Genomic DNA, 42,232 nt, shown 5'->3' on the forward strand with positions numbered 1-42,232 from the left:
GCGTCCATGCTCGGACGGAAGTGGCAGAAGAGGCTCGATGAGAACCCATTCGGCATCGGTCAGATCCGTTTCGTAACGCAACCCATCGCGGCTATATTGCCGCCGAGTGGTCGGGGTCCACATTGCAGTTCCAGAAAAGGCTTAGACAACCCCTCGGAATCACGTCAACCACGGCCACTCAACCCCTTTCGGGACGGGCTCTAACATTTAGGAGCGATGGCCTGAGCAAAACCACGAGATATTGGGTTTTCGAGCAACTCTCGCGCGGGCTCTTGCACTTTTAAGTTCAGATCGGCTCGGTGCCAGGAAATTCACTCGGAGACCACGGTTCCCGAGATCTGCCACTTCAAAGCGACTGGTGACGCTAGAAACATCGTGTTCAAACTTCCATTCATGGAAGGGCTCGTGGAGGACGACAAGCCATGGCTCTTACCGCTTCACGCTCCTTCCTCGCAGGGGGCATCGCCGCGAGGTTTCCGCGACTACCGTCCAATCTTGGTAGCCGGGAAGGGCAATGCAGTCGGATAATCGGGTAGCATCCCGGTCAGCAGCCGCAGCGACGTTTGGGGGACGGCAGGCAAGTGGGCTTCTCGCGGGTAGTCCGGGATATTCTACGTAATCACGATATTCCGGTATTGATCAATGCCGAATTTCCCAGTTTCCTCGTTTCCAAGGTTCGGGCACTGTTCAACAATGCTGGACCTGTCGTGTATTGAACAATTCCAGAAGGAAAATAGTAGTAATAGATCTCGCCTCTGGCCTTGACCTCCTACCAACCGATAAGCCAATTCCAGTCGGGCACCAGTGCCGGTCGGTCGTCATCACCGAAGTAGAGGTCGATGTCGATCCAACTCTCCAGCGCGCCGGGGTTGTAGCTGCCCCTCCCCCGAACGCGCTTGATGATGTCGCAACCCATTGCCTTGCCGCCTTGGCCTCCGGCAGCGCGGATAAAAACATTACCGTCAAAATCGAGTGCGACATCGACATGAAATGAGGCATGTCGGAGAATATCACCGTATCGCGGTCGGTTATCCTTGGTTGACTTGATCCAGGCGTTTTCCTTGCCTGCGTCCCTGACGATTTTCTTCAGATCAAAATCACCCAGATATTTCTTTGAACCCAGTTTCGTGCCGTACCAGCCGGTGAAGCCGTTGCAGCCCGTCATGATGCCGCCAGAAGCCCAGTTGTCGATCAGTCGCTTATGGGTGAGACCAGTCATCTCGGTATATTTGTCGGCAGTTGAACCATTAGACGTGATGATCTTGTCTCCCGGCAAAGCCGCATTCAGGATTTATCGTGCCTTGTCACGTATCGCGGACATATCTGTCTCACTCGTTGAGCGGCTATCACACCGCCGGAGGTCGGCTCACGACAACCCAAGCGGACGGTGTTAAGAGTGCGGGACAGCCCCCCTTTGAGCCAGATTGTCCGTTTATTCGTTCTGCCGATACGGATCGAAAGGCCCGACCTCCGCCAGAAGTAGATGCGTAATTCGGTCAGCAGTTCCCACGGTCATTAATTCCACCAATGGCTTTTGAGCAGGTACAATAGGTGTCCGAGAGGATCGAGGATTTCACCGAGATCGGATGAGAGTGATGGCGATCGCCTGCGCAGTACAGCTGATTATCGCAATACGTGAGATCGCGAGACCGTAGCTAGGGCTAATGCTGAAGGTCCGGTGCCCGTGGGCGCGTTGAACGTCAATGGATATGTCCAGAAGCTTTCTGGCGCGACTAACTGGGCGGAGAACGAGGGATAATTCTTTAACTGGGATGACACCTACCCGATCATCGACGCACACTTCGTCCAATCATTGTGGGAATGGCGCAGGACCGGACTGTCGAGGCTGCCGGAGAGAGGCTAGGGAGACCAGCCTCATACTGAAAGGCGAGATCGACTGGCTTGCCGATCGACTTCTGGGAGGGGTGTTCAAGCCCGAGTGGATGAAAGTGCTGCGCCGGATCATGAAGAGGAAAGCGGGATGATCGGATAACTCGTTGGTGCAGACATCCAGCTAGATTGGATCGGTTGTCGCTGTTTTAGTTCGGTCTCGGCGAGGTCGTGGAGTTCACCATGACACGTGCTTTCTGAACGGGCGGGCGGCTAGGATAGTAATCGAGCGAGGACATGATGCGGGTCGTCGAACATGCGCGACAGGAGCGGGAGGAGTGGCGACTGGGTGTGCTCACACGCATGCGGGTTTCCGTCCTGACTGGCTCTGCACAGTTATGCGTCTTCGAGCAATGGTGCGATCCCGGCTGTGGGGCACCTACCCATCTGCATGCCGTGGAAGAGGTGCTGACCGTACTTGCAGGTCACGCTGAGGTCTGGGTCGGCAAGGAACGAGCCTCAATAACGGCCGGGCAGTCCGTGATCGTTCCGGCAGGCTACCAGCACGGCTTTCGCAATACCGGGGAGGCAGTGCTGCACATTGAAGCGACGCTTGCCGCACCCATGTTCGAGGCCGCCTTCGAGGACCTGCACGAGGCAGGGCGACGCTGGCTTCCGGGCGAGATCGGACAGCCGTGATACGGCACGTCTTACCCGGATGCATTGGTGCGTGCGCCTGTCAACCCATTTTCACGTACCTCTGCACGCATGGAAGGTGATCCGGCGGGCGTGGACGGTCGCGGGAGAAGTGAAACGATAATAGTTCGGGCCAAGCATGCCCGGGCAGGCCAATTGTCAGGCCGCGCGCTGCTGGGCAGCCATTCTGACCTCGTGCAGCAGGATGTCTGCCGGAAGGGGGCGCGGGAGAAAGCTGCCGTTGCCGGGCACGTCCGCGGGGCGCAGATGCCGAACCCGGCCCGAGGTTATTACCAGCCCGATTGAGGGCCATCTGAGATGGACGCTTCGCGCAAGCTCCAGGGCGTCCGTTCCCTCAGCTACGTCGAGATCGGCCACCATGACCCGCACATCGGGCCGAGCCTCAAGGATGCTCCACACCGCCTCCGGGCTCTCCGCCTCGACGACTTCGAAGCCTGCCTCGCCCAAGAAGACGGCCACGCGCGTGCGGATCACAGGCTCATGCTCTACCAGCAAAACCGTCGCGCGTGCGCAAAAATCATGGGCTTCCATGCTGCAACCCCCGCCCTGGTCCCTTAAGGGAATCGTTGCCAGCGGCACGAGTTCCCACCTTCATCGCCGAAATGAAGACTCAAGAGCAGTGGCGACGCTCTCCCTCTGCCAGCTATAGTGCATGTCCGCCATTTCGGATGGACTCATGCCAGTCTCATATAATCTGTCGGGTCGGACAGCGGTCGTCACGGGCGGCTCGAAAGGAATTGGCCGAGCCATTGCGGAGCAACTGACAGGCTCTGGCGCACAGACTTGGGTCTGGGATATCGCCCCGCCCCAGGACCTCGACGGTGTGGGTTTCGCCCCGGTCGATGTCACGAATGCCGACCAGATCGCGCGTGCCATCGGGAGCATGCTCGCCGAGACCTCCAGGATCGACATCCTGGTGAACAATGCGGGCTTTACGGGCGGCTCAGCTTCGGTCGAGGAGTTCGACCCTGTACAATGGCGGCGCGTGATCGATGTGAACCTTACCGGCGTCTTCGAGGTCTCGCGTCAGGTCGTGCCGGTCATGCGGCGCTCGGGCTGGGGCCGGATCGTCAACATCGCCTCACTCGCGGGCAAGGAAGGCACTTCGAACCTCTCGGCCTACTCCGCCGCCAAAGCAGGCGTGATCGCCTTTACGAAGTCGCTCGCCAAGGAATTGGCCGACACGAGCATCCGCGTGAACAGCGTTGCTCCAGCCGCGATCAAGACCGACATCCTGGAGCAGATGGCCCGTGAAATGGTAGAAGCCATGATCGCGAAAAGCCCGATGAAGCGCCTGGGCACCGTCAACGAGGTGGCCGACCTCGTCCTGTGGCTGTGCTCAGAGGCGTGCTCGTTCAACACGGGCGCAGTTTTCGATCTATCGGGTGGTCGGGCAACTTATTGAGGTTACGACTGCCGACGCTCGCAGGGTAGTCGAGAGCCGTACAGAAGACCGCAACCGAGTGAAAAATGGCCCGGAGGATGATCCTCCGGGCCGCCTTGATCCCCGTGGAAGCGCGAGTTTGAAGTGCAAGTATCAGTGACGCTGGCGAAGACCACGATGACCTCCAGGTCGCCGTCGGCGTTCATATCGCGATCCACCCCGCAGCCGTCGGTTCCGTGCTCGATGGCGGTGTCCTGAAGATCGTCGATGAGGACACGTTCTACGCCACCCAGTTGCGGAAGGAGGAGCGTGCCCACATCCCAGCCACGAAGCAGCGGGGGTCCAAGTGTCTGTTGGCAAGTTTGTTGCGGTGCGGCAACTGCATATCCGTCAAAGGTCCGGATACGACCGGGAAGATGTGAATCCAGTGCTCGCTCCACCAGTAGCGGAGACCCGTAGTAGTCGTTATCCCAACAGGTTGGGGGTTCAAAACGTAGGTTGGGGAACGATGGTAGCGGAGGACGGATTTGAACCGCCGACACAAGGATTATGATTCCTCTGCTCTGACCAACTGAGCTACTCCGCCCCAGGGCCAGGGCGCCTGCGGGCGCCCGGTGTCAGATGCGAGCGATATAGGGAAGAGGGCTCTGCGGTGTCAAGGAAGGGAGCGACGAGAACTTAGCGCGTCGCGCCATTGGTTCCCCCGCCCGGACCGGCCCATCCGCCCGGATCACGTCACCTTGCGGACTCGCATGAGCTTGAAGAAGCCCGCCGGGAACAGGGACCTCAACTCGACCACCTGCATGCCGCCGTGGCGCGCCGCCCAGGCTTCGATGCGAGACGCCTTGAAATCCGAGCTCCAGCCGATCTTGGCGACGAGCGGTGCGGAGATCTCCTCGATCTTCGCGAGCGGACCCCGCTCCTGGCCGAAATGGTTCGCGAGCACGATTTCGCCCCCGGGACGCAGCACCCTTGCGAATTCCGTGAGGGCCGCCTCGGGGTCGGGCACGAGCGTGATGAGGAACTGCGCCGTCACGGCATCGAAGGTCTGGTCCGGGAAACGCAGCTTGGTGACATCCATCACCTGCAGGCTCTTCACGTGCGAGAATCCCCGCAGCTTCACCTTCTCCTGGGCGCGCCGGAGCATGTCCTCCGAGAGGTCGACACCCGTGACCTCCGCATAGGCAGGATAGTAGCCGAGCGACAGGCCCGTTCCGACCCCGGCCTCGAGCACCTTCGGCCCGCAGGCCATCGCGGCGGCCACGGCCGCCCGGGCTGCCGGCTCGGTCAGCTTATCGTAGACAACATCGTAAACCGGCGCCCAGCGTGCATAGGCCTTGCGCATCAGCGCCGTCGTCGATGCTGCGTCCGTCATCCCCGATCCTTGCATGGTGAATGTGTCTCAGGCTGCTGCCGCCGGCGTCGCCATGGCCTCGGCCCGGGCGATCGTTCCGCCGCCGAGAACTCGCGCACGCGGCGCATCGCTGTCATAGATCACGCAGGCCTGCCCCGGCGAGACACCGTCCTCCGGGTCGAGCAGTTCGACCTGCGCGCCGTCAGGCCCCATACGCAGCAGCGCCAGGCGAGGTGCGCGTGTGGAACGCACCCGCACGGCAACCTCGAGGCCATCCGTGCGGATGGCGTCCAGGGGCGTGTCGCCCAGCCAGTTCACATCGGCGAGCCGAATGGTGCGGGTCTGGAGAGCCTCGCGGGGGCCGACGACCACGCGCGCGTTCTCGGCATCGAGCCGCAGCACGTAGAGCGGCCCTCCGATCGACAGCTTGAGCCCCCGCCGCTGGCCGACCGTGTAATGGATGATTCCCTCGTGATGGCCTAGGAGCCGCCCATCCGCATGGACGATCTCGCCGGGCCTGATGGCGCCCGGGCGAAGCTTCGCGATGACGTCGCCGTAGCGGCCCTGCGACACGAAGCAGATATCCTGGCTGTCGGCCTTGTCCGCCACGCCAAGCCCGAGCTCGCGCGCCAGGGCGCGTGTTTCGTCCTTCCCGCGCTCGCCCAGAGGAAAGCGCAGGAGTTCGAGCTGCTCCGCCGTCGTGGCATAGAGGAAATAGCTCTGGTCGCGCTCGGGATCGGCTGCCCGGTAGAGGGCGCGCCGGCCGTCCGGGAGCGCACGGCTCGCCACGTAATGCCCGGTTGCAAGAGCCGCAGCCCCGAGGTCCCGTGCCGTAGCGAGGAGATCCCGGAACTTGATGGCGCGGTTGCATTCCACGCAGGGGATCGGCGTCTCGCCCGAGAGGTAGCTGTCCGCGAAGCGGTCCATCACCTCCTCGCGGAAGCGGGACTCATAGTCGAGGACGTAGTGCGGAATGCCGATCGTCTCCGCGACGCGGCGGGCATCATGGATGTCCTGGCCGGCGCAGCAGGCACCCTTTCGGTGAAGCGCCGCCCCGTGATCGTAGAGCTGCAGGGTAATTCCGACGACGTCATAGCCCTCCCGCTTCAGCAGGGCGGCAACGACGGATGAATCGACACCGCCGGACATCGCGACGACGACGCGCGTCTGGGCAGGATCGGAGGGGAGATCCAACGAGTTGAGCATGGCTCCGTCCGGGAACGCCGTTCAAGGCGGCGCCTGGCAGGCTTTGAACAGCCTTTCTATAGCGATCCGGCCCTTCGGGTTCCAGGGCAACACCGGGCAAAATCTGCCGCGCCGGGCCGATCCTGCCGAGTCAGGGTATTTGGCCTGGGAACAGCACTCACGACCTTCTTATTAGAAATCAATGTCTTAGTCGCAATGCCGGCCTTGGCCCGTCCCTTGCCCCTGGTGAGCGAAGACTTGCTCCAGAAGTTGGGCCATGCGCCAGACCACGACCTCCCCGAACCTGCCGCTCGATCCGGTGATGACGACGCCGCGATCGCGCGCCGCGGCTCCGAAAACACGGGAGCCCTTCCTGATCCCCGAGCACCGTCCGGAAGCGCCTGGTGCTCGCCGGGCATTGCCGGCAAGGCCGGAAGCCTCCTCCTTTGGCCAGGCTCGGGCAGAGTCTCGCTCGACCGAGCGCACCGAGAGGCGGGAGCCCACCCGTGGACAGCGCCCGGACAAGCCTCGCGACAGTGCCCGCCCGTCCGATGCGGTGCCACGCGCCGGCCGTGCCGAGCCCTCCCGTGATGGCCACCCGCTCCGCGAGAGCGGGAATGAGACATGCGATAAGGTCGCGAAGTGCCCCGAAGAGGCCGAAGAGAGCGTCGCAAAGGCCGCTCCCGAAGCCACGCCCGCGATCGAGACAGCGTCCGAAGAGGCGAATAGTCGCGCGAGCGAGTTCGCCGAGCTGGAAGTGGATGAAGCCGGCCCAACCGCTCTCGAAATCACGGAGCAGGCCGAGACGGAGAGCCATCCCGAAGGGCAGCAGGCCGTGCCGACGCCGGAGGTGGAAGCCAGAAGCCTCGTGACGACCGGGCCGGCGCCAGCGGCCTCGCCGCACGTGCAGGCGGGCTCCTCTTCAGAGGCGGCCTTGCCGGAAACCGAGACCAGCCTCCAGGCTGCTCTCGGAGCCGCCGGCGAAGGGCCTGCGCGCAGCAAACCGGACTCTGGTGGAACGAGCTCACACCCCATGGGGCCCCCGACCGAGCCCTCTCCCGAACCAGGCTCCGGCCCGTCGCATAGCGGCGCGCGTCCGGAGGGCCTGTCTTCCCAAGCCCTTACGCAGGCCGCCGACGCCGCGCAGGATCGCGGAATCCAGACGGCGCTCCTCGCTACGAGTTCACCTGGTGCCGCAGCGGACTCGACACGGGCCTCTCCCCATGCCGCTCCTGCCATCGAGAAGCCGCATCCCGTCACACCGCCCATGCCGCTCGGAGCCGTGCCGATCGAAATCGGCCTGAAGAGCTTGGCCGGCCTGAACCGGTTCGAGATCCGTCTCGATCCGGCCGAGTTGGGCCGGATCGACGTGCAGCTGGAAATTGGCGGCGATGGCGAGGTGAAGGCCCACCTCACAGTCGATCGGGTCGAAACACTGGCCCTGCTCCAGCGCGATGCGCGCACTTTGGAGCGGGCATTCGAACAGGCCGGGTTGAAGCCGTCCGAAGGCGGGATCGATTTGACCCTGCGTGACCAGGCCGGCGATCCCGAAGGGCGCGGAGCCCGTGACGGGCGCAGAGACGACAGCGTAGCCACGCCGGATCGCGAAGGAACGGATCAGCACGCTGAAAGCCAAAATGCGGCGGCAGCCGCTTCGCGGCCATTGCACTGGCGCAATGGCATCGACGTTCGGGTGTAAGGGAGGCCTTCATGGCAGCGGGGATCGGAGCGGCCGGGGCCGCCGGCACAACCGGGACACAGACTGTGGACCGGCAGACGATCGCGCAGAATTTCGACGCGTTCCTTCTTCTCCTGACGACGCAGTTGCAGAACCAGAATCCCCTCGAGCCGCTCGACACCAATCAATTCACACAGCAGCTCGTGCAATTCGCGAGCGTCGAGCAGCAGATCAAGTCGAACGAAACCCTGAACGCCCTGCTCGCGAGCTCGCGCTCCTCGATCGTCTCGACGGCAGCGGGTTTCGTCGGCATGCAGATCACGGCAGATGGCGCTACGAGCGAGTTGAAGAACAGTCGCGCCGAGTGGCGCCTGACCCTTCCACGCGCAGCCTCGGCAGCGATCACAATCCGTGATCTCGAAGGCAATGTGGTCGCGAACGAGACGAAGAGCTTCAATGCGGGAGCGCAAAGCTATGTCTGGAACGGACGCACTTCGACGGGTCAGTCCGCACCGCCCGGACGCTATACGATCACGGTGACGGGCCGCGATGCGACGGGCCAGACGATCGGCATCAAGACGGAAATCTCGGGCCGTGTCGACAGCGTCGACATGACGGGTGAAGAACCCATACTTTCGCTCGGCGGCGTGAGTGTACCGCTTTCGAACGTCAAGACGATTGCGGGAGCAAGCGAATAGAACGCAGTAACCAGCCTCTCCGGCCGATCACCGAGTGTCTTGGAACGACATCGGGCGCACGCGTCGGCGTTTACGGAAACTCAAGAAGCGTGGCCTAACGTCACGGACGACTAGGTCAGTCTGAGTTTGTGTGAGCGTATCATGACCGAGCCTCATCGCCCGAGGGCAAAATATGTCATCGGGCCTGACGGTAGCCCTCTGACGATTGCGGATCTTCCCCCGTCCAACACACGGCGATGGGTGATCCGCCGCAAGGCCGAAGTAGTGGCCGCTGTTCGCGGTGGTCTCCTGAGCCTCGAGGAGGCCTGTCAGCGCTACACGCTGACGACCGAGGAATTCCTCAGCTGGCAGCTCTCGATCGACCAGCACGGCCTCGCAGGTCTGCGCACCACACGCATTCAGCATTACCGGCAGTAACCGGTTCCGGAACTCTCGGAAGCGGAAGTCGCTGCTCTTCGAGCAGCGCTTTCGCGCGTTCGCGGCAACGCGATACGGCTCGTTTGCCTCTCGGAGGGATTGACGGCCAAGCCTGATCCGGAGAGTGCCGAATGCGTTGCGGTCAAGGCCTGGGCCAGCCGCAAGCCACACGGCCCCGGTCCATCGCGCGGCTATTGCAGTGTCGGGGTTGAGGGTCGGCGCCGACGCGGCGCCTTCGGTGCGATCGCTTCCGCCGCGACGGCAGCCTGAGGACTGGCGCGGCGGCGCGGCCGCTTTGCAGCCGGTTCCGAAGCAGCCGGCTCGGCTGGCGAAACGGAATCTACGACGGGCTGCGCTTCCGGGCGAGCCGCGAGTTCCCGGCGTGCCGTATGCCAGTGCTCTTCGGCGCGGCCATCGACACGGCCCTCCTGCTCCCAGAGCTGATAGGCCCGCTCGCGGATCAATTGTTCGAAGTCATCAGTCATGAAAATTCACCATCCGGCTTGCGCCAGACGACGCGGGTCCGGATGCGCAAGGTCTTCGCTCGATCGGAGAGAAGAACTGAATCGGTTCCTGATTCCTGTCAATCACCCATCATCGGGAAAAGCGGGCGCAGTCTGCCGGCCTGCATCCGGATCATCTCGCCGCCACGATGCACAGAGAGTGCATCTGCGATCGACGACTTTCCTTGAAGCTTGGCTCTTTTGTCTATAGGTCTCACGCAAAGCGGATCCCTGAAACATCGAGCAACAGCACCGGAGCCGCCCATATGAGTCCAAGCCCCTCTCCGGCCCCATCGCTTTCGGAGGCTGGCTGCCGGAACAGACTCCTCCACTGGAGTGTTCTGCCTTCACCCCTCTCGTCGAGGGTTCCATCCGATGGTCAGTGATCGTGAGGTATCAGTGGTAACGGCGGATCGTCCCTCTATCCTGCCAGTCGAGTCAGGTGGGTCGCCGTCTGTAAAGCAACTGTTCAACGGCACGCCGGAGGAGCCCGAAAGGCATGCCAGGTCCGGGTCCAAGTCAGGCCCACGGCTGGTCGTCGTGTCAAATCGTGTTCCCTCGACGAAAGACGGGACTGCAAGCGCAGGTGGCCTCGCGGTCGCCCTCGAGGGCGCACTGAGGAGCCATGGCGGATTGTGGTTCGGGTGGTCCGGCAAGACCGTGGACCGCGCGCCCGACCCGCCGGAGATCGTGCAGTCCGGGAATATCACCTTCGCGGTCATGGATCTGCCGAAGCGCGATTTCGATCTCTATTACGGCGGCTTCGCGAACCGTGCCCTCTGGCCGATCTGCCACTATCGGCTCGATCTCATGCAGATCGATCGCAATCACACGGAGGGATATTTTCGCGTCAATCGCGCCTTCGCGCAGGCGCTGGCGCCGCTGCTGCGGCCGGACGACGTGATCTGGATTCACGATTATCATTTCATCCCGCTCGCCGCCGAACTCCGGGCGCTGGGATTCCGCAACCGGATGGGATTCTTCCTTCACATCCCCTGGCCTCCGTCGGACATCGCGAGTGCCCTCCCAGCTTACTGTGATCTTCTTCAAGGGCTCGCGTCCTACGATGTCGTCGGATTTCATACGCCGCAGGACGCAGACAATTTCCGCGGCTGCCTCATCCGCGAGAAGATCGGCCAACCGATCGAGGGCGGAAGTTACAAGGTCGGCGATCACCGCTTCCAGATCGGCGTCTTTCCCGTCGGCATCGATCACGCCGCATTCTCGGAAACTGCCCGAGCGGCACAGCAGAATCCACTGGTGCGCCGGATGCGCTCGAGCATGGGCGATCGGGCGCTCATCATCGGCGTCGATCGCCTCGACTATTCGAAAGGAATCCGGGAACGGATCGAGGCCTTCTCGTGCTTCATCCGCTCGAATCCCGGCTTTCGCAATCGCGTGACCTATCTGCAGGTCACTCCGAAATCTCGCTCCGAGGTGCCCGAATATAAACGCATGCAGCATGAGATTGCCGAGCACGCCGGCTGGACGAACGGCAATCTCGGCGAGGTCGATTGGACTCCGATCCGCTATGTCAACCGGTCCGTCGGACACAGGGCGCTCGCGGGCCTCTATCGCATGGCGCGCGTCGGCCTCGTCACGCCGCTGCGCGATGGCATGAACCTCGTCGCGAAGGAATACGTCGCCGCTCAGGACGGCAACGATCCCGGGGTGCTCATCCTGTCGCGCTTCGCGGGCGCCGCGTACGAGCTCGAAGAAGCGATTCTCGTGAACCCGTATGACACCGAAGGGACGGCGGCCGCGATCGCACGAGCGCTGAACATGTCGCTCCAGGAACGGAGGGATCGCTGGAGCGCCATGATGGCACGGCTGCAGGCCAACGGCGTCGACGACTGGTGTCGCAATTTTCTGAACGCTCTGGCCAGTGATCTGGTCGCCGGAGCGCCCGCCGCCGGTCCTGTCGAGCCCGGTCGACGCAAGTCGTCCTCGCGCGCCCGCACGGCACCCATGCCGGGCTGAACATGTATCGCCTCGATGATGGCGCCCCCCTGCCGCTTGGTGCGGCATGGGACGGTAAGGGCGTGAATTTTGCCTTGTTCTCCCGGCACGCCGAGCGTGTCGAGCTATGCCTGTTTGATCCGTCGGGCCGGCGCGAGATTGCACGGATCACCCTGCCCCGATGCACGGATCAGATATGGCACGGCTATGTTCACGGCATCCTCCCGGGCCAGCTCTATGGCTACCGTGTCCATGGCCCTTATGAGCCGCGTCTTGGCCATCGGTTCAACCCGCACAAGCTCCTGATCGATCCCTATGCACGCCTCCTGCAGGGGCGAATCCGCTGGCATGACGCCCTGTTCGGCTACCGCCCGGGGGCTCACCGCGGCGACCTCACGATCGATCGTCGCGACAGTGCACCGATGATGCCGAAATGCATCGTCGAGGACCCGGCCTATCACTGGGGCGATGACCGCCCCCCGCGAACCCCGTGGATTGATACCGTGATCTACGAGGCCCACGTGAAGGGGCTGACGGCCCTGCACGAGGGCATTCCGGATCAGATCCGCGGAACCTTTGCCGCGCTTGCGCATCCGGCGATCGTCGAGCATCTCGTGAAGCTCGGCATCACGAGCATCGAACTGCTGCCGATCCACGCCTTCTCGGATGACCGGTTTCTCGTCGAGAAAGGTCTCCGGAACTACTGGGGATATTCCACGCTCGCCTACTTCGCGCCGGAGCCGCGCTATCTCGGAGAGGCCGGCGTCATCGGATTCAAGAGCGCGATACGCGCGCTGCACGACGCGGGAATCGAGGTTATTCTCGACGTCGTCTACAACCACACGGCCGAGGGAAACCAACTCGGCCCGACGCTGTCGTTCCGGGGCATCGATAACGCGAGCTACTACAAGCTCTCTCCGGAAAATCCGCGCTTCTACTGGGATGCGACAGGCACCGGCAACACCCTGAATCTCGATCACCCGCGTGTCCTGCAGATGGTGCTCGACTCGCTCCGGCATTGGGTCGAGAACTATCACATCGACGGCTTCCGTTTCGATCTCGCGACGAGCCTCGCCCGCGAGCCCTACGGCTTCTCGGAGCGCGCAGGCGTCCTGCGCGCCATCGGCCAGGATCCGGTGCTCGGCCGCGTGAAGCTCATCGCCGAACCCTGGGATGTCGGCGAAGGCGGTTACCGCGTGGGCGGGTTTCCGCCCGGGTGGAGCGAGTGGAATGATCAGTTCCGCGACACGGTCCGGTCCTTCTGGCGCAATGATCCCGGCCAGCTTCCGAGGCTGACCCAGGTCATGACCGGATCACGGGAGATCTTCGAGCCATCGGGACGCCATCCCTGGGCCTCGATCAACTTCGTGTGCTCGCACGACGGCTTCACGCTTCAGGACCTCGTCAGCTACAACGAACGGCATAACGAAGCCAATGGCGAAGACAACCAGGATGGCCATCCGCACAATCTCTCCTGGAACTGCGGCGTAGAGGGGCCCACGGACGACCCGGAGATTCTCGAACTGAGGGCGCGCCAGAAGCGCAACCTGCTTGCAACACTGTTCCTGTCGCAGGGGGTTCCCATGCTTCTCATGGGTGACGAGCTTTCGCGAACGCAGGACGGCAACAACAACGCCTATGCACAGGACAACGAGACCAGCTGGCTCGACTGGGAGGAAACGGCCGAACTCGATCCCGACCTGCTTTCCTTCACGCGATCGCTGATCACTCTCCGTCGTCGCTTCGATGCCTTCCGGCGGCGCGCCTTCCTGACCGGCGCCATCGTTCCGAGAAACGGGCTCAGGGACGTCTATTGGCTCGCACCCGAAGGACGCGAGATGACAATCGAGGACTGGAACGACGGTCTCCGGCGCACCATCGGCATGCAGCTCGGGAACGATGCGGCAGATGGGCAGCGCTTTCTGCTTCTCCTGAATGCCGCGCCGGATCCGATCGAGTTTCACCTCTCGAAGGAATTTCCGAACGGTTCATGGGTCCAGATCTTCGATACGGCGTTGTCCCAAGGACTCGTCCGGGACGCTCCCGAGATTCTGAAACCCGGTGGATCGTTCCCGCTCGAGCCTCGTCATCTCGTCCTGTTCCAGCATGGCGGCTAGAGTAAGGCCCGGAGTGACCGGCCCGGTTTTTTGAAACACCTATTCAGAGACAGAGACTTCCGCCCACCAGCAATCCCGCCTGAAGCAATATCGCTCTGATGGAGAGGCCTATGCGGCGTGCTCATGCAATGCCCTTCGGAGCAGAGATGACGGCCGGCGGCACTCGCTTCGCCCTCTGGGCCCCGACCGCCCAGGACGTCTCGCTCCTTCTCGACGGTGCAGAAATACCCATGCCCGAGGCGCAGGGCGGCTGGCGTGAGTTCGTCGCGCCGAGCGCGCGTGCCGGCAGCCGCTATGGATTCCGAATCGATGGCAAGCTCGTCGTGCCGGATCCGGCATCACGCTGGCAACCGGACGACGTCCACGGCCTGAGCCAGGTCATCGACCCTCGTGCCTACGACTGGTCCGATGCGGGCTGGAAGGGCCGCCCGTGGGAGGAGACGGTTCTCTACGAGCTCCATGTCGGAACCGTCACCCGGGAAGGAACCTTCGCAGCGCTGACGGGCAAGCTCGATGCGCTGAAGGAAACCGGGATCACGGCTATCGAGTTCATGCCGATCGCCGATTTCCCGGGGCGCCGCGGATGGGGTTACGACGGCGTACTTCCCTTTGCGCCGGATGCCGCCTACGGCGCGCCCGACGACCTCAAGCGCCTCATCGACCGCGCGCATGTGATCGGCATGATGGTCTTCCTCGACGTCGTCTACAATCATTTCGGACCGTCCGGAAACTACCTTCACGCTTACGCGGAGAAGTTCTTCACGGATCGCCACCAGACGCCTTGGGGTGCGGGCATCAATTTCGATGGCACCAATGGGCGCACCGTCCGCGACTTCTTCGTGCATAATGCGCTGTACTGGCTTGAGGAATACCACATCGACGGTCTGCGCCTCGATGCAGTCCATGCCATTCTGGACGACAGCGAAACCCACATTCTCGGAGAGATTGCAACACGGGCGCGAAATGCCTTTCCGGATCGCGAGATCCACCTCGTGCTCGAGAACGATGCGAATGAAGCGCGCTGGCTCGAGCGTGGGCGCGATCACCGTCCGAAGCTCTATACCGCGCAATGGAACGACGACCTGCACCATTGCTGGCACACGCTCCTGACCGGCGAGTCGGATGGCTATTACGTCGATTATGCGGTTCGTCTCCTCGAGCGCCTCGGCCGCGCCCTCGCCGAAGGTTTCGTATACCAGGGAGAGGGCTCCGCCCATCGGCAGGGCGAGCCTCGCGGTGAGCCCTCGAAGCATCTCCCGCCATCGGCCTTCATTTCGTTTCTCCAGAACCACGATCAGATCGGCAACCGCGCCTACGGAGATCGGCTCACGTCACTGACCCCGCCCGAGCGTCTTTCCCTGGCAAGAGCGGGCTTGCTCCTTGCACCGCAGATTCCGCTCATCTTCATGGGCGAGGAATGGGCCTCCTCGACACCGTTCCTCTTCTTCGTCGATTTCTCCGACGACGAGCCCCTCGCCAAAGCGGTACGAGAAGGACGACGGCGGGAATTCGCGGCCTTCAGGTCGTTCGGCGAGCACGGCGAAGTCCGGGAGATTCCCGACCCCACACGAGAGGACAGCCTTCGCCAGTCATGCCTCGACTGGTCCGAGGCCACGCTGGAGCCTCATGCCGGTGCCCTCGCCGAGACCCGCACCCTCCTCGCGATACGGCAGCGCGAGATCGTGCCTCTGACGCTGACCCGCTTCCGCGGAGCGGCCTATCGGGAGCCGGAACCGGGTGTGCTCGACGTCGTCTGGCAGTTCGATGGAGGAACACTCCGCCTGCTCGCGAATTTCAGCGATGCAGGGGCCGAAGTTCAGCTTGACGAGAGCCTCCATCTGATCTGGCAGAGCCCGGGTATCGTGCGCGACGAGAGCGTCTCGCTGCCATCCTGGGCCGGGCTGTTCGCCAAAGGGACTGCGGGATGAATGAGCACAGCGATCTGATCCGCCGCGCAGCCGCGCTCGTCGGCATAGCAGCAGATTATCGCGATCTGGCGGGGCGGACCGTCGAGACTTCCCTGTCCACACAGGCAGCAATCCTCGCCGGGTTCGGGCTCGAGGTCGGCTCTCCCGAGGCTGCCCGGCGCACGCTCGCCCGGCTCGAAGAAACGAAGCACGGACTGGTTGCCCCCGTCACGCCGATCCTGGCCCATCGGCCTGCCCGCATCCCGGTGCGCGGAGCGCAGGGGGACGCCGCGACTTGGCGCATCACCGAGGAGAGCGGCACCAACCGTGAGGGCCGGTCGATCCTGCAGGCCACGGAACAGGGCCCGGTGGTTCAGATCTCCGCGCTGCCCGCCGGCTATCACCGCTTGCGGATCAATGTCGGCGGGCTCAGTGGGGAAACCACCCTGATTGCCGCCCCGCGCCGTTGCTGGGAGCCCGCGACCTTCCGTGAGGGCGCACGCCTCTGGGGGACGACTGCCCAGGTCTATTCCCTGCGCTCCTCGCACGACCTCGGAATCGGCGATTACAGTGACGTCGCCGAAGCGGCTGCCGGTACTGCAGCCCTCGGGGCTTCCTTCCTCGGGCTCAGCCCGGTCCATGCGCTCTTCGCCGCGGATCGCAGCAAGATCTCGCCCTACTCGCCCTCCTCGCGCCTGTTCCTCGAAACGCTGTTCATCGATCCGACCACGGTCGACGGATTCCTCGAGAGCGGCGGCGCCGACCTCCTGAACGACTCCGACTGGAAAGACAGGCTCGCCGCGCTTCGTGAAACGCCGCTCGTCGATCATGCCGGCGTCTGGGAACTCAAGCGCCGCCTTCTCGATGCGCTCTGGGCCTTCTTCCAGAAGACCGGCATGGATCCGGACTTCACTGCATTCCGCAGGCGCGGAGGCGAAGCGCTCCGGTCCCATGCAACCTTCGAAGCTCTGTCCGAGCATTTTCGCCAGGAAGGCCGATGGTGGGTCGGAGACTGGCCGGACGACTTCAAGCGGGCCGACGCGCCGGAGGTGCGCGCGTTCCGCGAGACGCATGCCGAGCGCGTCGCGTTTCACAGCTGGCTCCAGTGGCTCGCCGACCGGCAACTCGGCGACGTGGCGGAACGAGCGCGCGCAGCAGGGATGGAGATCGGCCTCTACCGCGATCTCGCTGTTGGGGCGGATGCCGGCGGATCGGAGATCTGGTCGCATCCCGACCGCTTCGCGCCGAGCCTTTCGGCGGGAGCACCGCCGGATCCGTTCGGCCCATTCGGCCAGAAATGGGGCCTGCCGCCTCTGAACCCTCTGACGCTCGAAGCGCAGGGGCTCGCCGCGTTCCGCGCGCTCGTGGCGGCAAACATGCGCCATGCCGGCGCTATCCGTATCGACCATGCCTTCCAGCTGCAGCGGCTGTTCGTCATCCCCTCAGATGCGCCGGCCACGGAGGGCGCTTATGTCGCCTACCCGTTCGAAGCGATGCTGGCTGTCCTGCGCGTGGAAAGCCACCGCGCGCGAAGCCTCGTGATCGCGGAGGATCTCGGGACGGCCCCCGAGGGCTTTTCTGAAGCCATCATGGCCTCGGGCGTCCTGAGCTATCGCGTTCTCTGGTTCGAGCGCGAGGAAGACGGTCGCTTCAAGCGGCCGCGAGACTATCCGCGGTCTGCGCTCGCCGTGTTCACGACCCACGATCTCCCGACCTTCAAGGGCTGGTGGAGAGGCCTCGATATCGATCTGCGGCAGACCCTCGGGACCTATGACCAAGCTCGGGCAGAAGCGGAGCGTGCCGGCCGGAGCAGTGATCTCGACCATTTCCGGGCAGCTCTCGCCGCGGAGGGACTGACACCTCCGCCTGATCGATCGGATGAGCCTCCTCTCGAGGCCATGATGCGGTATCTCACACGAACGCCTTCGGTGCTCGTCGGGATGCAATGGGAGGATGCGGCGGGCGAGCTCAACCAAGCGAACCTGCCCGGCCTCGATGAGAAATACCCGAACTGGCAGCGCAAGCTTGGGGCGGATCTCGAATCCATCCTGGCGCCGGGCGCCGAACTCGCCAAGCTCGCCGCTGCTCTCGCATCCGAGGGCCGCGGAGAAGCTCCCCGACCGGGTGCGCTGGCGTCACCGCCCCCGCGGGCAACCTATCGTCTGCAGTTCCACGAGCAGTTCACTTTCGACGATGCGGCACGAATCGTGCCGTATCTCGCCCGCCTCGGGATCAGCCATCTCTATGCCTCTCCTATCCAGGCCGCGCGACCCGGATCGCAGCACGGCTACGACATCGTCGACCACAGCCTGATCAACCCGGAGCTCGGGGGAGAGGAAGGATTCCGGCGCCTGACCGATCGCCTCCGGGAGCATGGGCTCGGGCTCGTTCTCGACATTGTCCCGAATCACATGGGCATCGGGGGCTCCGACAATGCCTGGTGGCTCTCCGTCCTCGAATGGGGCGAGCTCTCGCCCCACGGCGATGCGTTCGATATCGACTGGGAGCGCCTCGGGGCGAACCACAATCTGATCGTCCCGTTCCTCGGCGACCGCTATGGCGAGGCCCTCGAAGAGGGGGAACTCCGTCTCACGTTCGACCCGGATGAAGGGAGCTTCAGCGTCTGGCATTGGGAGCACCGCTTTCCGATCTGCCCCCTGAGCTACCCGATCGTGCTCGACCGAGCCCTCGCGGCGATGGCCGACGACGTGGGCAGCGCCCGTTCGGAACTCATGGCGATCAGCGAACGGTTGCGCGCCATGGACGAGGAGGCCTCGGCAGAGCGGCGGGCTGCCTTCCCGCTGGAATGCGCGGCCTTGAAGGAGCGGATCGCGGAGGCCGCCCGCAGTTCGCCGGCCGTCCGCCAAGGCATCGAGCGGGCCCTTTCCCTCGTGAACGGAGCCGTCGGACATCCCGAAAGCTTCGGGACTTTGCACCGGATCCTGGAGGCGCAATCCTACCGGCTGGCCTATTGGCGTGTTGCCGCAAGCGACATCAACTATCGCCGCTTCTTCGATATCAATTCCCTTGCCGGCATTCGCATCGAGGATCCAGACATCTTCGTCCGCTCCCACGAGCTGATCTTCCGGCTGGTGCGCGAAGGACGGGTCCAGGGGTTGCGAATCGACCATATCGATGGTCTGGCCGATCCAGAGGGCTACGTTCGTGCTCTGCAGAGCGAGGTCGGTCCGGGCTTCTACATCGTCGTGGAGAAGATCCTCGGCCCGGGCGAAAGCCTCCGGAATTGGCCCATCGCGGGAACGACGGGCTACGAGGCCTTGAACGTTCTCGACGGTGTTTTCGTCGACGCTACCGCGGCCGAACGCTTCGATCAGATCTATCGCGGCTTTACCGGACTCGACGAAAGCTACAGCGCGCTGCTGCATCACACCAAGGCCGAGCTTCTCGAAGCGAGCTTCGCCAGCGAGCTCGAAGTGCTCGTCTCCGACCTGAAACGCCTCGCCGATGCCGATCGACGCACGCGCGATTACACGCAACTGGCGATCCGGCGCGCACTCGTCGAGATTATTGCTCGTTTCCCGGTCTATCGAAGCTACCTGACGGACGCGGAGCCGGCGCCCGAGGACCGGATGCTGATCGAGGAGACCGTTGCTGCGGCGAAACGGACGAGCAGCCTTCCGGACCGCACGGTGCACGATTTCATCATGACGGCCGTCCTCGGAAACCTGGAGAGCGAGGCCCGCATCACGAAACCAGAGCTCATAGACGAATTCCGCCGGCGCTTTCAGCAACTGACCGGTCCCGTCATGGCCAAGAGCCTCGAGGACACGCTGTTCTACCGCTACGTGCGTCTGCTCTCCCTGAACGAAGTCGGCGGCCACCCGGACCATTTCGGCGTCAGGCTCGACGAATTCCACCGCTTCAACCTCGAGCGAGAGACGGCTTGGCCGCATGCGATGATCGCAACCTCGACGCACGACACAAAGCGGGGCGAAGATGCGAGGACGCGCCTCAATGCGCTGTCCGAGATGCCGGACGCGTGGGATGAGGCTATCGAGCGCTGGAAGCAGATCGCTCACCCTCTGCTTTCAAGTGACGGCGACGATGTGCCGGACGCGAACGACCAGTATCTCCTCCTGCAGGCGATCCTCGGCGCCTGGCCGGTCGAGCTTCTTGGAGACGACACCCGTGACGATGCGATTGCGGCCTTTCGCGAGCGCGTCGAGGAATTCATCATCAAGGCACTGCGAGAATCAAAGCGCCACACCAGCTGGGTTCACCAGGACGAGGGTTACGAGACGGCAAGCCTCCGCCTCGTGCGCGGGCTTCTGCATCCCGGGGCGAAATTCCTGGTCGCATTCAAACCGCTGGCACGCCGCCTAGCTTTCGCGGGTATGCTGGCCAGCCTCTCGCGATCCATCCTGAAGTGCACGTTGCCGGGCGTGCCCGATCTTTATCAGGGCACGGAGTTCTGGGACCTGTCCTTCGTGGATCCCGACAACAGGCGGCCCGTCGACTACGAGGCACGCATACGAAGCCTGGGATCCTCGGGAGCACCCGGTGACCTTTTTGCATCCTGGCCGGACGCGCGAATCAAGCAGTCCACCCTGACAGCGCTCCTCGCGGATCGAGCGGAATCTCCCGCGCTCTATGCAAACGGCGACTACCGCCCCATCAGGGCTCAGGGCCCCAGGGCGCGGAATGTCCTTTCATTCGTCAGGACTTGCGGCGACGAGCAGCTTGCCGTGACGGTTCCGCGCCTCGTCGGCGCCATTGCGGAGGAGGCTGCTTCCGTCGCTCCTATATTCGCGCAGACCAGCCTGCCTCTTCCGAAAGAGCAATGGCGCGATATCATAACCGGCGACCATCACGAGATTCACGGGAACGGCATTGCAGTGACGGAACTCTTCTCGAAGCTTCCGTTTTCAGTTCTGAGGGCGATGACATGAACAAGCTGGAGACGAGGGCGATTGCGGCCCAGCAGGTCGAGCCCGCACGGAACGAGCCAGGACCGCGCATCTACAACCTGTTTCCGCTGCTCGTCGGCTCGGTCTCAGCATGGATTGCGGAACTCCCGCGCATCGCGCGGATGAATTTCGACTGGGTATACCTCAATCCGTTCCACGAGACTGGAGCCTCGCAGAGTCTGTACGCGATCAAGAACCCATTTCGCCTCGATCAGCGTTTCCGGGATCCGGGCGAGGAGGACGACGAGTCGCAGATCCGGCGCTTTGTCGAAGCCGCATCGTCCCAACGCCTCAAGGTGATGACGGATCTCGTCATCAATCATACTTCCCAGGACGCGGATCTCGCGCGCGACCGTCCAGATCTGTACCTGCGCGACAGCTCGGGGCGGTTGCTCAGCCCGTTCGCCGTGGATCCCGACGATCCGACGATCCGCACGGTCTGGGAGGATCTTGCGGAACTCGACCTCGAGAATCCGTCTGTATCCGACGAGTTGCTCGCCTATTGGGACGGGTATGTCGGCCGTCTGCAGCAACTCGGCGTCAAGGGATTTCGGTGCGATGCTGCCTACAAGGTCCCGCCACGGATTTGGCGTGGCTTGATTTCGGCCGCCAAGAAGCGGGATCCGGAGTGCAGCTTCGTTGCCGAAACATTGGGCTGCACACTCGACGAAGCAAAGGCGACGGCCGGCGCGGGCTTCGATTTCCTGTTCAACAGCTTCGCGTGGTGGGACCTCCACAAGCCGTGGGCGCTCGCTCAATACGAGCAGTTACGCACGATCGCGCCGTCAATCGCGTTTCCGGAGAACCACGATATGCCGCGCGCTGCGGCGGCCCTGAGCGATGATCCGGACGCAATCGCAGACGCCTTGAAGGCGCGCTATGCGCTGGCCGCGTTCTTCTCGAGCGGCGTTCTCATGCCGATCGGCTACGAATGGGGTTACCGACGCTCTTTGCATGTGGTGAACACGACGCCGGGCGACCGGGAGATGACCGGGACCGACATCTCCGATTTCATCGGCGCCGTCAATGCGCGGCGTGCGGAACTCGTGCCCCTCAACCGTGAGGGCGCACAATGGGCGCTCACCGCGCAGGATTCTCGTCTCGTGGCCCTGCTGCGTCTCGATTCAGGCCATGTGGAAGGAGCCCAATCGGCGACCCTCGTGCTTGCTAATCCGACGTCCTCCGTTCTGGAGATCGAGCCCGCACATCTGATCAGCCGGACGGGCGGCCTGTTCGGAGCATTCGAGGATCGGACACCCGATCGTACCCCGCTCGAATTCGCTTCGGGCTCGCCCGTGACGCTCGAGCCGCACGATGTGCGCATTTTCCTGGCCAGGCGCGCAGTTCCGGCAAAACCACGGTCCCGCCCTCGCCAGCCGGATGGCGCCGGGAGAGTCGTGATCGAGAATATCTGGCCCGAGATCGACAACGGCCGCGCAGCCGTCAAGCGGGTGGTCGGCGAGACTCTCGAGGTATGGGCCGATATCTTCTCGGACGGGCACGATAAGATCGATGCGGCTGTCGCCTATCGCGGTGTCGGAGAGCTCGAGTGGCGCAGCGCACCAATGCATTTCGTCGACAACGACCGGTGGAGCGGCTCCTTTCCACTCGAGCGCAACACTCGCTACCAGTATGTGATCGAGGCTTGGCGGGACCCGTTCGGATCCTGGTTCGACGAGATCACCAAGAAGCGGGCTGCCGGCCAGAATGTCCGCCTCGAGACGATCGAGGGGGTCCGGATCATTGAGGAAGCGGCATCCCTGGCGCAAGGACCCGACGCGAAGGCGCTTGCCGCGCTTCTCGACCAGTTGCGAAGCAAGCCGGAGGGCTCGGAGGAGCAACTCGCCCTCATGCTCGACGAGGCGAATTTCGAGCTCATCGATCGCAACGCGGAGCGGCAGAATCTTTCTCGGAGCGAGTCCCGCGAGGTCGTGGCTGATCGCCTGGCTGCCCGGTTCTCGGCCTGGTACGAGATCTTCCCGCGCTCGCAATCCGGGGACCCGAACCGGCACGGTACTTTCGATGACGTCATTGCCCGCCTGCCTTTGATCAAGGATCTCGGCTTCGACGTCCTCTACTTCACGCCGATCCACCCGATCGGGCAAACGAACCGCAAGGGCCGCAACAATACCCTCACGCCAAAGCCGGGAGATCCGGGCAGTGTCTACGCGATCGGCTCTGAGGCGGGTGGACACCAAGCCGTTCATCCCGAGCTCGGAACGATCGCCGACTTCCAGCGCCTCGTCGCCGCGGCCCATGAATATGGCCTCGAGATCGCGCTCGATTTTGCCATCCAGTGCTCGCCGGATCACCCCTGGATCAAGGAGCATCCGGAATGGTTCGACTGGCGCCCCGACGGAACGATCAAGTTCGCCGAGAATCCGCCCAAGAAATACGAGGACATCGTCAACGTCCACTTCTATGGCGACTCCTTGCCGTCCCTCTGGATCGAATTGCGCGACGTCGTGCTGTTCTGGGTATCACAGGGGGTCAAGATTTTTCGGGTCGACAATCCGCACACGAAACCGATCCCGTTCTGGGAATGGATGATCGCGGACGTCAACAGCCGGCACCCCGACGTGATCTTCCTCGCCGAGGCGTTCACGCGCCCGAAGATGATGAGGAAGCTGGCGAAGATCGGATTCCAGCAATCCTATACCTACTTCACGTGGCGGAACACCAAGCACGAGCTCATGGAATACATGACCGAGCTCGCCCACTCGCCCATGAGTGAATATTACCGCCCCAATTTCTTCGCCAATACGCCGGACATCAATCCGCGCTATCTCCAGACGAGCGGGCGGGCAGGCTTCGTGGTGCGCGGCACGCTCGCGGCCACGTTATCCAGCGTCTATGGCATCTACAACGGCTTCGAGCTGTGCGAAGGCACGCCGATCCCCGGCAAGGAGGAGTATCTCGACTCCGAGAAATACGAGTTGAAGGCGTGGGATTACGACCGCCCCGGAAACATCGCGGATCACATCCGCCGACTGAACAGGATCCGCCGCGAGAATCCTGCCCTCTGGGACTTCCGCAATATCCTCTTCCTCAATGCCTGGAACGACCAGATCCTCGCCTATGCGCGCATGACGAAGGAGAAAGACAATTGCATCCTCGCCCTCGTCAACCTCGATCCTCATAACCGCCAGGAATGCACATACGAGGTGCCGCTTTGGGAATTCGGCCTTCCCGACCACGGCTCGATCGATGCGGAGGACCTTTTGGCGGGCGGGCGCCTCACGCTCCGTGGTAAGACCCACCGCATCGCGCTGGACCCCGAGCAGCGTCCCGTCGTGATCTGGCGCCTGATCCCGCCCGGAAACGGGACGTAACTTGCAATGATGACCGACACCAGCCCGGCCGCGGAAGCGCAACGCGATATGACGTTCGCCGCAAGCCGTCGGAACAACAGCGCGATTTGAGACGATGATCGACCGCAACGATACACAGTGGTACCGCGACGCCATCATCTACCAGGTGCACGTCAAATCGTTCTTCGACTCGAACGATGACGGAGTCGGGGACTTCGAGGGACTCACGCGCAAGCTGGACTACGTCAAGGATCTCGGCGTCTCGGCGATCTGGGTCATGCCGTTCTATCCCTCGCCGCTGCGAGACGACGGTTACGACATCTCCGATTACCGGGGAATCAACCCCTCCTACGGGACGATGCGCGATTTCCGCCGGTTCGTGCGGGAGGCGCATGATCGCGGCCTGCGCGTCGTTACCGAGCTCGTCATCAATCACACCTCGGATCAGCATCCCTGGTTCCAGCGCGCGCGGCAGGCCAAGCCGGGTTCGGCAGCGCGCAATTTCTATGTGTGGTCGGATACCGACCAGCGCTATAAGGATACACGGATCATCTTCCTCGACACGGAAACGTCGAACTGGTCCTGGGATCCGGTGGCGCACGCCTACTACTGGCACAGGTTCTACTCGCATCAGCCGGACCTCAACTTCGACCATCCTCGCGTGCTCGAAGCCGTGCTCGACGTGATGCGCTACTGGCTCGACATGGGCGTGGACGGCCTTCGTCTCGACGCCATTCCGTATCTGATCGAACGCGAAGGGACGAATTGCGAGAACCTGCCGGAAACGCACGAGGTCATCAAGAAGATCCGTGCAGCCCTCGATACTGGCTATCCGGATCGCATGCTACTTGCTGAAGCCAACCAGTGGCCCGAGGAGACCGCGCCCTATTTCGGAAACGGCGACGAATGCCACATGGCGTTTCACTTCCCCCTCATGCCGCGCATGTATATGGCCATCGCGCAGGAGGACCGTCATCCGATCACCGACATCATGCGGCAGACGCCGGAGATCCCGGAAGGATGCCAGTGGGCGATCTTCCTGCGCAACCATGACGAGCTCACGCTCGAGATGGTGACCGACAAGGAACGCGATTATCTCTGGTCCTTCTACGCGACCGATCGCCGGGCGCGGATCAATCTCGGGATCCGGAGACGACTTGCGCCGCTCCTCGACAATGATCGCCGCAAGATCGAGCTGCTGAACTCGCTGCTGCTTTCGATGCCGGGCACGCCCGTTCTGTACTACGGCGACGAGATCGGAATGGGCGACAACATCTACCTTGGAGACAGGGACGGCGTCCGAACCCCGATGCAGTGGTCGCCGGACCGCAATGGTGGTTTTAGCAGGGCCGACCCCGCGAGGCTCTTCCTGCCCGCCATCCAGGACGCAATCTATGGCTTCGACTCGGTCAATGTCGAGGCTCAGCTGAGGAACGCCGGCAGCCTCCTGAACTGGACCAAGCGCATGATCGCGATCAGGCGCAGTCACAAGGTCTTCGGCCGCGGCAGCCTGCGCTTTCTGTATCCATCGAATCGCAAGGTCTTTGCCTATATCAGGGGCAACGAGGAAGAGTGCATCCTCTGCGTCGCCAATCTCTCGCGTTCACCCCAGGCCGTGGAACTCGATCTGTCCGATCACAAGGGGCAGATCCCTGTGGAGATGACAGGTGGGACGACCTTCCCACGCATTGGTGAACTTCCATATCTCCTGACTCTGCCGGCTTACGGCTTCTATTGGTTCAATCTCACTGCTGCGGCCGCCGAGAAGACAGTGCCGGCGCAGCAGACCTCGCCGGAACTCTTTACCCTGGTGATGACCGGTGGATTCGAGACCATTCTGCATGGCCGGGAGAAGACCGCCTTCGAGACAACGATGGCGCCGCGTTTCATCGCAACGCAGCGTTGGTTCGGAGGCGGCGGAGCGGTGCCTAAGCGAACCGCAGTGCTCGATGAGGCGGCGCTGCCGAACCGTGTCGGCGCGAATGGATTTCTGCTGCCGCTCGTCCGCGTCGAACTGCCGAATGGCGAGCATCAGGTTTATTCGATCCCGCTTGCGATCGAGGAGCGCGGCGAGCCGGACGACCTGCTACCCTACGCCGTTGCGCGGGTCCGCCGAGGGCCGCGCATCGGATTGCTGTACAGTGCTGGATCCTCGGCGGATTTTGCCCTTTCGGTCATCGAGGCGATCCGCAGCTCCAGCACCATCCCGACGCGCGCAGGCGGGCAGATTTCCTTCAAGCCGGCCGCAACACTGGCCGAATACGCCGACGTCGGCCCGGGCGAGGTCAAGCGTCTCTCCGCAGAACAGAGCAACACGTCGATTGCCGTTGGCGAGCATATGCTGCTCAAACTCTACCGCCGGTTGCAGAGCGGCCCGCATCCGGAGGTGGAAGTTGCCCGTTTCCTGACGGAGGTTGCCGGGTTTGCAAACACGCCCCCTCTTCTCGGGACCGTCGAATACATCGCTCCGGACGGCTCTCCGACAGCCCTCGCAATCGTTCAGCGTTTTCTGCGCAACCAGGGCGACGCGTGGAGCTGGCTCCTCGATCAGCTCAAGCGGGAACTCGACACGATCGCGCTCATCCCAGCGCAGGAAACGATCCAGGTCGAGGACGCCCTGGCAAGTCTCCTCCAGACGGTGCGGACCCTTGGCCGCCGGACTGCCGAACTCCATCTCGCCTTCGCGACGCCCACGAACGACCCCGCCTTCTCTCTCGAACCCATGACGATGGACGATGTGCGCGCGGCCGCGAACGATGCCCGCCGCCAGGGCGAGAGAGCCTTTGCGGCCGTTGCTCGCCTCGCGCGGCAAGCGGAGGGGCCAGCACGAGAGGCAATGGAAGCTCTCCTCGAGCGTCGCGAGGAATGCTGGAGCCTTATCGACCGGTGCGTCGAGGCGCCGGACGGGGCTGTGAAGACTCGAATCCATGGTGACTATCACCTCGGCCAGGTTCTGATCGTCCAGAATGACGTCATGATCGTGGATTTTGAGGGCGAGCCGTCGCGCCCCGTCGAGGAGCGGCGTGCCAAGGGTTCACCGCTGCGCGATGTGGCAGGTATGCTGCGATCGTTTGCCTATGTCGCAGAAACCGCGGCGCGCGACGTGGATCTTCATTTCGCATCTCGCGAAACGGATCGTCTCTATGAGATTGCCCGCGCGGCCCACCAGCTCTCGAGGACGGCTTTTCTCGAGTCCTATCGCGAAGTTGCCGAGGGCACGCCCATCTGGACAGCGGACGAACGCTCGCGCTGGAACCTCCTCGATCTGCATCTTCTCGGCAAGGCTCTCTACGAGATCAATTACGAAGCCGGCCATCGGCCGGACTGGATCGATATCCCCATTCAGGGTGTTCTCTCCATTCTCGATCAGGAACGGAGCGCGTCATGACCCAGCGATCCGGAACCGCTCACGCTGCAAGGCAAGATCCTACGCGTGAAGCAGCGTGGGAACCAGCCGTGACGAATTCGGCCGTCGCTGCGCTGCTGGAAGCCAGGCACCCGGATCCTTTCGCCCTCCTCGGACCGCATGAGGTGGGGCCCGGGAAATGGGAGATCCGCACCTTCCTCCCTACGGCGCGCTCGGTCACGATCGAGGCCCATGATCGATCGCGTATGCTCGCGCAGGCCGAACGTCGGCACGATGCCGGATTCTTCATTGCACGACTCGACTCCGCGGAACGGCCCTATTACCGGCTCCGGATCGAAACCCCGCACGGCGAAGTCATCCGCTGGGACCCGTATTCCTTCGGCAGGATCCTCGCCGAGGAGGATCTCGGAAAAATCCGGGACGTCGGCAGCGATGCCCATTACCGCCTTCTCGGAGCGCACCGGAGGCGCGTCGGAGAGGTCGAGGGATTCCTCTTCACAGTGTGGGCCCCGAATGCACGGCGGGTCAGCGTCGTCGGAGATTTCAATAATTGGGACGGTCGCGTGTATCCGATGCGCCTGCGCCACAGCGCGGGCATCTGGGAGTTGTTTCTGCCCGAGCTCAATCCCGGCCTTCGTTACAAATTCGAGATTGCAGGAGCGCATGGCCACCTCCTGCCGCAGCGTGCAGACCCGGTCGCCTTCGCGGCCGAGCGTCCTCCTGCGACGGCATCGGTACTTCACGGCCTACCGGAGCCCGGCTGGCGCGACGAGAAATGGATGACGAATCGCGGCACACGGGATCCGCGCAAGAGTCCGATCGCGATCTACGAGTGCCATCTCGGTTCCTGGGCGCGCGTTCCGGAAGAAGGCGATCGCTACCTGACTTATCGTGAGCTCGCGGCGCGACTGATCCCGTATGTGCGGGATCTCGGCTTCACGCACATCGAGCTCCTGCCGATTACGGAATTTCCGTTCGACGGCTCCTGGGGGTATCAGCCCGTCTCGCTCTTTGCGCCGACGAGCCGCTTCGGAAGTCCGGAAGACTTCGCCTACTTCGTGGAAGCCGCACATGAGGCCGGAATCGGCATCATTCTCGACTGGGTGCCCGCTCATTTCCCGAATGATCCGCATGGCCTAGGCTCGTTCGACGGCACGCATCTCTACGAGCACGCCGATCCGCGCCAGGGCTATCACCACGACTGGGGAACCTACATCTACAATTATGGGCGCTCCGAGGTTGCCGCGTTCCTGGTCTCGAATGCGCGATTCTGGCTCGAGCGCTACCACCTCGACGGCTTGCGCGTCGACGCCGTCGCATCGATGCTCTATCTCGATTACTCGCGGCAGCCTGGGGAATGGGTTCCGAACCGCTACGGAGGCAACGAGAATCTCGAGGCGATCGACTTTCTGCGACGCCTCAACGAGACGACTTATGGCGTCGCCCCAGGCTCGATGACGATCGCCGAGGAATCGACGGCATGGCCCGGAGTCTCACACCCGACCTATACGGGCGGGTTGGGCTTCGGCTTCAAGTGGAACATGGGCTGGATGCACGACACCCTGCGGTACATCAGCAAGGAGCCGATCCACCGCCGCTACCACCACCATGATCTGACCTTCGGCCTTCTCTATGCCTTCACGGAAAACTTCATCCTGCCGCTGAGTCATGACGAGGTCGTCCACGGAAAAGGCTCGCTCCTCGGCAAGATGCCCGGCGATCAGTGGCAACGCTTCGCCAATTTGCGCGCCTATTTCGGTTTCATGTGGGGCCACCCGGGCAAGAAGCTCCTGTTCATGGGCGGCGAGATCGCGCAGGAGCGCGAGTGGAATCATGATACCAGCCTCGACTGGCACCTGCTCGAGAGCCCATTCCATCGCGGTGTGCAGAATCTCATCCGCGATCTCAACCGGCTCTACGCCACGTATCCTGCTCTTCACGCTCGCGACTCGGAAGCGAGTGGCTTCCGCTGGCTTGTCGCCGATGACGCAGAGAACAGCGTTCTCGCCTTCTCGCGACATGGGGACGACGAGTCGGAGATTGCGATCGTGGTGTCGAACTTCACCCCGGTCCCACGGGAAGGTTATCGCATCGGCGTGCCGCGCCCCGGCTTCTATCGTGAAGCGCTGAACACCGACGCGAGCCATTACGCCGGCAGCAATGTCGGCAATCGGGGAGGCGTTCAGTCCGAAGCCGCCCCGAGTCACGGCCTGCCATGCTCGGTCTGCCTGACACTCCCGCCCCTCGCGACACTCATCCTCGTATACGAGGCTTGAGGCATCCGTGGCGTGTGTCTGGTCCTTAAGGCGGCGTCAGATCAGGCAACGGATACCCGGTCCCGCTGCCGCCATCGCAAGCGGCAGGCGCAGCACACCCTGCAGTTCCATTCGTCATCGCGAGTGGGGCGACGCAATCCAGGAGCGCATTCGTCGACGGGTAGATTGCTTCGCCTCCGGCTCGCAAGGACGGGTGTGGATCCGTGACGGGCTGGATGACTGCGGTGGCTCGCAAGGACGGAGGTGCGGCGGGACGGACTGTGCCTCGGCGCCTGCGGCTCGCCATGACGGCAGTGGGTCCGGCGCTACTCCGGTTCCGGCCCCGCACCTCGCGCTCTTACGCCCTCGTCGTCATTGCGAACGAAGTGAAGCAATCTACCCGCCCACGGATGGTTCGCCTCGCCTCCACCTCGCAAGGACAGGCATGTCCTGATGGAGTAGCCGGAACACGGCGTTCCGAGACGCCGCCGCTTATTCGGTGATCTCGCGGATCACGCGGCATGGGTTGCCTGCGGCAAACACGCCCTCCGGAATGTCCCGCGTCACCACGCTCCCGGCCCCGATCACGGCCCGCGATCCGATCCGCACACCGGGCAGAATGATCGCCCCGCCGCCTACCCACACGTCCGATCCGATCTCCACCGGCTTACCGAACTCCTCTCGTCGGCGCAGTTCGGCGTTGAACGGGTGCATGGGCGTGTAGACCTGCACGGCCGGACCAAAGAGAGTGAAGCTGCCGATGCTCACTTGGCAGACGTCCAGCACAACGCAGTTGAAGTTGAAGAACACCCGCTCGCCCAGCTCGATATTCGAGCCGTAGTCGCAGAAGAAGGGTGGCTGCATCCACACCGAGTCCCCACCCGCGCCAAACAATTCACATAGGATTCGTCGCCGCTCCTCCTGCTCGGCTTCGCGTGTGGCGTTCAGCGCCTGGCAGAGATCTCGTGCATGCTCCCGCGCCGCAACCAGCTCGGGATCCATCGGGTCGTACAGCTCTCCGGCCAGCATCTTCTGATGCTCTGTCTTCATCGTGCACTCCTCGAAGCGGGTTGCCGTTATCGTGCGCAAGCCGTTCGTGCTCGTCGTCGACGAGAAGAGCGCTGGCGCGACCTCGAGCGCCACCGCTTGGCGCACCAGATCTTCCGGGAACGGAAGATCTCGAGCACGCCATCCATCGCGCTGTCAAAAGCCTTACTGCCGGACGAAACCACCATCCGTTGTGCCAACCAGTCGGTCGCTGCTTAGTCCTTCGTAACTCTCCAGACCGTGTTCGACAGGTCGTCGGCGACAATCAAGGCGCCACGCGGATCCACCGTCACTCCGACCGGCCGCCCGCGCGTGTTGCCGTTGTCATCCAGGAAGCCGGAAACGAAATCGATCGGATCGCCGGCGGGCCGGCCGTCGCGGAACGGCACGAAGACTACCTTGTAACCGACCGGCACGCTGCGGTTCCAACTGCCGTGCTCGCCGACAAACACCCCCTCACCGAAATCTGCGCCCATTGCCGAGGTCGAGAAGGTCAGGCCAAGCGCTGCCACATGCGATCCTAGACTATAGTCCGGGCGTATGGCCGAGGCGACCTTCTGCGGATCCTGCGGTTGTGCGCGTGGGTCGACGTTCTGACCCCAATAGCTGTAGGGCCACCCGTAAAAGCCGCCCTCACGCACGGCAGTCAGGTAATCCGGAACAAGATTGGGCCCAATTTCGTCCCGTTCGTTCACAACTGCCCAGAGCTGGTCCGTTCCCGGCTGAATGGCGAGAGCAGTGGGGTTGCGGAGACCGGTTGCGTAAGGCTTGTGCGCTCCCGTCTGCGCATCGATCTGCCATACCATGGCTCGGTCGACCTCGACGTCCATCCCCCGCTCGGTGATGTTGCTGTTGGAGCCGATGCCGACATAGAGAAAGCGGCCATCGGGGCTGGCGGTCATCGCCTTTGTCCAGTGATGATTGATCGCCGCCGGCAGCTCCGAGACCTTCGTCGGCGGCCCGCTCGCCTCGGTCTGGCCGTCACGATAGTCGAAGCGCACCAGCGAATCCTGGTTGGCGACGTAAATGGCGCCGTTGACCAGCGCGAGACCATAGGGCGCGTTGAGATCGTCGGCGAAGACGCCTTGTGCTTTGTAGGTGCCGTCGCCATCCGCATCGCGCAGCAGCGTCAGCCGGTCGCCACCCTTCACGGAGGTCTTGCCCAAACTCTTGATGTAGTTCGCGATGAAATCCTTCGGTCGCAACGCAGGCGCGTTGCCGCCCGATCCCTCCGCAACCAGAATGTCGCCATTGGGAAGAACCAGCGTCTGGCGCGGGATCCTGAGATCCGTGGCGATGGGTTGGATCCTGTATCCCTGCGGCACCTTCGGGAGATCATTACCCCAATTTGCCGGCCTCGGGATCTTCATGGCAGGCAACAGGCCGCGCTGTGGTGTGGGTAGATCCGGGTTGGCGCCATATTGTGCCAGTTCGGGGTCGTTGCCGCAGGCAGACAGGGTGATCGCCAGGGCGCCGATCAAAAGGAACGAGCGCATCATTCCACTTCTCCGGCACGGAATCCGGAATACCCGATCCAGGCTGCAACGAGCGCCAGGAGCGCTACAAATGCCGATAGATAGAGGCCCGCCGGCATGGTCGCCCATGCATCCTTCGCGTGGACGAGGGCATTGACGAAGCCGAGCACCCACATTGCGAGCAGCACGACAAAATAGAGGGCCGGCCGCCCCTTTGCCGCTCCCCTGCGAAACAGGTTGACCAGCGCCCAAAGCAGGGCAAGGGCGCCAACAAGCAGCCCGCCGGCGATGAGCCAGGACGAGAAATTGGCCCATTGCACATGGAAGCTCGCCCAGTAGGCGAGATCGCTGACCAGCGCACCGAGGAACAGAGGAAATGGAAAGGCGAGGAGAATTGCGTGAAGAGGATGGAGCGGCCTCAGAGGACCTGCGTCGGATGTGGCAACCACAGCATCTCCTCTCGCTCCTGGAACCGGCCGCGCGACCTGCGTCCGGTAAGGACGTCGATGGCTCAATGCATCAGCGGCCGGTAGGTTTCGGAATCGATGCAGATCCCCCTGACTGCGTCCATATTGCCGTCCGTGGCTCTAATAGCCCTCGCCTTGCGCGCGATGCCGCAACCTGCAGGTCTCAGGCGAATCCTGCTGCGAGGTGCTTGCGGAATCGCGCGAGAGCAACGTCGAGATGCGTCGTCGCATCTGCTAGATCTCTGGCGCGGTCTGCCAGGGAGCGGAGTCCGACTTCGTTTAGAGCAAGTGCCCGCTCGAAGTGAAGGGCCTCGAGCGCTGCCCGAAAATCCGTCAGCGCGACCTCCACCTCGTCTGCAGAATCGGCGAGCTGCGTACCGATGACGATATCTTCGAAATGAAACTCCGTATCGTCATCGGACTCCACGACGCCATCGTAGCGCAGGCAGAGGAGTTGCATCCTGTGGTCGCACCAGCCGAGCAACTTTCCTTGTTCACAGGTGCACGTCATGCGGACCTTGCCGCCGCGGACCCGTTCCGTCGTGATAATGTTCTGGTGGCCGTCCGCGTCCTGGAGGACGAGGGTGACCGGGTTTTCCGGCAACTCGCTCCTGGTCAGCATGTGAACCCCCTATGCGTTCTTTCATTTTGGGGGACATCATGATGGATTTGTTGTCGAATTTCTAGTTGCCGCAACGTCGTCCTTCGGCGGGGATCACTCGAACGCACATCTCACGCTCGGTCGAGCCCGATCGGGGCCTCGACCGTTCGAAGGAGGATCGATGCCGATGCGTCGCTGAATTCCGTCGTGGTGACCGGAGCAAAAAGATCCAGGTACGCGGGGCCAGTCTGGTTTGCTTTGCCCACGGTTCGCAATGATGGAAGTGAGTTCGTCGTCTACTTCCGTCTCCCGCAGTGCTCCTCGCGCCTTCACGCCCTCTTCGTCATTGCGAACGCAGCGAAGCAACCAGGAGCGCCTCGGTCGAAGGGTAGATTGCTTCGCCTGCGGCTCGTAAGGACGGAAGTGCGGCGGAAAGGGCCGATGAGACAGACGCCGGATCGCTTCAGGCAGTCGCCACCACACGCCGCGCGCGGTGGTAGACGTCGGCGTACTGGTTCCTGGCCTCTGTCCAGCCCTGCGGCCGCTCCATGGCAGCTCTTCGCATGGAGGCGAGTTGGGTCGCAGAACGGAACGCCACCATACCTCGCCTGATTGCGCGGATGAAGTCCTTCAGCGACGGCTCGCCGAATAGGAAACCCGTGATGCCATCTTCGATCGTGTCCACGAGGCCGCCGGTTCGATGCGCGATCGGAAGAGAGCCAAATCTCTGAGCATACATCTGGCTGAGCCCACAGGGTTCGAATCGCGATGGCATGAGGAGGAAATCGCTCCCGGCGTAAATGCGCCGCGCCTCCGCGTCGTCGAACCCGATCCGGACCCCGACCGAGCCGGGATGCCGTTGTGCGAGTGCTTCCAGCGCACGCTCGAAGCGCGCCTCTCCCCGCCCGGTCACGACGACCTGCCCGCCCTCGGACAGGATCGATTCGGTTGCGGCAATCGCCAGATCGACGCCCTTCTGATGCACGAGCCGCGAGACAACTGCGAAGAGCGGCCCTCGTGACACCTCGAGGCCGAAGGCCCTCCGCACCTCGTCCGCATTGGCGCGCTTCCCGCACCAATCGTCTGACGAGAAGGGGTGTGCGAGAGAAGGATCTTTGCTCGGATCCCAGCTCTCGTCGATTCCGTTCAGGATTCCCGTGAGCCGCCCTTCATCGGCCCGCGTCTGAAGCAGGCCGTGCAGGCCGCAGCCGAATTGTGGTGTCGTAATCTCGCGGGCGTAGGTCGCGCTGACCGTCGTGACGTGCGAGGCGTAGAAGATTCCGGCTTTCAGGAAGGACAGCTTGCCGTAGAACTCCACTCCGTCGATCTGGAAAGCATCGTCCGGGATGCCGAGCCAAGGCATCCGGTCGCGCTGGAAGAGGCCTTGATAGGCGAGGTTGTGGATCGTGAGAATGCTGGGGATGCTCTCGCCGCGCCAAGCCAGATAGGCCGCCGCAAGGCTGCTCTGCCAATCGTTCAGGTGCAGCAGATCGGGCCGCCAGCCGGCATCACCAAGGCCCTGGGCAATGTCGGCGGCGGCTAGGCCGAGACGCGCGAACCGCAGATCGTTGTCCATCCAGTCGATACCGGACGCGTCACCATAAGGGCTCCCCTCCCGATCGTAGAGTTCCGGGCAGAGAATAATATAGATCGTGAGTCCGTCGCGCGTTCGGGTACGGCCGAGATCACAGGCGGGTATCCCGAAGGAGCCCGGCAAGCTGCCGATCCGCTCGATCGCATCGGCTCCGGCGAGCACCTGTCGGTAACCCGGCACGAGGATGCGCACGTCGTATCTGGCCCGAAGCGCGCGCGGCAGCGCCGCCGAGACTTCCCCAAGTCCGCCCGCTTTGACGAAGTCGGCAATCTCGGACGTCACGTAAAGGATCGACGGTCCGTTCGACGCGGCCGATGCCCCTTGGCCCGTCACAGCGGCATGTCGATACCGCTTGTCTTCTGACGAGGTCGTTGGGGAGACCGGAGGCGAAGTCGCAGACGTGACCAGTGGCGGGTGAGGCTCAACGGGCGCAGAAGGCTCAGGGTGGACCCGCGCGTCCGCAATCTGGATCATGTCTCTGCAAGCCTGGGCGCAACGCCGCTGACCCCCGCGCCCTCGGAATGGTCAGAGCCGCAAACACCCGACCCTCCGAAAGGTTCCGGGGCTCCTCCTGTGGTTGGGCGCTGCAGGCGCGGAGATCAGGCCCCAGGAGTACGCCATATCTCTTTTGCGTATTCTCGAATCGTCCGATCGGACGAGAACCACCCCATTCTCGCCGTGCTGAGGATGCTCTTGCGCCACCAGGCTTCCGGATTCCGCCAGAGCTCGTCCACGGAGCGTTGCGCGCACCAATAGGCCTCGAAATCGGCAGCCACCATGTAGGGATCGTGAAACGTGAGGGCTTCCACGAGCCCGCGGTAGCGCGTGACGTCATCGGGCGAGAACGCGCCCGCTGCGAGTGCCGAGAGGACGTCCGACAGCCGCCGCGAGGCGGCGATATCCGCCGTGGCATCGAGGCCGATGCGCCGCCGCGCCGCCACCTCTTCGGCGGTCAGGCCGAAGATGGCGATATTGTCGGCGCCGATCTGCTCCATGATCTCGATATTGGCGCCGTCAAGTGTCCCGATCGTCAGGGCGCCGTTCAGGGCGAATTTCATGTTGCCGGTTCCGGATGCCTCCAGGCCAGCCGTTGAAATCTGCTCGGACAGGTCGCTCCCGGGCATGATCGCCTCGGCGAGACTGACATTGTAGTTGGGCAGGAACGCAACCTTCAGGCGCCCGGCAATGACCAGATCGGCATTGATCTCTTGCGCGACATCGTGCGCGAGCTTGATGATCAGCTTGGCGCGCTCGTAGCCCGGAGCGGCCTTGCCGCCGAGAATTTTGACCCGGGGCACCCAGTCCGCGTCCGGCTCCTCCCGGATCGCCTGGTAGAGCGCGATCGTCTCGAGGACGTTCAGGAGCTGCCGCTTGTATTCGTGGATGCGCTTCACTTGGCTGTCGAAGAGCGCTGCGGGATCGACGCTGATCCCCACGCGCTCTTCGATGATCCGCGCGAGCGCAACCTTGTTGCGCCGGCGCTCGGCCGCGAAGCGCTGCTGGAATGCCGAATCGTCTGCGAGCGGCTCGAGATCGCGCAGGCGATCGATATCGTCGAGCACAAGTGGGCCGATTGCCTCGGCCAGGAGCGCCATAAGACCGGGATTCGCCTGATGCAGCCACCGCCGCACCGTGATACCGTTCGTCTTGTTGACGATCCTGTCGGGGTAGAGGCCATGCAGATCCTTGAACACGGTCTGCCGCATCAGCTCGGTGTGGAGAGCCGAGACGCCATTCACACGGTTTGAGCCCAGGAAAGCCAGATGGCCCATGCGCACGCGACGGCCATTGGTTTCGTCGATCAGCGAGAACGATGCGACGTTCTCCGCGTTCAACCTGCCCTGCTCCTGCTGCATTCCGAGGTGGAGCCAGTTGATCAGATAGATGATCTGCAAGTGGCGCGGCAGGAGCCGCTCCATAAGCTCGACCGGCCAGGTCTCGAGAGCCTCGGGGAGCAGGGTATGGTTCGTGTAGTTGAGCGTCTGCGTGGTGATGCGCCACGCATCCCCCCAATGGAACTCGTGCACATCGACGAGGAGGCGCATCAGCTCGGCGACGGCTATGGCAGGATGGGTATCGTTCATCTGAACGGCGGCATGTTCCGGCAGTGACGCCAGATCGCCGTATCGCTCGAGATGCGTCCGAAGCAGATCCTGGAGCGAGGCGGAGGTGAAGAAATACTCCTGCCGCAGGCGGAGTTCCTGTCCCTGCGGAGTCGCGTCGCCTGGGTAGAGCACACGCGAGATTGCCTCCGCACGGGCCTGGTCCGCCTGGGCCCCAACATGATCGCCGGCATTGAAGGCCGCGAGTTGAAGAGGATCGGTAGCGCGTGCCGCCCAGAGGCGCAGAAAGTTCACCTGCCGCCCTCGCCAGCCGACGACCGGCGTATCGTGGGCGACGGCCAGAACCGTCTCGGAGGGTTCCCAGACATGGCGGATCACGCCGGCCTGCTCGGGCATCATCGTGACCCCGCCCCCGAAGCCGATCCGGTAGGTCACGTCGGCCCTGGGGAATTCCCAAGGGTTGCCGCGCGCCAGCCAATTGTCCGGAGCCTCCTGCTGGCGGCCATCTAGGAAGGACTGACGGAACAGCCCGTAATCGTAGCGGATGCCATAGCCGGTGGCCACTACCCCCGTCGTCGCCATGCTTTCCATGAAGCAGGCCGCCAAGCGGCCGAGGCCGCCATTGCCGAGGGCCGCATCGGGCTCGCTCGCGACCACTGCGGAGAAATCGACTCCGAGGTCGGCGAGCGCCTGCCGGAGCGGCTCGGCCAGCCCGAGATTTCCGATCGCTTCGCCGAGGAGGCGTCCGATCAGGAACTCGAGCGACAGATAACAGACGCGCTTATCACTTGCTGTCCGATCAGCCGAACGATTCCAGGCATCCACGACGTAATCGCGCACGGCCAGCGCTGTGGCGGTGAACCAGTCCTGGTCAGCGGCCTGCTCGGGCCGTTTTCCGACATCGTATGCCAGCCGCGAAAGGATTTCCTTGCGCAGAGAGGCGGCATCGGCCGAAGCAGCCTGCGGACGACCGCCGTCTCGCGAGGTCTTCCCCACGCCCGCGCGCTCATATTCTCTGAGAGAAACGGTTTTCTCGTCTACGTCGAACATCTGCCCCCTCTCGGGTGGACCACTGCCGCGTGTCCAATGGGTTCAAAAATCGACGAAATGGGGCGCTTTCACGCAAAATGCCATGCGCCCTGTTACCGCTGACGCTAGGTCAACCCACATGACGCAACGACAATAGCGTGCACCGGAACAAAGAAGCCGCCGGGCGCCCGGCAGCAGCGTCGCACAATCGACTGGATCCTCTTCTTTCATGCGCAAGGCGATCGCTCGGCGATCACGATACGGTTGCTGTTGGTTCCCCCTCGATTATTGGTGACACCCCAGCAATTTGCCGTTTTTGTGAACTCCTGCCGGTTCAGCATAACTCCGAGAGTGCGAAATGGCAGCCCCTCGATAGCGCTAGCCACATGCCTCTCGAGGAGGACCCTTCCACCCCGGACCTCGCCGACCTCGAAGGCCACGATGCCGCCCGGACGCATTACGCGGGCGAATTCCAGGAACGAGAGCCTCACGAACCCTTCCCATGCACGGATCTCACGGTGCCGGTCGATCCGTACGGAGTTCGCATCGATCCCGGCAAACCAGCAGCGCAGCCAATTGTCGGAGGCGTAATCGACGATGTCGAGGAAGGGCGGGGAGGTCACGAGCAGATCGACAGCGCAGTCCGGGACTGCCGGTGTCCTGTGGGCCGGGCCCGTCACGACGAGTGGCCCGGGATGCGCAGGCGGCCCTCCATCGGCCAGGAGAGCCCGGGTCTTCTTCAGGATGATCGCTCGCAGGTCGCGGAAAGGCGGCGTCTGGCAGCGCGCTGCATTGATCCGGCGTTGGGCACCCGGCGAGACGGCCTGGTTCGGCGGGAGCGTGTAGACGGAGAGGAAACCGGACGAATGTCCGGTCAGGCGGTTGATTGCCACCATCCTGATCCACTCGTCGATCCGGTCAGTGGCGCCACTCGCTTCCTGGCCGAGGAGATACGACCGCAAGGCGAGAATGTGGTGCAACGTCTCCCGGTGATAGAAGGCCAGGAGCGGCTCGTGCTCCGCTTCGATTTCCGCGCCATTGAGGGCGATGGCCTGCAGGCGCTCGCGCACGGACTCGACTTCCGGCGGGGCAAGCCGCGGCCGCAGAATCAGCCCGCTCAGCGGATTGACGTCGTTCGCGAGAGGCCGGCGCCCCATCAAGGCAGCCTGCAGGGCCGTCGTACCGCGTCCCGAGAACGGATCGTAGACGCTGGCGCCGGGCCCGGTCAGTCGTGAGATGAAGAACTCGGGAAGCTGAGGCTTGAAACAGGCGCGATAGCTCACCTCATGAAGAGAATGGGCCTGACGCTGACCGGCGGTCCAGAACTCGTTCACGAAGTAATCGAGATCGCCCTCTCGCAGACACACGGTCGGCGCCCCGTTGAAAGTGAACCGTGCGAGCACGTCCAGCAATCTCGCGCCGGCCGATGCTTCCTGCGCTCGCTTCGTCGCGAGCCTCATGTCCATGACCACAGGCCGTTGATCACCCGGCACTCTCGGATCAGATCAAGCGCAATCGATCTTCTCAAGGAGGCGTGCCTCCACGCAGGTCCAGGATAGTCGCTCTATCGAAGCGGCAGCCGCGTGCAAGGCATTGCGGGTGGGCATCCACGGGAAACGGAAAGGCCTGCGGCCATGGATCCGCAAAGAGTGCGTACACGATCAGGCTCGCGATGCCGGGCGGCGATGCTCCAGGAAAAAGCGCATCATCTCGCGCGATGCATCCGGACCGCGAGCATCGGTGTAAGAGCCCGCCGCGTCTCCCCCGAACCATGCATGCGAGCCACCATGCACGACCCACTCCTCCAGCAAAATGCGTCCCTGATCGTCCTGATGCGTGGATCGGGTGTAGGCATGCCCTCCATCCACCCTGCCCCGCTGCGTCCCGATCCTGAGTTTGGATCCCGTGAGCCGTGACTGCGCGATGATCTGTGCGCCGTTGCGGGGATGCACGGTCTTGTCGCGATCACCGTGAAAGACGATGGTCGGCACGCGCGAGTCCGCCTCCAGCGTAAGAGGTCGCTGCGCTCTACCATCCGCGCTGCCATTCCGCATCACGGCGAATGCGGACGTGACGTCGCTTGCCGCACCGCACGGAAGCCCCGAATGCACGCAAATCGCCGCAAAGAGATCAGGATAGGTGGCGCCGAGAACGGCGGCAGCAGCCCCGCCTGCCGACAGGCCGGCTGCGTAGATGCGATCGGAATCCACCGCGTAGTCGCGCATGATCCTTTGCACCATCCCCGCGATCAAGGCGGGCTCGCCGGAGCCCCTCCGCTGCTCACTCGCCTTGAACCAGTTCCAGCACTTGGAGCTGTTCGCAGCCGGACTTTGAACCGGGTATGCGACGAGGACAGACTGCTCCTCGGCAATCCTGTTCATCCGGGTGCCGATCGCAAAATCCTCGGCATTCTGCGTGCAGCCGTGCAGCATCACGACGAGCGGGATCGGCTGTCCTGTATAGGAACTCGGGATATACAGGCGATATTCACGGGTGCCGTTATGATCCCTGTAGGTCTCCTTTAGAAACCGACCTCCCGGAGGGACCAGATTCGCGTGATCATGAACCGACGGTGCGGACTTTCCAGGTTCGAATAACCCTTTCGGCAGGACATGGCGCCAGTCCGCTCCGCCTCCGGGAGGCTGCGGCGGGAACGAGGCAGATCCTCTGCCGGCCATCGATCCGGGGTTGTTCGCACGAGGATCGTCGACCTCCGGCGTCTCGACCTGCCCGTGGCGTGCATCGTCGCGGCCGATCAGCCGTTGAAGCACGGTCGTCGCTTCGGCGAGCCTCCCGCCTCGGGTCAGGCGGAGAGCCTCCTTCATCTCGGGTGGAAGTCCGAATTTCATGTGAAATGTTTCCTTGCAGGGCTGCGGGACGCCGCAATCGTCAGGGTGTCGGTAGTCTCGATCCGACCCCGTCAGCGGATCCGGCCAGCGAGCGCCGCCTTCACCTCGGGACTGGCGTGGAGCGCGCCGAGGACTTCAACCGAGGCGATCGCCGCCGCTGCGAGTTCCGGCGTTACGTCGGATGCGATGCTTGCAAGCCCGAGGACCCGGATCTGGAGCTGCGTTCCGGAGGCCCGAGCGTCTTCGAGATCCTCACGGCGGAAGTGCCTCAGGCCGATATCCAGGCTCTTTCGCTTGACGGAGTTCCGCGCGGCGTCGGAGTGGCGATCGAGCTGGTTTCGGATCGCCGTCCGGATGAAATCCGTCCGATTCGCGTAGAACCCTTCCGAAACCAGAAGGTCGATGTGTCCCAGGTCCACATATCCGAGATTGATCGTGATCTTCTCGGAATCCGGCCCTCTCGGTCGAGAATCGCTCGCCATTTTCAATCATGCTCACCATCCACCTGGATGGTATATGGATGGCCGGACGATTGTTCAAGAGGGTCTTTCAGGGCAGGACATCACGACATGCTGAGCCCGTACCGAAATCGCTGGCCACCACCCGACAGGTCTTGCTACCATTCGTTCTGTGAGTACTTCCTATCAGAAAACCGGAGTGCTGGCGGCCTGCATGCACGCCCTGTGGATGACCGCTCGCCGGGAAGAACGGCGTGCAGATCACGCAGCAGATTGCGCGCGTGCGCTTGAGCGCTTCGATCTTGCGGTCCTCGCAAAACCATTCTGGATAAGAGCGCGCCAGCTGCGGGCTACTGCCATCATCTATCGCGCTCAGGCCTACGCGATTCAGGTCGATCTCACGATGTGAATTCCGTCTAGGTCCGCGCACGACGATATCGCCCATCATCGGCATTGCGAGCCGCAGGCGAAGCGATCCGGATTGGACCCGCGCAGCTGAATTCCACTCGCAAGGACGGAATGGATCGGCTCTTGAAACGGCCAGGCTGAAGTCCCATTTGTCCAGTGCCAGGCTTGAACTGCGCCTGCATTTGGCGCGCGCTCATTCCCGCACCGAGCGAGCCTTTCTTCTGCCACAGAGGCTTGCCTCGATGTCGGGACATGCGGCCTCCCTCCAGACGCAGTCATTGTTTGCCCTGAGCGATGTCACATGGCTCAGGGTGCCGCTGTAGCGTCATCACTCTGTCTTTGATGCGCGTTATCAGCGGATGCAATCCGGTTCATTCCCTTTTAATCGAACGCCAACAAGCAAGAACAAGAGCATGCAATTCAAATTTACGGCAAAGCGTCTTCCCTCTCTGAGGAACGACCCTCCGAAATTCCAGGTCCACCGAATCTGGGCCGATGGAGAAGGAAAGCAGGCCGAGATCAGCCACCTGATCGACCGGACCTATGCCTACAGCTCTCTCCGCGAGCTCCAGTGGCATCTCGCCGAGCGTTTCTCCCGCCCGGCCCAGTCGGTCAGCGTGAGCGCCATCTA

The 42,232-nt window shown here is 63.0% G+C and carries 29 protein-coding genes and 1 tRNA gene; 14 read left to right on the plus strand and 16 right to left on the minus strand.

All coding sequences use genetic code 11. The features are described from left to right. Positions 1-123, minus strand: a 123-nt coding sequence (locus tag BN1233_RS47450) for a transposase (RefSeq protein ID WP_046867408.1), incomplete at its 3' end; no start/stop codon positions are given. A gap of 646 nt (positions 124-769) precedes the next feature. Then, a complete protein-coding gene (locus BN1233_RS30420) occupies positions 770-1,276 on the minus strand; it encodes a hypothetical protein (protein WP_046867409.1) in 507 nt (168 codons plus the stop codon). An 851-nt stretch (positions 1,277-2,127) separates the two neighbouring features. On the opposite strand from BN1233_RS30420, the gene BN1233_RS30425 reads away from it, so the two are divergent. Continuing rightward, positions 2,128-2,529 (plus strand): cupin domain-containing protein, encoded by a 402-nt coding sequence (locus tag BN1233_RS30425; RefSeq protein WP_342341676.1) that lies wholly within the window; start codon positions 2,128-2,130, stop codon positions 2,527-2,529. A 156-nt stretch (positions 2,530-2,685) separates the two neighbouring features. On the opposite strand, the gene BN1233_RS30430 is transcribed toward BN1233_RS30425, so the two are convergent. Continuing rightward, positions 2,686-3,078, minus strand: coding sequence for a DNA-binding transcriptional response regulator (locus BN1233_RS30430; RefSeq protein WP_046867411.1), 393 nt, complete (start codon positions 3,076-3,078; stop codon positions 2,686-2,688). 145 nt (positions 3,079-3,223) lie between these two features. On the opposite strand from BN1233_RS30430, the gene BN1233_RS30435 reads away from it, so the two are divergent. After that, positions 3,224-3,952: an SDR family oxidoreductase gene (locus BN1233_RS30435; protein ID WP_046867412.1), complete on the plus strand. Its 729-nt coding sequence runs from the start codon at positions 3,224-3,226 to the stop codon at positions 3,950-3,952. Positions 3,953-4,440: 488 nt separating this feature from the next. Here BN1233_RS30435 and BN1233_RS30445 read toward each other — a convergent pair. The 3 genes from BN1233_RS30445 to mnmA form a co-directional block, all read right to left on the minus strand. Next, positions 4,441-4,517: transfer RNA gene (locus BN1233_RS30445), tRNA-Met, on the minus strand. A gap of 144 nt (positions 4,518-4,661) precedes the next feature. Next, positions 4,662-5,306, minus strand: coding sequence for a class I SAM-dependent methyltransferase (locus BN1233_RS30450; protein WP_046867515.1), 645 nt, complete (start codon positions 5,304-5,306; stop codon positions 4,662-4,664). Positions 5,307-5,333: 27 nt separating this feature from the next. After that, positions 5,334-6,491, minus strand: a complete 1,158-nt coding sequence (gene mnmA / locus BN1233_RS30455) for a tRNA 2-thiouridine(34) synthase MnmA (protein ID WP_046867414.1) — start codon at positions 6,489-6,491, stop codon at positions 5,334-5,336. A gap of 256 nt (positions 6,492-6,747) precedes the next feature. Here mnmA and BN1233_RS43470 point away from each other — a divergent pair, with 256 nt between their 5' ends. From BN1233_RS43470 to sciP, 3 genes are all read left to right on the plus strand, one after another. After that, complete coding sequence (locus BN1233_RS43470; protein ID WP_048708678.1) at positions 6,748-8,169, plus strand: flagellar hook-length control protein FliK; 1,422 nt, start codon at positions 6,748-6,750, stop codon at positions 8,167-8,169. A gap of 11 nt (positions 8,170-8,180) precedes the next feature. Beyond that, positions 8,181-8,846 carry a flagellar hook assembly protein FlgD gene (locus BN1233_RS30465; RefSeq protein ID WP_046867415.1) on the plus strand — a complete coding sequence of 222 codons (666 nt, stop codon included), beginning with the start codon at positions 8,181-8,183 and terminating at the stop codon, positions 8,844-8,846. A gap of 141 nt (positions 8,847-8,987) precedes the next feature. Further along, a complete protein-coding gene (sciP, locus tag BN1233_RS30470; RefSeq protein ID WP_046867416.1) occupies positions 8,988-9,263 on the plus strand; it encodes a CtrA inhibitor SciP in 276 nt (91 codons plus the stop codon). A 191-nt stretch (positions 9,264-9,454) separates the two neighbouring features. Here sciP and BN1233_RS30475 read toward each other — a convergent pair whose 3' ends face one another. After that, entirely contained in the window at positions 9,455-9,748 is a 294-nt protein-coding gene (locus BN1233_RS30475; protein ID WP_048708681.1) for a DUF2934 domain-containing protein, read from the minus strand. A gap of 558 nt (positions 9,749-10,306) precedes the next feature. Here BN1233_RS30475 and otsA point away from each other — a divergent pair. The 7 genes from otsA to glgB all read left to right on the plus strand — a co-directional run bounded on the left by otsA (position 10,307) and on the right by glgB (position 29,631). Beyond that, the gene (gene otsA, locus BN1233_RS30480; protein WP_244470812.1) at positions 10,307-11,746 is read left to right on the plus strand and encodes an alpha,alpha-trehalose-phosphate synthase (UDP-forming); all 1,440 of its coding nucleotides are present in this window, start codon (positions 10,307-10,309) and stop codon (positions 11,744-11,746) included. A 2-nt stretch (positions 11,747-11,748) separates the two neighbouring features. Further along, positions 11,749-13,842 (plus strand): glycogen debranching protein GlgX, encoded by a 2,094-nt coding sequence (gene glgX, locus BN1233_RS30485; RefSeq protein WP_046867417.1) that lies wholly within the window; start codon positions 11,749-11,751, stop codon positions 13,840-13,842. A gap of 110 nt (positions 13,843-13,952) precedes the next feature. Further along, the gene (treZ, locus tag BN1233_RS30490) at positions 13,953-15,770 is read left to right on the plus strand and encodes a malto-oligosyltrehalose trehalohydrolase (protein ID WP_046867418.1); all 1,818 of its coding nucleotides are present in this window, start codon (positions 13,953-13,955) and stop codon (positions 15,768-15,770) included. Beyond that, positions 15,767-20,659, plus strand: coding sequence for a malto-oligosyltrehalose synthase (locus tag BN1233_RS30495; protein WP_046867419.1), 4,893 nt, complete (start codon positions 15,767-15,769; stop codon positions 20,657-20,659). The genes treZ and BN1233_RS30495 overlap by 4 nt, the downstream gene beginning before the upstream one ends. Beyond that, positions 20,656-24,009: a maltotransferase domain-containing protein gene (locus BN1233_RS30500; RefSeq protein WP_052763985.1), complete on the plus strand. Its 3,354-nt coding sequence runs from the start codon at positions 20,656-20,658 to the stop codon at positions 24,007-24,009. The genes BN1233_RS30495 and BN1233_RS30500 overlap by 4 nt, the downstream gene beginning before the upstream one ends. A 94-nt stretch (positions 24,010-24,103) precedes the next feature. Next, positions 24,104-27,376 carry a maltose alpha-D-glucosyltransferase gene (gene treS / locus BN1233_RS30505; protein WP_046867420.1) on the plus strand — a complete coding sequence of 1,091 codons (3,273 nt, stop codon included), beginning with the start codon at positions 24,104-24,106 and terminating at the stop codon, positions 27,374-27,376. After that, a complete protein-coding gene (gene glgB, locus BN1233_RS30510; RefSeq protein ID WP_082145737.1) occupies positions 27,373-29,631 on the plus strand; it encodes a 1,4-alpha-glucan branching protein GlgB in 2,259 nt (752 codons plus the stop codon). Before treS ends, glgB begins: the two co-directional genes overlap by 4 nt. 471 nt (positions 29,632-30,102) lie before the next feature. On the opposite strand, the gene BN1233_RS30515 is transcribed toward glgB, so the two are convergent. From BN1233_RS30515 to BN1233_RS30555, 9 genes are all read right to left on the minus strand, one after another. Then, complete coding sequence (locus BN1233_RS30515; protein ID WP_046867520.1) at positions 30,103-30,660, minus strand: sugar O-acetyltransferase; 558 nt, start codon at positions 30,658-30,660, stop codon at positions 30,103-30,105. 212 nt (positions 30,661-30,872) lie between these two features. Beyond that, the gene (locus BN1233_RS30520; RefSeq protein WP_046867422.1) at positions 30,873-32,156 is read right to left on the minus strand and encodes a PQQ-dependent sugar dehydrogenase; all 1,284 of its coding nucleotides are present in this window, start codon (positions 32,154-32,156) and stop codon (positions 30,873-30,875) included. Next, positions 32,153-32,581, minus strand: a complete 429-nt coding sequence (locus BN1233_RS30525) for a DUF2231 domain-containing protein (RefSeq protein ID WP_046867423.1) — start codon at positions 32,579-32,581, stop codon at positions 32,153-32,155. The genes BN1233_RS30520 and BN1233_RS30525 overlap by 4 nt, the downstream gene beginning before the upstream one ends. A 181-nt stretch (positions 32,582-32,762) precedes the next feature. Beyond that, positions 32,763-33,221, minus strand: coding sequence for a hypothetical protein (locus BN1233_RS30530; protein ID WP_046867424.1), 459 nt, complete (start codon positions 33,219-33,221; stop codon positions 32,763-32,765). A 442-nt stretch (positions 33,222-33,663) separates the two neighbouring features. Next, positions 33,664-35,127 (minus strand): glycogen synthase GlgA, encoded by a 1,464-nt coding sequence (gene glgA / locus BN1233_RS30535; protein WP_046867425.1) that lies wholly within the window; start codon positions 35,125-35,127, stop codon positions 33,664-33,666. A 266-nt stretch (positions 35,128-35,393) separates the two neighbouring features. Then, entirely contained in the window at positions 35,394-37,907 is a 2,514-nt protein-coding gene (locus BN1233_RS30540; RefSeq protein ID WP_082145739.1) for a glycogen/starch/alpha-glucan phosphorylase, read from the minus strand. Positions 37,908-38,113: 206 nt separating this feature from the next. After that, positions 38,114-39,346: a DNA methyltransferase gene (locus BN1233_RS30545; RefSeq protein ID WP_052763997.1), complete on the minus strand. Its 1,233-nt coding sequence runs from the start codon at positions 39,344-39,346 to the stop codon at positions 38,114-38,116. Positions 39,347-39,547: 201 nt separating this feature from the next. Beyond that, entirely contained in the window at positions 39,548-40,735 is a 1,188-nt protein-coding gene (locus BN1233_RS30550) for an extracellular catalytic domain type 1 short-chain-length polyhydroxyalkanoate depolymerase (RefSeq protein WP_046867426.1), read from the minus strand. A 71-nt stretch (positions 40,736-40,806) separates the two neighbouring features. Then, positions 40,807-41,217 carry a CopG family transcriptional regulator gene (locus tag BN1233_RS30555; RefSeq protein WP_046867427.1) on the minus strand — a complete coding sequence of 137 codons (411 nt, stop codon included), beginning with the start codon at positions 41,215-41,217 and terminating at the stop codon, positions 40,807-40,809. A 190-nt stretch (positions 41,218-41,407) separates the two neighbouring features. Between BN1233_RS30555 and BN1233_RS30560 the strand changes: the two genes are divergently transcribed. Together BN1233_RS30560 and BN1233_RS48615 are read left to right on the plus strand one after the other, a co-directional pair. Then, the gene (locus tag BN1233_RS30560) at positions 41,408-41,602 is read left to right on the plus strand and encodes a hypothetical protein (RefSeq protein WP_048708683.1); all 195 of its coding nucleotides are present in this window, start codon (positions 41,408-41,410) and stop codon (positions 41,600-41,602) included. 412 nt (positions 41,603-42,014) lie between these two features. Further along, positions 42,015-42,232 (plus strand): hypothetical protein (locus BN1233_RS48615; protein WP_048708685.1); only part of this gene is annotated, 218 nt, incomplete at its 3' end.

The sequence above is a fragment of the Microvirga massiliensis genome, from assembly GCF_001006805.1.
Taxonomy (GTDB): domain Bacteria; phylum Pseudomonadota; class Alphaproteobacteria; order Rhizobiales; family Beijerinckiaceae; genus Microvirga; species Microvirga massiliensis.

Bases quoted from the DNA above. Each gene is read 5' to 3' on its own strand.
- BN1233_RS43470 (WP_048708678.1), top strand. From the start codon at position 6,748: ATGCGCCAGACCACGACCTCCCCGAACCTGCCGCTCGATCCGGTGATG.
- BN1233_RS30430 (WP_046867411.1), bottom strand. From the start codon at position 3,078: ATGGAAGCCCATGATTTTTGCGCACGCGCGACGGTTTTGCTGGTAGAG.
- BN1233_RS30495 (WP_046867419.1), top strand. From the start codon at position 15,767: ATGAATGAGCACAGCGATCTGATCCGCCGCGCAGCCGCGCTCGTCGGC.
- BN1233_RS30560 (WP_048708683.1), top strand. From the start codon at position 41,408: ATGCACGCCCTGTGGATGACCGCTCGCCGGGAAGAACGGCGTGCAGAT.
- BN1233_RS30545 (WP_052763997.1), bottom strand. From the start codon at position 39,346: ATGAGGCTCGCGACGAAGCGAGCGCAGGAAGCATCGGCCGGCGCGAGA.
- BN1233_RS30500 (WP_052763985.1), top strand. From the start codon at position 20,656: ATGAACAAGCTGGAGACGAGGGCGATTGCGGCCCAGCAGGTCGAGCCC.
- BN1233_RS30425 (WP_342341676.1), top strand. From the start codon at position 2,128: ATGATGCGGGTCGTCGAACATGCGCGACAGGAGCGGGAGGAGTGGCGA.
- BN1233_RS30475 (WP_048708681.1), bottom strand. From the start codon at position 9,748: ATGACTGATGACTTCGAACAATTGATCCGCGAGCGGGCCTATCAGCTC.
- BN1233_RS30555 (WP_046867427.1), bottom strand. From the start codon at position 41,217: ATGGCGAGCGATTCTCGACCGAGAGGGCCGGATTCCGAGAAGATCACG.
- treS (WP_046867420.1), top strand. From the start codon at position 24,104: ATGATCGACCGCAACGATACACAGTGGTACCGCGACGCCATCATCTAC.
- BN1233_RS30435 (WP_046867412.1), top strand. From the start codon at position 3,224: ATGCCAGTCTCATATAATCTGTCGGGTCGGACAGCGGTCGTCACGGGC.
- BN1233_RS30515 (WP_046867520.1), bottom strand. From the start codon at position 30,660: ATGAAGACAGAGCATCAGAAGATGCTGGCCGGAGAGCTGTACGACCCG.
- BN1233_RS30550 (WP_046867426.1), bottom strand. From the start codon at position 40,735: ATGAAATTCGGACTTCCACCCGAGATGAAGGAGGCTCTCCGCCTGACC.
- treZ (WP_046867418.1), top strand. From the start codon at position 13,953: ATGCGGCGTGCTCATGCAATGCCCTTCGGAGCAGAGATGACGGCCGGC.
- BN1233_RS30465 (WP_046867415.1), top strand. From the start codon at position 8,181: ATGGCAGCGGGGATCGGAGCGGCCGGGGCCGCCGGCACAACCGGGACA.
- sciP (WP_046867416.1), top strand. From the start codon at position 8,988: ATGACCGAGCCTCATCGCCCGAGGGCAAAATATGTCATCGGGCCTGAC.
- mnmA (WP_046867414.1), bottom strand. From the start codon at position 6,491: ATGCTCAACTCGTTGGATCTCCCCTCCGATCCTGCCCAGACGCGCGTC.
- BN1233_RS30540 (WP_082145739.1), bottom strand. From the start codon at position 37,907: ATGTTCGACGTAGACGAGAAAACCGTTTCTCTCAGAGAATATGAGCGC.
- glgX (WP_046867417.1), top strand. From the start codon at position 11,749: ATGTATCGCCTCGATGATGGCGCCCCCCTGCCGCTTGGTGCGGCATGG.
- BN1233_RS30520 (WP_046867422.1), bottom strand. From the start codon at position 32,156: ATGATGCGCTCGTTCCTTTTGATCGGCGCCCTGGCGATCACCCTGTCT.
- BN1233_RS30530 (WP_046867424.1), bottom strand. From the start codon at position 33,221: ATGCTGACCAGGAGCGAGTTGCCGGAAAACCCGGTCACCCTCGTCCTC.
- BN1233_RS30450 (WP_046867515.1), bottom strand. From the start codon at position 5,306: ATGACGGACGCAGCATCGACGACGGCGCTGATGCGCAAGGCCTATGCA.
- glgB (WP_082145737.1), top strand. From the start codon at position 27,373: ATGACCCAGCGATCCGGAACCGCTCACGCTGCAAGGCAAGATCCTACG.